This is a genomic window from Neptunomonas sp., assembly GCF_016744175.1.
GTDB lineage: Bacteria > Pseudomonadota > Gammaproteobacteria > Pseudomonadales > Balneatricaceae > Neptunomonas.
Genome location: NZ_JADGEV010000026.1, coordinates 1 through 57671 on the forward strand (window position 1 = coordinate 1; position 57671 = coordinate 57671).

Annotated in this window: 57 protein-coding genes and 1 pseudogene (1 of these 58 running past the window's edge); 32 read left to right on the forward strand and 26 right to left on the reverse strand. The window is 41.6% G+C overall.

Features of this window, described 5'->3' with window-relative positions:
* A partial coding sequence (gene rfbC, locus QZZ55_RS12505; protein WP_293267673.1) for a dTDP-4-dehydrorhamnose 3,5-epimerase occupies window positions 1–364 on the forward strand: 364 nt, incomplete at its 5' end.
* Window positions 365–422: 58 nt separating this feature from the next.
* Here rfbC and QZZ55_RS12510 read toward each other — a convergent pair.
* From QZZ55_RS12510 to QZZ55_RS12545, 8 genes are all read right to left on the reverse strand, one after another.
* Window positions 423–2885, reverse strand: a complete 2463-nt coding sequence (locus QZZ55_RS12510) for a hypothetical protein (RefSeq protein WP_293267674.1) — start codon at window positions 2883–2885, stop codon at window positions 423–425.
* Window positions 2886–2961: 76 nt separating this feature from the next.
* Entirely contained in the window at window positions 2962–3273 is a 312-nt protein-coding gene (locus QZZ55_RS12515; RefSeq protein WP_293267675.1) for a DUF6447 family protein, read from the reverse strand.
* Between the two features lie 129 nt (window positions 3274–3402).
* Window positions 3403–4134: a hypothetical protein gene (locus tag QZZ55_RS12520; RefSeq protein ID WP_293267676.1), complete on the reverse strand. Its 732-nt coding sequence runs from the start codon at window positions 4132–4134 to the stop codon at window positions 3403–3405.
* A gap of 301 nt (window positions 4135–4435) precedes the next feature.
* The gene (locus tag QZZ55_RS12525) at window positions 4436–7765 is read right to left on the reverse strand and encodes a hypothetical protein (RefSeq protein ID WP_293267677.1); all 3330 of its coding nucleotides are present in this window, start codon (window positions 7763–7765) and stop codon (window positions 4436–4438) included.
* Between the two features lie 420 nt (window positions 7766–8185).
* Window positions 8186–9097 carry a PIG-L family deacetylase gene (locus QZZ55_RS12530; protein WP_293267678.1) on the reverse strand — a complete coding sequence of 304 codons (912 nt, stop codon included), beginning with the start codon at window positions 9095–9097 and terminating at the stop codon, window positions 8186–8188.
* Complete coding sequence (locus tag QZZ55_RS12535; RefSeq protein WP_293267679.1) at window positions 9094–9819, reverse strand: hypothetical protein; 726 nt, start codon at window positions 9817–9819, stop codon at window positions 9094–9096. The genes QZZ55_RS12530 and QZZ55_RS12535 overlap by 4 nt, the downstream gene beginning before the upstream one ends.
* Before the next feature lie 221 nt (window positions 9820–10040).
* Window positions 10041–11363 carry an ABC transporter ATP-binding protein gene (locus QZZ55_RS12540; RefSeq protein ID WP_293267680.1) on the reverse strand — a complete coding sequence of 441 codons (1323 nt, stop codon included), beginning with the start codon at window positions 11361–11363 and terminating at the stop codon, window positions 10041–10043.
* Window positions 11353–12168, reverse strand: coding sequence for an ABC transporter permease (locus QZZ55_RS12545; protein ID WP_293267681.1), 816 nt, complete (start codon window positions 12166–12168; stop codon window positions 11353–11355). Before QZZ55_RS12545 ends, QZZ55_RS12540 begins: the two co-directional genes overlap by 11 nt.
* Before the next feature lie 174 nt (window positions 12169–12342).
* Here QZZ55_RS12545 and QZZ55_RS12550 point away from each other — a divergent pair, with 174 nt between their 5' ends.
* Both QZZ55_RS12550 and QZZ55_RS12555 read left to right on the forward strand, forming a co-directional pair.
* Window positions 12343–13659 (forward strand): glycosyltransferase, encoded by a 1317-nt coding sequence (locus QZZ55_RS12550; RefSeq protein WP_293267725.1) that lies wholly within the window; start codon window positions 12343–12345, stop codon window positions 13657–13659.
* A gap of 4 nt (window positions 13660–13663) precedes the next feature.
* A complete protein-coding gene (locus QZZ55_RS12555) occupies window positions 13664–15934 on the forward strand; it encodes a glycosyltransferase (RefSeq protein ID WP_293267682.1) in 2271 nt (756 codons plus the stop codon).
* A 2-nt stretch (window positions 15935–15936) separates the two neighbouring features.
* On the opposite strand, the gene QZZ55_RS12560 is transcribed toward QZZ55_RS12555, so the two are convergent.
* Window positions 15937–16632: a Crp/Fnr family transcriptional regulator gene (locus QZZ55_RS12560; RefSeq protein ID WP_293267683.1), complete on the reverse strand. Its 696-nt coding sequence runs from the start codon at window positions 16630–16632 to the stop codon at window positions 15937–15939.
* A 445-nt stretch (window positions 16633–17077) separates the two neighbouring features.
* Between QZZ55_RS12560 and QZZ55_RS12565 the strand changes: the two genes are divergently transcribed.
* The 3 genes from QZZ55_RS12565 (at window position 17078) to QZZ55_RS12575 (ending at window position 22067) form a co-directional block, all read left to right on the forward strand.
* On the forward strand, window positions 17078–18373 hold the full coding sequence (locus QZZ55_RS12565) for a FecR family protein (protein WP_293267684.1): 1296 nt from the start codon (window positions 17078–17080) through the stop codon (window positions 18371–18373).
* 10 nt (window positions 18374–18383) lie between these two features.
* The gene (locus tag QZZ55_RS12570; protein WP_293267685.1) at window positions 18384–20393 is read left to right on the forward strand and encodes an adenylate/guanylate cyclase domain-containing protein; all 2010 of its coding nucleotides are present in this window, start codon (window positions 18384–18386) and stop codon (window positions 20391–20393) included.
* Between the two features lie 432 nt (window positions 20394–20825).
* Entirely contained in the window at window positions 20826–22067 is a 1242-nt protein-coding gene (locus QZZ55_RS12575; RefSeq protein ID WP_293267686.1) for a hypothetical protein, read from the forward strand.
* Between the two features lies 1 nt (window position 22068).
* Here the strand turns inward: QZZ55_RS12575 and QZZ55_RS12580 are convergent, their stop codons facing one another.
* A complete protein-coding gene (locus QZZ55_RS12580) occupies window positions 22069–24249 on the reverse strand; it encodes an EAL domain-containing protein (protein ID WP_293267687.1) in 2181 nt (726 codons plus the stop codon).
* A gap of 422 nt (window positions 24250–24671) precedes the next feature.
* Here QZZ55_RS12580 and QZZ55_RS20010 point away from each other — a divergent pair, with 422 nt between their 5' ends.
* Window positions 24672–24941: a tyrosine-type recombinase/integrase gene (locus tag QZZ55_RS20010; protein WP_366512323.1), complete on the forward strand. Its 270-nt coding sequence runs from the start codon at window positions 24672–24674 to the stop codon at window positions 24939–24941.
* Between the two features lie 9 nt (window positions 24942–24950).
* Here QZZ55_RS20010 and QZZ55_RS12585 read toward each other — a convergent pair whose 3' ends face one another.
* The 14 genes and pseudogenes from QZZ55_RS12585 to QZZ55_RS12650 all read right to left on the reverse strand — a co-directional run bounded on the left by QZZ55_RS12585 (window position 24951) and on the right by QZZ55_RS12650 (window position 39411).
* Window positions 24951–25211: a Txe/YoeB family addiction module toxin gene (locus tag QZZ55_RS12585; RefSeq protein ID WP_293267688.1), complete on the reverse strand. Its 261-nt coding sequence runs from the start codon at window positions 25209–25211 to the stop codon at window positions 24951–24953.
* Window positions 25208–25459 (reverse strand): type II toxin-antitoxin system prevent-host-death family antitoxin, encoded by a 252-nt coding sequence (locus tag QZZ55_RS12590; protein WP_293267689.1) that lies wholly within the window; start codon window positions 25457–25459, stop codon window positions 25208–25210. The genes QZZ55_RS12585 and QZZ55_RS12590 overlap by 4 nt, the downstream gene beginning before the upstream one ends.
* Window positions 25460–25981: 522 nt before the next feature.
* Window positions 25982–26911 carry a pentapeptide repeat-containing protein gene (locus QZZ55_RS12595; RefSeq protein ID WP_293267690.1) on the reverse strand — a complete coding sequence of 310 codons (930 nt, stop codon included), beginning with the start codon at window positions 26909–26911 and terminating at the stop codon, window positions 25982–25984.
* Window positions 26912–27136: 225 nt separating this feature from the next.
* Window positions 27137–27952: pseudogene (locus tag QZZ55_RS20015) on the reverse strand (pentapeptide repeat-containing protein); the annotation flags it as partial.
* 432 nt (window positions 27953–28384) lie between these two features.
* Window positions 28385–29608 carry an ImmA/IrrE family metallo-endopeptidase gene (locus QZZ55_RS12605; protein WP_293267692.1) on the reverse strand — a complete coding sequence of 408 codons (1224 nt, stop codon included), beginning with the start codon at window positions 29606–29608 and terminating at the stop codon, window positions 28385–28387.
* Window positions 29609–29617: 9 nt separating this feature from the next.
* Window positions 29618–29902: a type II toxin-antitoxin system HigB family toxin gene (locus QZZ55_RS12610; RefSeq protein WP_293267693.1), complete on the reverse strand. Its 285-nt coding sequence runs from the start codon at window positions 29900–29902 to the stop codon at window positions 29618–29620.
* Window positions 29903–29988: 86 nt separating this feature from the next.
* On the reverse strand, window positions 29989–31782 hold the full coding sequence (locus QZZ55_RS12615) for a restriction endonuclease subunit S (RefSeq protein ID WP_293267694.1): 1794 nt from the start codon (window positions 31780–31782) through the stop codon (window positions 29989–29991).
* Window positions 31783–31787: 5 nt separating this feature from the next.
* Window positions 31788–33278, reverse strand: coding sequence for an N-6 DNA methylase (locus QZZ55_RS12620; RefSeq protein ID WP_293267695.1), 1491 nt, complete (start codon window positions 33276–33278; stop codon window positions 31788–31790).
* A gap of 93 nt (window positions 33279–33371) precedes the next feature.
* On the reverse strand, window positions 33372–35825 hold the full coding sequence (gene hsdR / locus QZZ55_RS12625; protein ID WP_293267696.1) for an EcoAI/FtnUII family type I restriction enzme subunit R: 2454 nt from the start codon (window positions 35823–35825) through the stop codon (window positions 33372–33374).
* A gap of 375 nt (window positions 35826–36200) precedes the next feature.
* Window positions 36201–36623, reverse strand: coding sequence for a hypothetical protein (locus tag QZZ55_RS12630; protein WP_293267697.1), 423 nt, complete (start codon window positions 36621–36623; stop codon window positions 36201–36203).
* A gap of 35 nt (window positions 36624–36658) precedes the next feature.
* Window positions 36659–37009: a hypothetical protein gene (locus QZZ55_RS12635; RefSeq protein ID WP_293267698.1), complete on the reverse strand. Its 351-nt coding sequence runs from the start codon at window positions 37007–37009 to the stop codon at window positions 36659–36661.
* Entirely contained in the window at window positions 36996–37199 is a 204-nt protein-coding gene (locus QZZ55_RS12640) for an AlpA family transcriptional regulator (protein ID WP_293267699.1), read from the reverse strand. The genes QZZ55_RS12635 and QZZ55_RS12640 overlap by 14 nt, the downstream gene beginning before the upstream one ends.
* A gap of 153 nt (window positions 37200–37352) precedes the next feature.
* Window positions 37353–38159 (reverse strand): DUF6387 family protein, encoded by an 807-nt coding sequence (locus QZZ55_RS12645; RefSeq protein ID WP_293267700.1) that lies wholly within the window; start codon window positions 38157–38159, stop codon window positions 37353–37355.
* 13 nt (window positions 38160–38172) lie between these two features.
* On the reverse strand, window positions 38173–39411 hold the full coding sequence (locus tag QZZ55_RS12650) for an integrase arm-type DNA-binding domain-containing protein (RefSeq protein ID WP_293267701.1): 1239 nt from the start codon (window positions 39409–39411) through the stop codon (window positions 38173–38175).
* A 761-nt stretch (window positions 39412–40172) separates the two neighbouring features.
* Here QZZ55_RS12650 and QZZ55_RS20020 point away from each other — a divergent pair.
* The 5 genes from QZZ55_RS20020 to QZZ55_RS12670 all read left to right on the forward strand — a co-directional run bounded on the left by QZZ55_RS20020 (window position 40173) and on the right by QZZ55_RS12670 (window position 43916).
* Window positions 40173–40475, forward strand: coding sequence for a type II toxin-antitoxin system RelE/ParE family toxin (locus QZZ55_RS20020; RefSeq protein WP_366512322.1), 303 nt, complete (start codon window positions 40173–40175; stop codon window positions 40473–40475).
* Window positions 40465–41550: a HigA family addiction module antitoxin gene (locus tag QZZ55_RS12655; protein WP_293267702.1), complete on the forward strand. Its 1086-nt coding sequence runs from the start codon at window positions 40465–40467 to the stop codon at window positions 41548–41550. The genes QZZ55_RS20020 and QZZ55_RS12655 overlap by 11 nt, the downstream gene beginning before the upstream one ends.
* A gap of 93 nt (window positions 41551–41643) precedes the next feature.
* Complete coding sequence (locus tag QZZ55_RS12660; RefSeq protein ID WP_293267703.1) at window positions 41644–42378, forward strand: hypothetical protein; 735 nt, start codon at window positions 41644–41646, stop codon at window positions 42376–42378.
* 452 nt (window positions 42379–42830) lie between these two features.
* The gene (locus tag QZZ55_RS12665) at window positions 42831–43325 is read left to right on the forward strand and encodes a hypothetical protein (protein ID WP_293267704.1); all 495 of its coding nucleotides are present in this window, start codon (window positions 42831–42833) and stop codon (window positions 43323–43325) included.
* A gap of 51 nt (window positions 43326–43376) precedes the next feature.
* On the forward strand, window positions 43377–43916 hold the full coding sequence (locus QZZ55_RS12670; RefSeq protein WP_293267705.1) for a hypothetical protein: 540 nt from the start codon (window positions 43377–43379) through the stop codon (window positions 43914–43916).
* An 86-nt stretch (window positions 43917–44002) separates the two neighbouring features.
* Here QZZ55_RS12670 and QZZ55_RS12675 read toward each other — a convergent pair whose 3' ends face one another.
* Both QZZ55_RS12675 and QZZ55_RS12680 read right to left on the reverse strand, forming a co-directional pair.
* The gene (locus QZZ55_RS12675; RefSeq protein WP_293267706.1) at window positions 44003–44818 is read right to left on the reverse strand and encodes a nuclease-related domain-containing protein; all 816 of its coding nucleotides are present in this window, start codon (window positions 44816–44818) and stop codon (window positions 44003–44005) included.
* 95 nt (window positions 44819–44913) lie between these two features.
* On the reverse strand, window positions 44914–45186 hold the full coding sequence (locus QZZ55_RS12680; RefSeq protein WP_293267707.1) for a hypothetical protein: 273 nt from the start codon (window positions 45184–45186) through the stop codon (window positions 44914–44916).
* A 112-nt stretch (window positions 45187–45298) separates the two neighbouring features.
* On the opposite strand from QZZ55_RS12680, the gene QZZ55_RS12685 reads away from it, so the two are divergent.
* The 20 genes from QZZ55_RS12685 to QZZ55_RS12780 all read left to right on the forward strand — a co-directional run.
* Window positions 45299–45508: a DNA-binding protein gene (locus tag QZZ55_RS12685; RefSeq protein ID WP_293267708.1), complete on the forward strand. Its 210-nt coding sequence runs from the start codon at window positions 45299–45301 to the stop codon at window positions 45506–45508.
* 33 nt (window positions 45509–45541) lie between these two features.
* A complete protein-coding gene (locus tag QZZ55_RS12690; protein WP_293267709.1) occupies window positions 45542–45772 on the forward strand; it encodes a hypothetical protein in 231 nt (76 codons plus the stop codon).
* Complete coding sequence (locus QZZ55_RS12695) at window positions 45769–46014, forward strand: hypothetical protein (RefSeq protein WP_293267710.1); 246 nt, start codon at window positions 45769–45771, stop codon at window positions 46012–46014. Before QZZ55_RS12690 ends, QZZ55_RS12695 begins: the two co-directional genes overlap by 4 nt.
* Complete coding sequence (locus QZZ55_RS12700) at window positions 46011–46478, forward strand: hypothetical protein (RefSeq protein ID WP_293267711.1); 468 nt, start codon at window positions 46011–46013, stop codon at window positions 46476–46478. The genes QZZ55_RS12695 and QZZ55_RS12700 overlap by 4 nt, the downstream gene beginning before the upstream one ends.
* A gap of 341 nt (window positions 46479–46819) precedes the next feature.
* Entirely contained in the window at window positions 46820–47128 is a 309-nt protein-coding gene (locus tag QZZ55_RS12705; protein ID WP_293267712.1) for a hypothetical protein, read from the forward strand.
* Between the two features lie 130 nt (window positions 47129–47258).
* Window positions 47259–47435 (forward strand): hypothetical protein, encoded by a 177-nt coding sequence (locus tag QZZ55_RS12710; RefSeq protein WP_293267713.1) that lies wholly within the window; start codon window positions 47259–47261, stop codon window positions 47433–47435.
* 143 nt (window positions 47436–47578) lie between these two features.
* Window positions 47579–47833 carry a major coat protein gene (locus QZZ55_RS12715; protein WP_293267714.1) on the forward strand — a complete coding sequence of 85 codons (255 nt, stop codon included), beginning with the start codon at window positions 47579–47581 and terminating at the stop codon, window positions 47831–47833.
* Window positions 47834–47900: 67 nt separating this feature from the next.
* On the forward strand, window positions 47901–49265 hold the full coding sequence (locus QZZ55_RS12720) for a hypothetical protein (RefSeq protein WP_293267715.1): 1365 nt from the start codon (window positions 47901–47903) through the stop codon (window positions 49263–49265).
* Window positions 49265–49597, forward strand: coding sequence for a hypothetical protein (locus QZZ55_RS12725; protein ID WP_293267716.1), 333 nt, complete (start codon window positions 49265–49267; stop codon window positions 49595–49597). The genes QZZ55_RS12720 and QZZ55_RS12725 overlap by 1 nt, the downstream gene beginning before the upstream one ends.
* The gene (locus tag QZZ55_RS12730; protein ID WP_293267717.1) at window positions 49597–50670 is read left to right on the forward strand and encodes a zonular occludens toxin domain-containing protein; all 1074 of its coding nucleotides are present in this window, start codon (window positions 49597–49599) and stop codon (window positions 50668–50670) included. Before QZZ55_RS12725 ends, QZZ55_RS12730 begins: the two co-directional genes overlap by 1 nt.
* Window positions 50667–51965 (forward strand): hypothetical protein, encoded by a 1299-nt coding sequence (locus tag QZZ55_RS12735; protein ID WP_293267718.1) that lies wholly within the window; start codon window positions 50667–50669, stop codon window positions 51963–51965. Before QZZ55_RS12730 ends, QZZ55_RS12735 begins: the two co-directional genes overlap by 4 nt.
* Window positions 51966–52111: 146 nt before the next feature.
* A complete protein-coding gene (locus QZZ55_RS12740) occupies window positions 52112–53392 on the forward strand; it encodes a hypothetical protein (RefSeq protein ID WP_293267719.1) in 1281 nt (426 codons plus the stop codon).
* 138 nt (window positions 53393–53530) lie between these two features.
* Entirely contained in the window at window positions 53531–53827 is a 297-nt protein-coding gene (locus QZZ55_RS12745; protein ID WP_293267720.1) for a hypothetical protein, read from the forward strand.
* A 34-nt stretch (window positions 53828–53861) separates the two neighbouring features.
* Entirely contained in the window at window positions 53862–54848 is a 987-nt protein-coding gene (locus QZZ55_RS12750; RefSeq protein WP_293267721.1) for a tyrosine-type recombinase/integrase, read from the forward strand.
* A 121-nt stretch (window positions 54849–54969) separates the two neighbouring features.
* Window positions 54970–55431, forward strand: coding sequence for a hypothetical protein (locus QZZ55_RS12755; RefSeq protein WP_293267722.1), 462 nt, complete (start codon window positions 54970–54972; stop codon window positions 55429–55431).
* Entirely contained in the window at window positions 55431–55595 is a 165-nt protein-coding gene (locus tag QZZ55_RS12760) for a tyrosine-type recombinase/integrase (RefSeq protein WP_293267726.1), read from the forward strand. Before QZZ55_RS12755 ends, QZZ55_RS12760 begins: the two co-directional genes overlap by 1 nt.
* Before the next feature lie 121 nt (window positions 55596–55716).
* Window positions 55717–56178: a hypothetical protein gene (locus QZZ55_RS12765; protein WP_293267722.1), complete on the forward strand. Its 462-nt coding sequence runs from the start codon at window positions 55717–55719 to the stop codon at window positions 56176–56178.
* The gene (locus tag QZZ55_RS12770) at window positions 56178–56342 is read left to right on the forward strand and encodes a tyrosine-type recombinase/integrase (protein WP_293267727.1); all 165 of its coding nucleotides are present in this window, start codon (window positions 56178–56180) and stop codon (window positions 56340–56342) included. The genes QZZ55_RS12765 and QZZ55_RS12770 overlap by 1 nt, the downstream gene beginning before the upstream one ends.
* Window positions 56343–56583: 241 nt before the next feature.
* On the forward strand, window positions 56584–56829 hold the full coding sequence (locus QZZ55_RS12775; protein ID WP_293267723.1) for a hypothetical protein: 246 nt from the start codon (window positions 56584–56586) through the stop codon (window positions 56827–56829).
* 612 nt (window positions 56830–57441) lie between these two features.
* Window positions 57442–57671: the 5' portion of a phosphate-starvation-inducible PsiE family protein gene (locus QZZ55_RS12780; protein ID WP_293267724.1), read on the forward strand. It continues 211 nt past the right edge of the window; 230 of the gene's 441 nt are visible here — the first part of the coding sequence; its start codon is at window positions 57442–57444; the stop codon falls past the right edge of the window.

Genomic DNA, 57671 nt, shown 5'->3' on the forward strand with positions numbered 1-57671 from the left:
TTACCAGACAACTCAAACGCAGGGAAAGCTTGTGCGTGTAGTACAGGGTGAAGTGTTTGATGTGGCCGTAGATATGCGTAAAGGCTCCCCCACGTTTGGTCAATGGGTTGGCGCTACTCTATCAGCAGAAAATAAGCAGCAGCTATGGGTACCAGCAGGTTTTGCTCATGGCTTTTATGTGACGACAGATACGGCTGAGTTTACCTATAAATGTACAGATTATTACCATCCAGAATCGGAAGTATCGGTAAAGTGGGATGACAGTGATTTAGCTATAGAGTGGCCTATTGCTCAGGGTAGTGTGCCTTCTATCTCAGGTAAAGATATGCTAGGGCTCGCCTTTAAAGAGGCTCCGGCATTTTGATGAAGTAGCTTAACAAGAAGCCAGTGCGGCTTCTTGTGGTGTTTTTTAATATGTTTGTTTAAACAAAGCTAGCAGCGCTTAATTCAATATTCTCCCCAAAATCAATTGTGCCTATTAATGCCGCTTGCTCAAAATCTCTACCGTGGTAGTCTGACGCCAAATGAAATAATGTGTATTCGCCTTGGTTTTCTTGATCTTTAAACATGACTATGTGGTTTTGTGTGGCGTATACCTCTCCGGTTTTAAGGATTGGGGTTAGCGTTGACACTCCAACGTTACCAAAATTATTTTCCCCACTAATGTTTGATACGGTGATGGCGGCAAGTAATGCTTCTGAGCTGAGCTGAGCCAAAGATTGTCCGGCGGATGCAGAAAAGCCTGTGATAATAGTAATATTATTGTCAGTGTGTACAAAGTGATTGGTTTGATAGTTGCTGTTGCCTAGGTTTAACGTATTAAGGCTGCTGCCCGTGATGTGGCCGATATAAGCTGAAAGATCAATATAGTCTATACCTTGCTCAGTGCTTGCATCGAAATTGGTGATTGAAAGGCTGCCGTTATTAGTTCCTGTAAATACAATGGTTTCATGGCTCTGCTGCTGAGTAGAGAGTATCAGTGTGTCGCTGCCTTTGCCGGTATTGATAGTGCTGCTACTGGCTGCTTGGTTAAGCGTATCTGTGCTGATAGTGTCATCACCCGCCTCTGTGTTAATAGTTTTAGTAACGCTGCCAGAAATTTCCACTCTATCATTCCCTTTACCTGTTTCAATAAAGAGCGTTAAGTCTGCCTGAGCGACGGATTTTGCAAGATTAAAGAGCAAGTTATCATCACCTGCTGCGGTGAGGTAGGTGAGCGGTGTCGGGTTTTGTTCTGGTATAGCATATTTAGTTACGGCTTGATCGGTGATCACTGCCGACAAGGTGATATCGTTTTTCATGCCAAGCGCATCGAACAAACGAACATCGGTGAGTTCATCTATTTGCAGTGTTCCGTTATTGCCAATGCTGTGAAATTCTACTTTTTCTAATGCGTTGTTTGTTGAGCTAACACTGCTTAACCAGCTATCATGATCAACATTAATAGTAAATTCTTGAATGCCAGCCGAGCTATTGTTAGTGTTAACGCCGGCGATAAAATTACCGGACTTCTCTCCTTTGCCCACATAATCAAAAATCGCTTGTGTACCGATTAGCTCATTAGTTTCTTTATATATTGCTGTATGTAGGTTCGATCCAGTGAGGTAGTCGGTGTAATAACCAAGAGCTTCTAATTTTTCTGTTCCACTGTAGTTCAGCACAATTTGTTTGCTGCTATAGCGTTGGCCATCAGAGTAGAATTGAGAATAGCTAGCCCCTAGGCTCGCTTTAAATGAAGATAGCCCTAAGTGGGATATGGCTTGGTTTAAATAGACTACGAAATCTTCTGGTGTCGTTTGAATAGGAGAGGCGTCTGGAAGCCCAATATTAACAGGCTCTCCATTTAGTGATAGTGCAACGCCTGAATACGGATTGTTGAAGAGAGGGGTTTCCCCCTGAGCAGCACTCGCTAGGTCGAATATCTCTAAGAGTAGCTTTTGGTTAGTCTGTTGGCTCAGCTTTGCTTCATCAAAGTAGGCACTAATGCTTGTGTCACCGGCCGCACTGTTACGAAAACCAATGCTGGTTTCGCCACTTAGCGCGTTAATGTTATCGATAGCTATATCACCTTGGCTCTCTACCGACCAAAAAGCGTTTGTGCCTAGCATCTTTTCTGCGTTAACCTGCTGCGCGTCAGTGGATTTGGTAGTCAAATATACATTTTCCAGCGCACTTGTCTCTAACTCTAGTGGCGATATGGAACTGCCTAGCTGAATCTTTAGAGAGTCGTTTCCTTCGTCTGCATTAATGGTATCGCCAGTTTGGGCTGTATTTTTGTTGTTAATTAAAGAAGCAATAAAAATATCGTCAGCTGCAGAGCCTATTAGCGTATCTTGAGTCGGTGTTAGGTGCTGTGTATATAAGCTGGATACCACTGCATCTACAGTGGAATGCTCTGAAGTGATTGTCTCTAATAATTGCTGAGAGTAACTAAAATCAAACGTATTGTTAGGCTTTGCTCTTATAAAGTGCGTGCTAACTTCTATTTTATTATGTAAGTTTTGAACTACGACACCCCAATTAGGGGCGTTTTGTCCAATACCTAGTAGGGTTGTTATCGCATCGAGTGCTGCTTCGCCGCGAGATGCTCCCTTAGAAAGAGTGCTTTCAATAAATTGAATACCCTCTTGAAGAAATGTTTCATCTACATTGTTATTAAGTAAACGCGTAGCGAATTGGATAGAAAAATCTTTATTAGAAAGCGATTCTGCGTAAATGGATTGAAACTCGTATGTAGAGGCTAGGTCGTTTGCTAGGTTAGCAAGAGAGATTTGATAGCGAGGTGTGTCGGCGAAACGTAAGATTATGGAGGCAGGAGCTGCGGCATCAAACATGCCTATAATTAAAGGCGTCAGTATATTTGATGGAATATCGTTAGTTTTCATTTTGGCTCCTTGCCGGAAAACTAGAGTATTAAAGCGGCAAGTTGATTAGCTTCCCGCTTAAGGCTTGTCTGTGCACTTAATGTGTCGTTGCAGTCTTAGGCTTGCGCGCAATTGGCTTTTTGGCGGCTGGTTTTTTGGCAGCGGGCTTGCGTACGGTAGGCTTTTTTGCTGCTGCTTTCTTGGCGGGCGCCGATACTATAGCATCATTATTCAGTAAGTCGGGTAGAGCCTGTAGATAGGCTGTGCGGGCTGTGCGAACAACTGCTAGCTCTGCTTCTAGCTGTTCAATTTTTTGGTCACAAAAACGCGCCGAATTAAGTTTTGTTTGTGCTTCGGGGCTAAGCTTTTCTATTTCGTACTGTTTGTTATCAATCGTTAGCGTTGCCATATATTTTCCATATTATGTAATAAACGCAGGTATCTTATCCTAAACGCTACAAGCTGTCAGTTTGTGGCGTAAGGGCTCTTACTCTCGAATATAGGGTGGAAGTTAACTTATTTAAAATTTTGCTTTGACTTAAATAAAATCATTGGCTGCCATGTTAGGAATGCCGGTCAATGCTGCTTCATTAGCGTTCTGAGGTATGCTCGTGTCTACTGCTCCAGAAAGTGCTGTAATAAGGTCTTGTAAGGCACTATTTGCATCATTGCCAGTAAGGTTGTTAACAAGCGCTATAATGTCAGCTTCAGAGCCGAGTGCGCTCCCTAGTTTTGATAAATCTACATTGGGCAAGTTAACGGAAGCAGGATCTAAAGCAGAAAGATCTTCTCCAGATAGGCCAAGTTGTGATAGTGCGCCAAATAAAGCAATAAACATGTTTTCAAGGCCTAGCCCATCTAATGAGGGAGTAGCTTGCCCAGCTGTATCTTGAGTGAATTCAGTAATCAGTTTGCTGTAGCTATCAAAACCTGCGAGTAACTCCTCCATGGAGCTTAGATCGCTGAGGTTTAAAGCTCCGACCTCTTGTGTGAGGTTGGCAGCAGCATCGCTAGCGTGTGTGGTAGTGGCTACTTGGCCTGTGTCAGGTGTGTCGTTACTGGTTGTGAGGTTGTAACTGCTAAAGAACTCTCTTACCACTGCTCCGGTCACTTGTTGACCATAAAGCTCTGCCAGCATGTCATAGGTTACGTTGAATTGCGCTGCCGTATCGTAGATGACTAAAGGGTTATCTAAATTACTATAGATAAAGGCACGGGCATCGCTAAAGCTTACCCCGTATTGTGATAGAAGCGCTTCGGTGTTTGTCATGGTACTCCCCTGTGTAGTGTTTATGCGTCCTGCTGCTGATATGCGATTTTTATATTAGGTAATGAATTACTCGCATCGGTATGGCGGCTGCAACAATGGTGGACATGGTCTTTGTTGATCAAATAATTGTGGTGGTTTTGGTTGTGTTTGTCCAGTGGTGGTATATCAATAATGAGTTGGTGGAAGTTTGTTTAGGCGTAAAAAAACCCCCAGCGCTTGCGCGAAGGGGGTTGTGTTCGTAACCACTTAACTAGCAGTGGCAAACGGCTTAATAACTAGGTCATTAAACCGTTACGATAACTTATGCTAGGTTCAATAGAGCCAAAGCAGCGATTTCAGATGCAGCTGGAGCAGTTGCGTCTGTACCGAAGTCAACCACACCCAGAAGATTCGCAGCTGTGTAGTCAGCGTTAGTATTAGTTGTAGCGTTATGATCCCAAGTTAGCTGGAATACTTTGTATTCGCCAACGTTTAGGTTGTTATGGATCATTACTACAGCTTCACCAGTAGCGCCTACAAGGCTAGTGATACCGCCAGCATTTGTTTGTGCGTTAAGGTCTGTATCGTCCAAAGAAGCATAAGTAGTAGCAACGTTGTTCAACGAAGCTAGAAGCTTGGCTTCTGTTAGACCTGCAAACGTGTCAGTAGTTGTAAATGTAGCATCAGTAGATACAGTAACAGAGTTAACTTCTGTTGTAGCATCAGCATTCAATGTAGTAGCAATGCGTGCTTCAGATACAGAAGAACCAGATAGAGACAGCTTGTTAGTTAGGTAAGCTGTGAAATCTAGGATATCTTCTTCACCAGCTGTGTCATCGTCAAAACCGATGATGCTAGTTTTAGTCCAAGTAGTATCGAAAACGATAGTGTTGTTACTAGTCGCGTCAGATGCAAGAGCGATTAGGTTATCGCCAGCGTCGCCGTGGATAGTAGAATCATTATCGAAGATAGATACGGCACCAACAATACCAGTCACTTCAACTTCAGCAGCAGAAGTATGAACGTTGTGATTAGTGATTGCAGTGTTCATTAGAACAGCAAGCGCAGCATCAGCAATGTCAGACTGTGAGCCAGTACCCGTGATTAGAGCAGTTTTCTCAGTAGCTGTTAGTGCAGCGATATCAGCAGCCTGATATGTACCACCAGCTGCAGTACCAGTACCAACAACAGTGATAATCGGTTCTAGTGTTTCAGCAGCAATATCATCAACTTTAGATTCGATGAATAGAACGTTGCCTGGACCATCTTTGTAAGATAGTAGGTCAGACAATACGCGATCAGAATCGATAGCTTGCTTGATAGCATTGTTGATTGTTAGCTGAGAAGCTTGGTAGTTAGTACCAGCAGTTACGTCTACAGTAGTTTCAAAACCGTTGAAGCTAACTGTTAGCTTAGTTTTGAATAGTACGTTTGTAGAAGCAAGTGCAGCATCAGAAAGAACGTCAAATGCATTTGCACCAGTGTAACCAACAGCTTCACCTGCCTGAGCACCTAGAGCCCATACCGCTTTAGCAGCAGTTTGGTCAACAAATACAGTGTCATCGCCAGTGCCAGCTTCGATGATGTAATCGCCGCCGCCCATTACATTAACGTAGTCATTGCCAGCACCAGAAACGATGTTTAGTTCGTTAACGTTAACGCCTTGAGTTTGGTTTGCATACCAGTCATCAGCAGTAGGAGCAAGAACGCCGCCTTCAACAACAGAAACAGTTAGGTTGTCGTTACCAGCACCGCCCGTTACGTTTAGGATGAAGTCTTCATGGCCTACAGCAGACTCTTCAACAGTTAGCGTTAGCTTGTCGTTTGCAGAACCCATAGTGTAGTTGAAGTTAACATCGTCAGCGTCTGGATTAGATGCAGTGTCTGTTAGGTCTAGGTACTTAGCGATAACTGATTCGTTAAGGTCAGCAGTCAAAGTTACATCATTAGACATGCTAGAAGCATCAAATACACGAACGTCGTTTAGAACGTCGATACGTACTGTACCGTTAGAACCGATGTTCTCAACAAATACTTCTTCAAGTGTGTTGTTAGTAGAACGAACCTGGTCAACCCAGCTATTACGGTCAACATCGATGTTGAACTGCTGAATGCCTTGAGAGCCTGAAACAGTACCCTGAGAGATGTTACCAGCAATAAAGTCACCTGCTTTAGAACCGCGACCAACGTTATCAAGAATAACGTCAACCTGAGTTAGCTGGTTAGTTGTTGATGGAGGTGCATCCAAGATAGCTGTATGGATGTTAGTGTCAGCAGGTAGGTCACCTGTTGGCGTAGTCCAACCTACAGCGCCTAGTTCTTCAGAACCAGTGTTCGTTAATACGATCTGAGTACCTTCGTATTTCAAACCATCATCAGAGTTAAACTTAGAGAAAGTTTCGCCAAGAGAAGCAGAGATACTAGTTAGGCCAGCTAGGTCTAGAGCAGCGTTTAGATCAGCAAGTAATGCAACGTAAGTAGTTGTTACAGGTGCAGCGCCTGCTACAGTGTGCTCTACGCCATCAATAGTGAACTTGAAACCGTTATATGGGTTGTTAGACAGTGGAGTACCGTCATCAGCCATACTTTCTAGATCAAGTAGTTCTAAGAACAACTGTGAACCAGCAGTAGTACCGTCTGGAGCAGTGATGTGATCAGTATCGTAGTATACTTCGTAGTTTACATCACCAGCATCCGCGTTACGGAAACCAAGAGTAGTTGTGTGGCTGTCTTCACGAACATCTTCGATAACTAGGTTGGCGCGGCTATCAGTAGACCAGTACTGCTTAGTGCCGTTCATGTCCTGAGCGTCGATCTGAACCTGTCCATCTTGACCGTCTGTACCGCCATCTTGGATGTCGTTATCAGCAGAATCTGTTGCTTCAGCTTGAGCGCGGAAATGTGCAACTTCAACTGACTCAGTTTTCAAAGAAATAGCTTGAGCCTGAGAGTTACCGATTTCAGCCATTAGTGTGTCTGTACCTGCGCCGCCATTGATAACGTCGCCAGACTGAGCTGAATTGCTGTTGTTAAAGATCCATGCTGTGAATGCATCGTTACCAGCAGAACCAGTAAGCATGTCCTGGCCAGTAGTTAGGTTCTGAGCAGTAGAGTCAAGACCTGCATCGATCAATACTTTCTGGTTAGAAACAGAAGTAGTGTCAGCATTAACGTTTGCAACAACTGCTTGCAAAGAAGCGAAGTCAGATTCAGCGTTTAATTTAGTTGTAGCGAAGTACGTTGCTACGTCTACCTTGTTCAGAAGGCCCTGAGCTGCAGAACCCCAAGTTGGGTCAGCAACGTCGACAGCCATTAGTGCTGTAACTACAGTGTTAGCAGTCTCACCACGTGAAGCGCCACCATTAAGAGAAGCTTTAACGAAATCAATACCAGCAGTCAAAGTTGCTGCGTCTGTGTTTCCGTCTAGAATGTTTGTAGCGAAACGTGTAGCGAATTCGTCGTTAGTCAACCATGTAGGGTATAGAGACGCGAATTCATCTGTAGCTGCTAAGTCGTTTGCAAGAGATGCAACAGACTGGCCTGCTTCGATTGAAGTAACAAAACCGTTCATAAGTTCTGCTGATGGTGCTGCGTCGAACATGCCGACTAGTAGAGAAATAACGTCATTACGTTGTGTAGCTGTGATAGCCATTTAAAGCTCCTTGATCAAGGTTGTTTACTAAACATTTACTAATTATGGTTTATTCCCAATATGTGAATAAACCAAAAATATTACCGTTTAATTACGGTTCATATGATACCGAAGTTAATATTTCTACTAACTCAGACGTTTAGTGCCCATAAGCTATGTCACTGTACGCAAATGAAGAATAGGTTAAACAAAGAGTTTTTGATGTGACGGACATCACACAACTACACATTTCCTTTGTATTTCCATATTCCATATCACGCAATGACACTTGTTTTGGTACTAAAACGCCGAAAAAATACCCCAATGCAAAGAGTCTGGATGCAATGTCGATATTATTTACCCAGATATATTAGCATTAATTGCAATTAATGCTAACTGGGCAAATTGTTTTTTTATAAGTTTTTAATGCGTCGCAGGGTGTTAGTTAAAGTACTTTCTTACATATCTAAGAGGGGCTGTGATACGCCAGCTCAATGTGTTTTTTATATTTTTAATTTCTTGTTCTGCTTGTTTTAGTAATTTTCGGTTCTCAAGTAGTTGTATTGGAAGCGATTTACGTAGAACGTTTTCTGCATTTAATAACGCCAACGTGTGAATGTCGGGCTGATGTTCTTGGTTAAATGCTGATGCTGTTTCGTGATTTAAAAGGTGAAATGCTTCTGCTGACTGTACCTTTGGGCCTAGTGTATAGCTTCTAAAAAGATTAAGCCCCCTGATTTGATCTGCATAGGCTTGGTCTTGTAGCTGTGAAGGGAAGCAGGCCATTGCTTTGTTTTTTTTGTTTGTACTTAGTGTAATGTCAACAAAGTAGTTTGGTATTAAGGGTACTCCAATTTCATAAAATGCTAGTTGGAATGAGTTGGGTGTTTTAAGTAATAATTTTAATGCCACCTGCGCCACGGCTCTGTGGTCACGATGCATTTCCCAGATTGAGGGTGCAAGAATTAAATCAGGAGAGATGTCTTCTATTTTTTTTTGTAACGTTGGGAGTAAAGACTCTTCGTTTAATAGTTGTCCGTCTTGGAAGCCCAAAAATTGAGGGAGTGGGTAACCCAGAACGGCAGCAGCAGCAATGGATTCTTTTTGGCGGCGGAGCTTTTTTTCATGGCGTTTCTTTGTGGCAATCTCTGCTGGTTGGTCTGCCCACTCATGAATCAGCACACCATCGGTGAGTATTAGTACGTGAATATCCGTTCCGCTGGCTTGGAGCTGATTTAGGGTTCCTGCGCACCCAAACACTTCATCGTCAGGGTGTGGGGCAAGAACGATTACCGACTTTGCAGGTAGTGTTGTACTAGAAGTATAAGGTGTGAAAAATTGTTCAATATTCATCTGAAATCAGTATCGCCTCCTAATAGCCACCACTTACCTTTGACGCGTAAGGCATGGTCTGAATTGTTCACATTATTGCCTGGAATAATAATATCTGTTTCTTTTATAGTTGGTTCGCTTTCTTTGAACCATGATAAAGCACTAGGTGTGCACCAAGCATAGATTCGTTTGCAGTTCTTCGATGTCGCAATGCTTTTGGCAGCGTTAATTAGGTTGTGTGTTTGATTACGAGAACCAATAATGTCTAATAATTCCATTTCACTATTAGGGTGTTGCTTTAGAATGAGCAGGCCTTGAGCCGTGTTTTCTCGAATAAAGTACAACAAATAGTCAGCAAAAGGTTTTTCAATATAACGATGCTTTATCCAATTGCTATCCCTGTATCCAATGGCGACATCTGTAGCGTCTTCTTTCATAGATTGCCACAGGGCGTCTATTTCAATCAGTGCGCTTGTTAAGTCTGTTGATTTGGTATTAATTTCTTCAATGGTGAAGCTTTGTTGTTCTAGTGGTGAGGTAGGGGGCCAGCTTGCCTCAATGATTTTATCTACAGGGCAATAAAGGTGTTGCTTCAAACCGACTTTAAAAGCCCGTTTATTTGGGAAGCCAAACCCAAGAGAATAAAGCTTGTCTGGTCCAATATTTTGTTCCAGAAAGTGACAAACAGCAAGTTGAAAAGGACCTTTTTTGGTAAGCACTCCACGTGCTTTTTTGGACACCATTATATCCCCTAGTTGCACGAGGCTTTCTGGCTGACCAAAGATTAAACCTTGGCGTGGTGTGCCGCCATTAAATGCAATAAGTTTGCCTTTTTCAGTTACTGCTGTCCCTGGAGTGGTGGATAGGCGGTATTTCCAGTGCCATGTTTCTAAATCTAAAGGGTGACCAAATGCTTCTTGAAATAATTTTGAAATTTCGACTTCTGGTATGTCACTGGCATTGACTATCTGCCAGCGAGGCTTTTTTTTTTAATCTGCACCCATTGGTGGGGAATATATACTAACCCACGCTCTTGTCCTGACTGTGTCACGTGCAGTGTTATGGCTGGATCCGCCTCGTCGTGTAAAAAAATTCCTCGACTACAAAACAAGAGAACGCCTACATAGTAGGTACCTTTCATTAAAGGGAGGTCTTTATATGAAATAGACAGGAGGCCGTTTCCATTAGCATCTAAGTCCAGTGTAAGGCCGTCACCCCATGTGCCGCAGCTTGTCACTAACTGTCCGCCAGAATTATGGATGACGATTGCTACACCTGGTATTTCATTTTCAAGTGAAGAATGAAGTTCCACTTCTATTGCGAGGTTGCTTGTGCAGCTTGAAATGTTTAACACATTACCTGTGATGTTATCAGCGTAAGCGGTGACTTTGGTTATTCTTGCGCTGTTAGGTGAAGATGGCGGGTGTGTGTTTGATTCATTCTCTTCTTGTGCGTTTTCATATGACGTGGGCGGTGAGTTTGAGGGGAGTGTTGCATTATTTGGTTGTGCTGGTTGTGAGTCTTGATTGGCTAGGCGATCTAAAAAGCTTTGGTAAGTGGGGATTACAATATCAGGTTTTCCACTGGCGCGAATTTCACCCTTCTCAATCCATATAGCATGAGTGCATAGTGTTTCAACTTGATACAGGGAGTGAGAGCAAAAGAGGATGGTTTTGCCGCTATCGCGCATTGCCATGATACGCTCAAATGAACGGCGTGCAAAATCTCCGTCTCCTACAGATAACGCTTCGTCAATAATCAGGATATCTGGATCGACACTGGTGGCAACAGAGAAAGCTAGGCGAACATACATGCCGCTCGAGTATGTGGTTACTGGCTGATCTATAAAAGATCGAATGCCAGAAAACTCAATAATGCTGTCTAGTTTTTCATCAATTTCTTGGCGGGATATGCCCATGACAGTAGCGGATAAATATATGTTTTCACGGCCGGTGAACTGGGGGTTGAAACCTGCCCCTAATTCTAGCAAAGCAGCTATGCGCCCATTGATTTTCAAACTGCCGGATGAAGGGGTTAAGGTTCCGCACAGTAATTGTAGCAGTGTTGATTTACCAGCACCATTTCTGCCAACGATACCAAGCACTTCTCCTTTGGGTAAGTCGAAGCTAATATTTTTTAGTGCGTGGTAAGGCTTGTAGTAGATTTTTTTGTGGCCCCATATGAGCTGTTTTAAGCGGTCAGACGGGCTTTTATAGATATGATAAGTCTTGCTTAAAATATTAGCTTGAATTGCTGGTGATAGGGTTTGTGTGCTTTCAGAGGACATCAGCAAATCCTGGTCGGGTTTTGTGGAAGCAAAATGCACCTAGTGCAGCGATAAAGCTTGTAGATATGAGATAAGTTACTAAGGCTATGAGGTTTGGCCATTGTCCTTGTAATACCACTGCGCGAAGTGACTCAATAATAAGCGCCAGTGGGTTAAAAATCATGACGCTTTGTACAAATTCAGGTAAAGCGGTAGTAGGGTAAAAAATGGGTGAAAGGAACATCAAAGGTGTAAGAATGAGGCCGACAATGTGTCCTAAATCTCGTAAATACACACCAAGAGATGAAAGTAACCACCCAAGTCCTAAAAGAATAGGTAAAAAAGATATACCTATTAAAGGCAGCGCTATTAGATGGATGGTTAATTGTCCTTGAGCAAAAAAAGCGCCTACGATCAATACAGTTAAACTCAACAAGGCAAAGAAGCTAGATGCGCCCACGCTAACCCAGGGCAAAATCGCAAGAGGAAAGATAACTTTCTTCACCATGTTAGGTTGCTCAGACACCAGTGAGGGCGCGCGCCCAACGACTTCACTAAATAGCGTGAAAACGAGAAGGCCTGAAAAAAGCTGTAAGGCGAACTCTGCATTAGATGATGATGGGTCGCTAGGCCATTTGGCATTAAGCACCGTTCTGAAGACAAAAGTATATATTGCGAGCATAGCAATCGGCGTTAGTATTGCCCACCCTAGCCCAAGCCATGATCCTTGAAAGCGTTGTTTTATTTCCCTTTTTATCAGTTGGACTAGCAGTTCTTTATGCTCTATCGGGAAAAAAAATCCTTTTAGCCATGAGGTCTTTGCCATAAGCCCTTATTACTCACACATTGATAGAAAAATTGACGGCTGATCCTAACACCCCGTCTTTTTTAGCGCAACGCAATCGCCTATGCCTGCATTGTGTGTATGGCGAGCTTTCCTGTAATATAGCTGGTTTTGTAATACTTTGTTTTGAGGCGTTTTATGGTGGATCAATTGTCCGTGCAAACTCCTTTGGTTAGTGTTGTTGTGCGAACTAAAGATAGACTTGGAAGTCTAGCTAACTGTATCGAATCTATTGTGGAGCAAGATTATCGTCCTATTCATGTGGTTGTTGTAAATGATGGGGGGGAATGTGTTCAAAATGTATTGTCTTTATATGGTGATGAGCTATTAACAGTCACCTTGTTGGATCTAGCTGAAAACGTTGGTAGAACATGTGCTGCAAATCTTGGTCTTGATGCGGTTAGAGGGGAGTACGTAAGTTTTCTTGATGATGATGATTATTGGTTACCCAGCCATCTTTCATCTCTTGTTTCAGGGCTGCTGGATTCGAAACTGGATAGCGAATCTGGGTTGCCGGAAGTAGCTATATACTCTGCAACACGTGCAGTTTTGATTGAAAAAAATGCAGAAAAAGAAATCAAAATTTACCAAACAGACTTTGATAAAGCTCGGCTGTTATATAACAACTTTTTGCCAATCCATAGTGTCCTTTTTAGTCGGGTGGTCTTGGGTAGAGGGGCTCGTTTTGATGAGTCGTTTGATCTTTTTGAAGATTGGGATTTTTGGTTGCAAGTCAGCAGCCTTATCCCTTTTATATATTTGCCAAAGATTACGTGTGTTTATCGATTGCACTCAGATGCTTCCGGAGTACATGGAGAAGGCTTAACCACAATCGCATACCAGAAAATTTATGAAAAGTGGCTAGCAAACTGTAGTTGTTCAGAATTAAGTGAACTCTTTCAAAAAACACATGCTTGGTGTAGTGAGGGGGTAGAAAATCTTCAAAATGTTCATCAGGAAAAATTGAATACAATAGGTGGATTACACACGCATGCTATTTCTGTTATTGCAGAAAAAGATGCAAATATTGCCTCTTTGAATAAAATATACAGCAATGCTATTTCTGTTATTGAGGAAAAAGATGCAGACATTGCTTCTTTGGGCGGAATACATAGTAATGCTCTTTCTGTCATTGAAGAGAAAGATGAAAATATTCGTACGCTAGAAGAAGCTCACCGCTATGCAGTTAGTGTAGTAAAGGAAAGAGATATCACATTAGCAGCGCAGCGTGTTGATATTGATAGTTTGCGAGCGCAGTTAGGTGAAATAGACGATGAAGCACAACGGGTGAAAATAGATCTCAGTAATGCTTTATCTGTTATTGATGATAGGGATATAGAAGCAGCGCGCTTAGAAGAAAAGGGTGTTGCTCAGGTTACTGAAATAGCTAATCTAAAGGCACAGCTAGTCGCTCCGATTATTAAACGATCATGGCTTGTATTACAAGGTGTGTTCGGACGAAGGAATAAATAAGAGTATGAAACCAATAGATGTAATTGTTCCTGTATATCGCGGGCTTCAGGATGTCAAAGATTGTTTGGATAGTGTTTTAAACTCTAAATGTAATCAGTCCTATGACCTCATTTTTATTGATGATGCTTCACCTGAACCGGAGGTTAGTGCATATTTGCAGGCTGAGGCTAAAAAAGGCGAGTTTACATTATTAATTAATGAAGAAAATCTTGGCTTTGTTGCGACAGTGAACAGAGGCATGCGCTTGCATGAAGATAGAGACGTGATTTTGCTCAATAGTGATACTCAGGTGGCAAATGATTGGATAGATCGCTTGGTGCACACGGCATATGCTAAAGATAATACAGGTACAGTAACCCCTTTTTCTAATAACGCCACTATTTGTAGCTACCCTAATTTTTGCCAAGATAATGAATTGCCAAAGAACCTTAGCGTAGCACAAATAGATGATTTGTTTGCTCTGTGTAACCCAGAAGCGTCTCTCGATATACCAACAGCGGTTGGTTTTTGTATGTATATTCGACGTGAATGCCTAACTCAGTTGGGATATTTCGATTTAGAAACTTTTGGTATGGGATATGGTGAAGAGAATGACTTTAGCCAAAGAGCTATCAGTATGGGATGGACTAACCAGTTCGCTTTAGATGTATTTGTTCATCATACAGGTAATGTGAGTTTTGGTGACGAACATAACGAGCTAAAGCATGCTGCATTAGGAAAAATTACAGCAAAGCACCCTACTTATGAGAGGCAAGTTCACGAGCACATTGCCGATGACCCTGCCAAACCATATCGTGAACGTGTCTGGTTGGCTAGTTTGAAATATAGTGCTGTTCCATTTGTGGTTCATATTTCGCATAATCGTGGTGGAGGTACGGCTCGCTTCGTTGAAGAATTGAGTGATGAACTAAGTTCTCTGGCAAATTCCTTATTGTTAATGCCTAGTGTTGCAAAGCCTGGCTATTTATCATTGAGTCAGGTTTTTACGCATTCTGAAGCGCTTGCTCCTGAAGAGTCTGGTTATACTCTGTACTTTCATGCAGAAGAGGAAAAAGCAGCCCTTATCAGCTTTTTGAAAAGTTTGCCTGTGCAGAGTTTGCACTATCATCATCTTATAGGGCTGCCTAAATGGTTTCAAAAATTACCTAAAAAGCTTGGGTTGCCTTGGTTTATCGCTGTACATGACTATTATATGGCATGTCCGCATATATCTTTAACGAGTACTTCAGGTAATTATTGTGAAGAGAAAGGTATTTCAGATTGTAATAAGTGCCTTAGTAGTAGTATTGGAATAAATGAAAAAAATATAGAGACATGGAGGAATTCGTTTAAGCTATTCCTAGAAGGAGCTGAAACGTGTTTTACGCCAAGTAATGACTGTCAGCAACGTATGGAGGGTTACTTTCCAGACGCTACGTTTGCCACAGTATATCACCAGCAAAGTCAGCATTTCTCAGATGTTGGGAGCACGGGTAGTCAAAATGAGCAAGCAGGCTCCGCGCGTTCCCGAGTTGTGTTCAAGGTCATAGTTTTAGGGGCATTAAGCAAAATTAAAGGTGCTGATGTTCTGGAAGCGCTTGCTGTTCACTGTAAGCAGGAATCTATTGATATAGAGTTCGAGTTGATGGGCTATTCCTATAGAGACTTAGTATCTGCGCCCAATAGTAATTTAACTGTGTCTGGTGCTTATCAAGAAAGTGAACTGCAAGCATTGCTTGAAGAGAAAATCATGCACCAAGAAGCAGATTTGATCTGGTTTCCTGCGCAGTGGCCAGAAACGTTTAGTTATACCCTGAGCGCAGCGATAGAGAGCGGGCTTCCTATTTTGGCATCGAGTATAGGAGCATTTCCTGAAAGACTATACGGGCGATCAAATGCTTGGGTGTTACCTCGGGATGCTTCGCTAGAACTGTTGGTGAATACTATATTGGCTATCAAGAAAAAAGTGTTTGAACACTCCGATGTGGAAAGCTTGTGTGAAATGGTGGGGGTTGCTCGATTTGTGGATAGCGGTTACCGCTATAAGAATAATTATCTTGCTTCTACGGCAACACCTAGCATTTTTGCTATAAGAAAGGATGGAAAAGATAAAGTTGGTCAGTGGGTAAGGATGTTTATGTTGCACTTGAACTCAGGCCAAACAAAGCGAGATAAGTTTCGTGTTAATTTATTAAAGCTATTGGTGAGAATCAAATTTCTTCCCATAATGAGCTCTGTTGTTCAGCGTATACCGCAAAGTCTACAAAGCCAAATTAAGACGAAATTGTTGAAATAAGGTTATTCTTTCGCTTCTGCAAGCTCTTTTAGGGCTTGCGGCTTTAAAATTTCAAGACGACTGCTTCCGTCACGTTTGACAATTTTATTTGTCTGTAATGTTTGAAAAACCCGGGTTACCGTTTCTCGGCTGAGGTTTAGCATGATGCCCAATTCTTGGTGGGTGGGTGGGTTTAAGATGACATCTTCTAAGGGGTTGTTTTTCTTTTGTTCGCTCAACATTATCCATAGTTGGCCGCACACTCGACCAGTTGTATTGGAAAGCCCTAGTAAGGCGCGCTGAGTTGAGAGTTGTCTAACTCGGCCTGCCATGCGTACAAACATGCTTTCAACAAGTAAGTAATTATTTTGGAGAGCGACTTTTATTGAAGATAAAGGAATAAAAACAACTTGGGAGCGTGTTAGCGCAATAACACTTTCTGGCTGGCCTTGTGAATCAAAAAGTCCGAGCTCTCCGCAAAAATCTCCTGGCTCGACAAAGTACAGTCCGACTTCGCGCCCGTCTAGAGTGAAATCCACACCTTGCAGCCGGCCTTCAAATAAAAAACAAAGGCTTTCACCTTGTTGTCCACTGTTAAGAATGGTGCCTCTGCGGCCTACACTTCGTAATATAGACTGCGACGCTAAAGATTCTAGTGTGTGCTCAGGCATGCTGTTTAGTATTTCAAAACGCTGTAACAGTTTAATTGAAACTGCCATCCACTCTCCAATTGCCCTGTTTCCTACTGCCAGCCTTAGCATATGCTAAGTAAGCTGCTAGTACTACTTATGATAGGTTATAGGCTAATCTATTCGTTTTGCAAGTTGCGTAGACTGTAGATTAGGTCACTTAGCCGTTATTAAAAGCACGGTCATGAAGTATTTCCCATAAAAAATTCATATATGTGACCTTAATCACTCTGACTATTACTATTAGGGATAGTATAGATAGTCTAAGGGTTCGAATGAGCCATCCACCTTGTGTTAATTTGTCGCTTGTTTTTAGGTAGGTCACATGAATTTTTTAACATATAGAGCGCAAAATATTTTTTCGAGTTTCAGGCTATCCTGTGGCTTTATACTACTTGTTTTTTTGGTTTGTTCGTCTGCAATTGCAAGTACTAAACCTGTTGGAACAATTTCTTTTGTTATTGGAAAAGCCTATGTGGAAAATACTACGCATAGAGTGCTTCAGACTAAAGCTGTTGTGGGTGGTGATATCTTTGAGGGTGATAGAATAGAGACAGAGACAAGTGGCCATGTACACATCCGCTTTGCTGACGGGGGGTTAGTCAGTGTCCGCCCGCGAAGCGTTCTTGAGGTCAAGTCATATCAATATGATGCTTCTGTTCCTTCTAATTCTATTATCAAGTTTGATTTGGTTGAAGGTGTAGTGCGATCAATTTCTGGTACCGGAGCAAAAGCGGCGCGTGATAAATTTAGGCTAAATACGCCTATTGCTGCGATTGGTGTAAGAGGGACAGACTTCATCGTCAAAGCAAGCTTGTTAAAAATGCAGGCTGTCGTTAACGAAGGCGCTATCGTTGTTGCTCCCTTTTCTTTTAGTTGCTCCAGTGAAAGTTTAGGGCCTTGCTCGTCCAATGCTGTCGAGCTCGATGATGTGTCTCAGTTTTTAGTAGAGCTATCTTCATTGTCTGATAAGCCTCGTCTTGTTCCTTTATCTGAGCGTCTAGATCCGGAGTTGATAAAAGAGCCTACGGATAATACCAAAGGCACAAATGCTGAAAAGACGAGTGCTACAGGCAGTAATTCTGATGAACAAACATCTGAGGAGTCTTCATCAAGTGAAGATTTAAATCAAGGCAAAGAAACTGTTGGTTATGTGGCTCCTGTTGATGAGACAAAGCGCTCAGTCGACCGTTTAGATGCAATTATTAAAGAAGATCCTTCTCTTGGTATTTCGAACTATGTTCCTGAAGAGCACGTCGGTTTAGAGGTTTTAGCCAAGCGTCAATTGGTTTGGGGACGGTGGGGAAACGCAATAAAGGATACGGATAGAATTGTCGCTGCACGCGAAGATCTGCTTGACGGACGTAGTGTGGCGGTCGGTAATCAAGAGTATGTGCTGTATCGGGCTGATCAAGACTTATCAGTAGTTGATATGGGTTTGAAAAACGTTGAGTTTGGTTTGGTTGATGCTCAAGCGACACTGACTTCAAGTCACTCTGTGGAACTGATGGAAGTAAAAGAAGGGCGGTTAAGTATTAATTTTGCAAAAGGTACTTTTGAGACGGGGTTAAAACTTGACCATTATCTGACTTCTGAAATGGAGGTTGAGTTCGCTGGAACGATTGATGAAAAGGGTTATTTCAATAGCCGAGATGAATCTTCATCCCTTCTTGGCGCAACAACTCTCGATGGCAAAGAAGCGAGTTACCTTTTCCAACAAGCTACTGACTTTGGTCGTGTAGACGGTATTACTTACTGGAACGATAAGTAAGGTATTACCGATGAAGACTCTAAACAATACAAGTAGCACTAAAAAAATGCCTTTCAAAGCTGATAACTCAGTAGTTTTTGGTGTGCATTACTCCATTATGAAGCTGCTTGCATTTGTAATCGCTGGTTTATTTACACTGCTTTTTTGCATTGCTTTTAGTGATTTCAAATATGTAGTCGAAGAAAAATTTGGTGCGCTGAGTTGGGTTTACTCTCCTTCTGAAGAGCTTGAAGAACGAATTACAATTGTTGCCATCGATGAACGCAGTCTTGAACAAGTTGGGCCGTGGCCATGGTCTAGGGGAACTCTGGCGCAGTTGTCCCAAAAACTAAAGGGTGCTGGGGCTGATTTGCATTTATACGACATGGTCTTTCCTGAAGAGCGGGAAGGGGATGACAAGCTAGTAGACGCGTTGCAGAACTCTCCAAGTGTGTTAGCCCAAATTCCTGTGTTAGGTGCTGGTGACTCTTTATCTGTAGGGAAGCTATCAGGTGCGATTGCGAGCATGCGTTGTCATTCTGCTTTACCTGCAACGAATAACTATTTAGCCAATAACGCTAATTATGCAAGTATTCCTCAAGGTCATATCACTCCTATTGTGGATAGTGACGGTATGATTCGTAAGCAACCCCCTCTTATTTGTGTGCAAGATCATGTTTTGCCATCACTCGCTCTGCAAGCGTTGCTACAGGGGATGCGTTTGTCTGCTGGTGATAACCAGCTGAAGATTACTGAAGGTGATGGTTTATTTGCTCCTGCATTTACTATTAAACCCAGTGATTATCCCGGCATAAAAGTACCGATAGATGAGCAGGGAAATCTTAGAGTTCCTTACTATCAAAGTGCAAGAGTGTTTCAGGTTGTTTCAGCAGTCGATGTGCTGCGAGACAATGTAGATCCGAATGTGCTCGAGGGTAAGTGGGCTTTGGTTGGCGCTACCGCTTTTGGCTTAGGTGATGTTGTTCCAACTCCTCATAGTGGGGCTGCTCCAGGAGTAGAAGTGCAGGCTAGAATTTTGTCAGGGTTATTAGATGATAAAATTCCGTATCAGCCTGCTAATGCGCGTTTGATATGGAATATTGAATGCTTGCTATTCATACTTATTCTATTGGTTGTATCAAGGAGAAATGCTCGTTTTTCTTCAATAGGGCTTCCCTTAAGTGCTATTGTTTTACCTGTAATAGCGCTAGGTATACATGCTCAGTTGTTAAGTTCTAATATCTGGCTTGGATGGTTTGCCCCAGCGTTGTTTGGCTTTCTCTCTGCTTCTTTACTTGCTTTGCTGGAACACGGATGTGTACGTGTAGAACGAAAAAGAGTGTTTAATAATTTGAGCAGCTATATACCAAGTGGTGTAGCTAGTGAAATTGCATTTAATTTACCTAGCGGTGCTATTGAAGCTCAGAGAAAAGAGTTGATTCTTTTGTGTGCTGATTTAAGAAATTTTTCTGCGTATGAAGAGTCTAGACCGCCGGAAGAGGCTGCTGCGCTTTTGCATTGTTTCTTTGTTCATACGTGTGAAATTGTTGAGAGTTTCGGTGGGCAAATAGAAGAGTTGAAAGGAGACTCTGTATTGGCCAGCTGGTCGGTGGATGAAAAGGGCAACGCGACTAGTAAAGCGCTAAGTGCATCTCATAAACTCCAAGAAATGATTGATACAGTAATACCCTCGCGGCCTCCTGCTGGTTTGGAGCCTATAGCCTTGGGGATTTCTATTGAGAGAGGCCCCGCATTGGTCGGCTCTATTGGCCCTGCTCACTGTAGAACCCATACGCTATTGGGAGATACGGTGACTATTACTTTAAGAATTCAGGAGATGACTCAAGAGTTAGCTCAACCTATTCTGATAGGTGAGTGTGCTGCTCGGGACTTGGCTGGTGATATGCTTGAATCTCAGGGGTCTTATTTGTTGGATGGGCTTCAAACTCCGCATATTTTGTTTGCTCCTGCTTACCAGGAGCCTTCTCAGAATACTGAGCAAGGTAGCCACTTGAGAATCATCTCTGGTGGGAAACGGTAAATATAGTGAAAGCAAAGTGGCTTGCGCCTAAAGATGGCTCTCTTTATGCTTTCTGCTAATCCAGTTGTTTTACGTACATTTTATTTATCCCACGCGTGATTCTTCAATCTTAATATTCTGCTATTCTTCTTCCTAGTATATTTATCTACTTAAATGAATAATTTCGATACTCGTAGTATGGCAATAAAAAGACTCGAATTACGGTTAGTGGTATTCTTCTGTTGAGTAAAAAGGAAGTAAACATCGACTTTTAAGAGTAGTTGATGGGATGTGTTCAAAGCACGTGTTATTTGATTTTGTTAATTGAAGATATATTTTTTGTAAGAAAGGATTTTTAGGGTTGTACTTATTAATATTTATTTTCTAATGGCTCGTTTTCTTTGCCCATCACTCTTATTCCTTGTTCTGGTTTTTGCAACAGTGCAACCAGCGATGGCTGAGTGTAAAAATCTTCCTCAGATTGGCGCAGGCTTGGATCATGATGAGTGGGAATCGCTACATGTGCGTTTAAACTCCCAAGTAACTCAGTGTCTACAAGATCCTCAGTTCTTTTCTTTGTATGGCGCTGCATTATTAAACACAGGTAGGGTGCAGCAGGCTGTAGATGCCTTAGAAAGAGCTTTGTTACTTGCCCCCGAGAATGGTGGGGCAATGTTGGATTATGCAACGGCCTTATATCGCTCGGGTGAGCTTCTAACCGCCCTGCGTGTGAATAGGCAGTTATTATCAAGACAAGACCTGCCTGAGCATTTGCGCCCATTATTAGAAAAAAGGCAAACTTATTGGGATGGATTACAAACTCGCTGGAGTGGTCGTGTGACATTTCTGGGTGGCCACAGTGATAACTTAAATACGTCATCAGATATAAAAGACTTAATTCTAACGATTGATGGTCAGGATGTTTTAGTTGGAATTGATGATAGATATAGACCCGTTTCAGGTATGTATTCGTATGGTCGTGTCTTGGTAAAACGAACGACAAAACTCGAAGATCAAAAAAACACTTTATCTGTAGCCGTTCAGGGGCGATTTAGTGAGCTTTCAGAAGCTGACACTGATGAGATTAGACTAGAATATAGTGAAGAGTATGATCGGAAAAATAGAGAAGACTCTTGGAGTGTATCAACGAGTTACTACAGATATGGTGATTCAGAAGAGTACTACAACGCCCAAGGTGTATTAACAACAAGTTGGGGTCGAGGTAGTTGTTCTCCCTATGCGGAAGGGGAGTTAAAGAGCCTTTATTTTCCTGAGCTAGAGCAGTTGAATGATGTTTCCTTAATAGGTAGAGGTGGTATTAGATGCGGTTTTGGACGCCATAAGTATGATATAGGCATGGCTTACACAACCAGTAAAGAATTAGGCACCAGACCTGGAGGGAGGAGAGATACAGTTGCCCTTGATTTAAGGTGGCAGGCGCTTTTAGGTTCAGGTTTGGTTCTATCAAACTTCTCATATAGTGATTCATCGGATCAACGAGGTTACAGTCCTTTGCTTGAATCGGGGGCTGTTCGCGAGCTAAAAAATACCAATCTATCCATTCAATATATTTATCCAATAATGAATCAGTTATCTTTTCATGCGGGTTATAGGTTACAGATACAGAAAAGTAACTTGGCCTTATTCTCGACAAGTTCTAAAAGCGTTGATATTGGTATCAGCTACGGATTCTAGCTTACTCGACTCCTAAAAGAAGATCTTGCTCAAATAAAAGCTCAAGTTCATTACAAGGCATAGGCTTATAAAAGAAATAGCCTTGATATAAATTGCAGCCCATGCTTTTTAGTTCTATTAGTTGCTTCTCTGTTTCAACACCTTCAACAATACAGTCTATTGATAAAATTTCAGCCATCACTAACATTGCGGTAATAATGGCTTTGTTACGTTCTGACTTTTCAATATTGATAACAAAAGAGCGATCAATTTTCAATTCATCAATATCGAAATCTTTTAGATAACTTAAGGATGAGTAACCCGTGCCAAAGTCATCAAGCGATATTTTGAAACCGATTTTTTTAAGCTCTGATGTGATGCCAATAGATTTTTCAATTTTAGAAATGAAAATATCTTCGGTGATTTCTAATTTAACTTGCTGTGGCCTAATGCCATAGAGACTTATTTTCTTCTTAAGCAGAGGAATCAAGTCATCGTCTTGTAGCTGGCTTGCAGATAGATTAACTGATAATAATAGGTTCGTGTCAGCATCGTGAAACGGTTTGAATTGCTCAAGAGCCTTGTTTAAAATTAAAGCGCTTAAGTCACCAATTAAACCAGTGTTCTCCGCTACAGTTATAAATTTTTGTGGAGAGACGTTGCCTAGTTCTTCATCTGTCCAGCGTGCGAGCGCTTCAAAACCTATAATGTGTTTTTTGTTAGTCCGTACTTGAGGCTGAAAATGGACATCAATCTGTTGTTTTCGAATGGCCAAGCGTAAGCGATTTTCAATCTCAATGTTCTCAGAAATATCTTTGTGAAGTTTTGATGAAAAAACTTCATAGCGATTTTTACCCTGTCTTTTGGCTTGGTACATAGCTATATCCGCATTGCGGATTAGGTCAGAAGCGGTTTGCGCATCCTCGCCATAAATACTCACCCCAATACTGGCTGTAACATTTAGCTCGCGCCCGTTAAGATTGAATGGGGCTTTTAGTAATTGAAGTTGTTTGTTACAAAAGTGAGATATTCCCTCAAAACTTTCTGAAACTTCGATCGCTATAATAAATTCGTCACCTCCCCAGCGTGCGACCGTATCTGAACCACGAATACTGTATTGGAGTCGCTTAGCAAAAGTAACTAAAAGTTGGTCACCTATGTCATGGCCAAGGCTATCATTAATTCGTTTAAAGTCGTCTAGGTCAATGAACACAACGCAAAGGGTTCTTTTACTGTTATTTTTAATCAAGCGTTCCAAACGATCATTAAACAAGGTACGGTTTGCTAAAGATGTCAGAGAGTCGTAATAGGCGAGTGTATGAAGCTTTTCTCGAACGTGCTCTTGGGCAGTGATTTCAGAAAACATGCCAATGCTATGAGTTATATGACCTTGGGCATCTTTTAATGAGCTGATTGAAAGCCATTCGAGAAATATGTCGCCATTTTTACGGCGATTACGTATTTCACCTTGCCACATTCCTTCCTTTATCAGTGTTTTGTTCATGGCTTTATAGAAATCTTTGCCGTGATATCCCGATTTAAGAATAGAAGGCGATTGACCTTTTACATCGCTCGTAGAATAGCCTGTAATTAATTCGAATGAGCGATTAACGTATTCAATTTCTTGGTTGGTGTTAACCACCATGACTCCAACAGGAGTATTGTTAATAATCTGCTGTGCGATATGTGACTGTCGATAGCTTTCTTCTAACTGAGTAATATCGCGTCCCTGCATTAGATAACTGTCTTCGTCTCCTTGGCAAAGATTCCATTCAATAAGTATCTCAGAAGTGTTATTTAACTGCGGATACGACTGTTTTAGCTCTAGAGAGTGCTGGTTTTTTTTAGTTAATCCGGTTTCTAGCAAAGTTTTAGCTGTATTGGCTACAGCCTCCTCACCAATGGCATGTCGGATCTTTTCAAATCGTGGGTTGGTCAGTGTTAACTGATGCTTTTTATCTAGTTTCGAGATTGCTATAGGAAGGCTATCTAAGAGAGCTTTGAGTGCTGACCGCTCACTAATAGAAGACAATTCTTTCTTGCGGGCTGTGTTTAGCTGTATTAATGCACCAAATAGCATTAAGCCAAAAGCTAAGAGCAGCCCGAGTACTGCATCGTTTAGTGCATAGTACTCCAGCCCAAGTTTGCTATGGAAATAAGCATATACATGTTCAGCCGGCTCAATAGTAACAGTAAGCGACATAAATAATGTTGATACTAATATAACTAAAAATAAGCTCCTTCTTAAATTATACAGTCCCATATGCACCTCAATGACATTGTCATTCTGTTTATGGGTAAGGAGTTGCAATAACCTCTCGTAAATACAGATTACCTAAATTAGTAAAATAGTTAAGATAAATGATAGTACTTATTGATCCAGATCATTATCGAAAAGTAGGATTTGAAGCATTGATTTTCGTCATTTTTTTGATGAGCTAAAGGTGCTCACAATTCTAATCCGCATTTACATTTTTTGATTGATATATGTCTATCAACGGGTGCTAGGTGGTCTGAAGTTGAAGGTCTTAATTCGTCACTGGTAAAAAACAACCAGGTAACTTTTGCGGATGCAAAAAATGGAAAGGCCAGAACGGTTCTATCTCAGAAGACCTAGCCAATAGACTGCACAAACATTGGAATGAGTATGGTCCGTTTACTGACGCTGTAGGTGCATTTAGACGAACTCTGGATAAAACAGGAGTAGAGCTTCCTGAAGGTCAGGCAATCCATGTATTAAGGCATAGCTTTGCGAGTCACTTTGTTATGAATGGCGGGAATATTGTTACGCTACAAAGGATTTTAGGACGTTCATCAGTTAAAACAACAATGCGATATGCACACTTGTGTCCTGACTTTTTAAACGATGTTATTAAGTACAACCCTATGAATTGAGTCAGATGCTTATGTGCCGTAGTGGTAGCGTAACTGAGCGATCAGAATCGTATCATCCTGCTGTTTGTACACAATCCGATGTTCATCATTGATACGGCGAGACCAGTACCCTGATAAGCCATGCTTTAAAGGTTCTGGTTTACCAATGCCTTCATTTGGGGCTCTTTGAATATCTTTAATTAACAAGTTAATACGTTTTAGTATTTTCTTGTCGGTAGTTTGCCAATAGAGATATTGTTCCCAGGCTTGAGTAGAGAACGTTAACTTCATTCAAGAAGTTCTCTTTCTGTTCCGCTGCCAGTCTCCAGTTCGGCAATAGACTCTAATAGGTTTCTAGCATTAGCTGGAGACCTGAGTAGATATGTAGTCTCTTCCATTGCGTTATAGTCTTCTAAAGACATCATTATGACGGGAGCTTCATTTCTGCGAGTGATAATTATAGGCGCATGATCATTACAAACATTTGCCATAGTGCTCGCTAAATTTGCTCTAGCTGCAGTGTAGCTTATAGCATCCATATTGAATTCCTTCTATGTACGTTAATCTGTACATTTTAGCTTGCTGGCACATAACAATCAATTTAATAAGGTCACAAGTATCGGGATGCTTTCGTTTTGCTAGGTCTTTTGTTTCGAATGGAGAGGAATAGTTACGCTGCAATTAAGCTAAGCCTGATAAGCGCTTTCGACACATGTAGTAATTCTTAAACGCCAGACATGAAAAAGGCCTGTAAAAACAGGCCCTTGTCATTGTATTTTGGTGGGGTGGCGTCTACTAAATAGTCGCCTCAACCCATTGTTTATAAACAAATATCGAAATAAAAATTAAAGACATACCCCCATAAATACCCCCGCATTGGCAGTGTGTACTGCGGAATATTTACGTGAATAACGAAAAAGATCGTAGGTGGTATGGTGTGTTTTTTCAATAAAGTGGTGCTTAGCTACCAATTAATAAAATCGTTATCAGTTATATGCTTTTTTGAATCTTGAAATCATCGTACCCGTTTAAGTGACCGGCACCATATTTTTTCATTCACATCAAATACGAAATCGGTTCCTAAGTGCTAAGCCAATAAGGAATATTAATAAGAAAGAGATCAAGCCTTGTGTCAAGCTGATAGTGAATAACCAATTCGGCGTATCAGTGTCCTTGCCAAACAGCGCGTTAATACTCTCCCTGGATGACTCCCGTCCCGCCGCCACGAAGGGAACGACTTGTGCCGCCGCATACAGAAAGCCATTACCAAAGTGTTCCCACCACGGTTTCATTGGGTTCAGACCGATACTGATGCAGCTGTAAATCAACCCGAATACATACCAACTACGAATTAGCCAATGAAGTGGTTTAATGATGCTGCGCCCATACTCAGATACAGCATCAAAGTATTTATCTATTTTTTTATTCAACCAACCACTGAGTTTAGGACGCTTAACCCGCATTTCCTCAATATGAAAATTGAGCGCTTGTTCGTGGTTTTTATTGGCTTCCGCTATTTCCTTTAAACGACATAAACGCTCACCGTCTTTTGGATCAGGTATGCCTTTTTCATTTAAGCGAAATTCACACACTAAGCCATCGAGCGAGACCTGGTGAGTGAGTTTGGTATTGGTGAGATCAGGAATACAAATAAAGCGATTACCCGATAAATCGAGAGAGTGATTAAAGGTACAATGGCGAAAATATAATGAGGTTATCGCAGATGCTTCGTTTAACCCTGAAAAATTAGCGGAGCCCAAAAACTGCGCGCGGCTGAAATCTACGTCACCCTCGCCAAACGTAGTGCCCCTGAAATATACACCCCCTTTGCCAAACGTAGCTTCGGTGAAATCTACGTCACCCTCGCCAAACGTAGCGCCGATGAAATATACGCGCCCCTCGCCAAACGTAGCTTCGCTGAAATCTATGCGCCCTTCGCCAAACGTAGCTTCGCTGAAATCTATGCGCCCCTCGCCAAACGTAGTGCCCATGAAAGATACGTCCCCCTTGTCAAACGTAGCTTCGCAGAAATATACGCCCCCCTTGCCAAACGTAGCTGCGATGAAAGATACGTCTCCCTTGCCAAACGTAGCGTCCCTGAAATATACGTCTCCCTCGTCAAACGTAGCTTCGCTGAAATTTATGCCCCCCTCGCCAAACGTAGCGCCATGGAAAGATACGTCCCCCTTGCCAAACGTAGCGCCATGGAAAGATACGTCCCCCTTGCAAAACGTAGCTCCCCTGAAAGATACGTCCCCCTCGCCAAACGTAGCGCCCTTCAAAGATACGTCTCCCTCGCCAAACGTAGCTTCGGTGAAATCTACGTCTCCCTCGCCAAACGTAGCGTTGTAGAAATCTACGACCCCCTTGCAAAACGTAACGTCCCTGAAATATACGTCCCCCTCGCCAAACGTAGCGCCCCAGAAAGATACGTCCCCCTTGCAAAACGTAGCGTCCCAGAAATATACGTTCCCCTTGTCAAACGTAGCGTCCCTGAAATATACGCCCCCCTCGCCAAACGTAGCGCCCTTGAAAGATACGTCTCCCTCGCCAAACGTAGTGCCCCTGAAATCTACGTCCCCCTTGCAAAACGTAGCGTTGTAGAAAGATACGTTTCCCTCGCCAAATGTAGTGCCCCTGAAATCTACGTCCCCCTCGCCAAACGTAGCTTCGGTGAAATCTATACGCCCCTTGCCAAACGTAGCACCCCTGAAAGATACGTCTCCCTCGCCAAACGTAACCTCGCTGAAAGACAAGTATCCCTTGCCAAACGTAGCTCCGCTGAAATTTACGTCTCCCTGGCCAAACGTAGAGGCAAAGAAAGACACGGCCCCTTTCTCAGGAAAAAGGTATTGAGCGAAGTTAAGTTCTTCATTATCTGCTGTGCGGAACTGTGAAAAATCCACACCCGAAAAATCCACGTCGGCTTCTGGGTATTGCTCAATATAGGCGTTCCATACCTCTTTTCCTGCTAAAAATTTCTGTAGTGCTTCGTCGCCTGTTAATACGATTCTGTGTTCATGGTTATCCATCACACCGTCCTTTGGTTGGGTTATTCATTATCCCATGCTGCCAAAAATAAATTACGTTCTTCGTCCTCAGTGGCGTGATACTGAATTCTGGTAATTTCTTACGCCCCTGTTGGTCATGTGTGCGTTTTATAAGTGTCCAGCAACGTGTGGTTTAGCGTTAACGATTAATTATGGGAGCGTATAAAAGCATCAAAAAAACCACTTTACAGTTTGTAAACCTAACAAAGATATCCAAAGTGTAAAGTAGCTGTTAAAACATCTTATAAAACAAATGCTTACAATTTTGGTTTACAGCTCAAAACTGTCAACTAGGGGTGTCTAATTTGGCACTTGTTTTGGGGTGTTTTTGCTACTGTCGTTAAGTTTGATTACGTTCACCTTTAACTATGCTTTGTACTGAGCATAGTTAAAGGTGCTCGTTAAACTCATGGTTTAGATATCAATGTAACCAGCAGCTTTTAGTGCCTTGCTCGGGTGTTTAGTACTGCGGAATGATGTATTAAACAGCTGATAATCGCCTTCTTCTCTTCTGATTCTTCCTGCAATGATGCAAGCAGATACATTTAATGAGCGTGCCAGGCTTTCAACGCCAGCAGCATCCTTTGGTAATCCCTGCTGAATAGCTGAAGCAGGTATAAGGACTTCCTGCGTCAGGGCATCGGCTTCATCTTCTTTCGGATCATGGGATACAGCGTCAAGATCGTCCAGGAACCAGCTTTCATTACCATCAAAATGCAAAGCAACATGTGCGAGTTCATGCGTTAGCGTAAACCAGAAATTATCCAGTCGGTCATGGCGAAGTGTTAATGCAATAATAGGGTTCTTGCTCTCGGACAGGCAGACAGCCCCGTCAAGGTAGGTTTTAGGCAAGTGGGGCTCAATAACTACGTGTATGCCGAACCGATTTAGGTATTCAACTGCCAGTGCCGGGCCCTGTTGTGACCATGACAGTTTTACCAGCTCACGCATCCATTCTTGGTTCACTGTTCCTGATACATATTCTTTGAGTTGTTTCTGGCGCTTGGCAATGTGTAAAACACGTGCCTGCCAGGCTCGGATAGCATAAGGGTCAGTTTCCTTGTCATTGCTACGTAAATGGGCAGAGGTGCGTAGCAGCATGGGTTGCGCTTTACAGTCCAGGCCTACGGCTCCGAGAAAAGTCCCCAGACATTCGGCCGCATAATCTTTCAGCTCATGAATAGTGCCGTTGAAGTCGGGGAAGTAACCGCGCTTACGCATTTCGGCTAAAGGAAAAGCGTCCCAATTAGTATCTTGCTCAAATTGCTGCTGTTTGTTGGCGTCCTGGATCAGAACGTCAGCAGGAATACCTAACCCTGAACTGAGTTTTCGAATCATGGCAATACTGAGCGGGCGTTTGCCATTTAAAACTTCAGATACTTTCGGGGCTGAACCAATGAAAGGAATTAAGTCTTTGTTTTTAAGCCCTTGTTGATCCATACGGAACAGAATAGCATCGACGGGTGATGGCAAATCCATAGGGAAGTTTTCTTCTTCGTAGCGTTCAAGGAGAAGCGCCAGTACTTCCAGTTCATTATTTTCAACAGACCCCTCGGCTGGATCTATATCCATGAGTACATCTAGGCGAGCGAGAGCCTGTGCGTGATCTTGTTCATTTTTTATGATTTTTAATTCCATTTTCTACTCCTAAAACCGCTTCTTGTCGTACTCAGCATGTGTGCCGACCCATTCGATACGGACAATGCCGTTCTGGTAACGCACTTTGACTACCAGCCGGTAGTTATTACCCTTGATGTTGAATATCACCCGGTTATCGGCCAGAAAATCGGCACTTGCATAGCGGTTTTTTATATCCTGTGGGATTTTCCAGTCAGCCTTATCGGCTTCAGCGAACCAAGAATCCAATGCTGTTTTTGCACTGGCGTGTTTTTTGGAAAAATCACTCAGTATGTTTCGTCCTGAAATCTTCATGTAATTCCCTTATTGGTAATCATACTTAAAGTTACCAATTTGGTAAATAAATGATTTGTTCTGGTAAGTTTGAAGAAAGTAAAATTTTATACCAGCGCCTCCTGAACTAATGTATCGGTTAGTAGTAGTTGAGTTTTCTGGTTATGTTGTAGACGTTCTTTTAACTGGTCGCAGAGGGTAAAGAGCTCGCTGGTCTTGGCTATGATGTGGTTTTGTTCATTAAGAGGAGGAATAGCCATTAAGCAGCTTCGTAACTGCGTTTTATTTATCGATGCAAGATTTGTTGTTTGTTTGCTTGATCCAGCAAAGTATTCCCTAGCAACTTTAGAGTTAAGAAAATGTTCTAGCCATATCTCATTCTGAGTATCCAGAATAAGTCTGGCTTTAAAAACATGATTTTGGTGAGCCATATATTCTATTGGATAATTCCAAATAGCGGTTCTACCGACTTTATCCCAGTCTCCCCCCTCTGTTATCAAAAGGTCTCTTATCAAAACTTGAAACCTGTCCATTTCGTCGATAGGCAGTTCAATTTCTTTTACGTTTCTTAAGTCTAAATATCCGCGTTGTACATTAGCTACGCTCAGATAAGGAACAATAGTGGTTTTACGTCCGGTGATTTTTCTGCCTTTTGCTATACCACCTTGGATATCAACGATGTCATCAAACCTCACCCACTCCCATCCCACCGGCAGTTTAAACGGTTTTTCTTCATCGCTGATTGGAGGCAATGGCTTTTGTTTTTTGATCTTTTTATCTTTGATCAGTTGTTCTTTTTCGGCGGCGATGCGTTTGAGGAGTTCGCTGGCGGGTTCGTCGTTGGGGTTTTGCGGGACGAGTTTGCCCATGACGGCGAGTTGCAGGATGGTTTGTTTGAGCTGGTCGATGCTGGCTTCGGTGGTGAACAGGGTGTCGAAGTGTTGGCTCAGGCGTGTCCAGTTGTCGGCTAGTTCGTTGGCGTTTTGGCTTTGCGTGAGTGTGCCTAGCAGGGTGTCCACAAGCAGCTGGTGGGCATCGAGTTGCTGCTCGGTTTGTTGCTCTAACTGGTCGCATAGGGCCATTAGTTCATCAACTTTGGCTACTATGCGGTGTTGTTCGGGTAGTGGGGGGATCGATAAAGCTAAAGGGTATAATTTCTCTAAAGAAATATTAGCGATATTGGTAGTTTGGCTTGCGCTACCTATCAGTAACTCACGATTCATAGGTGTTCTTAGCAAAACCATTAGAAATGCTGGTACTACTTCCCAAGGCCTAAGAACTCCTAAAAAGCCGCCAAATGACGCTTGATTAACTGGCAAATGCTCTATGTAGGCCACTTTGCCAACCAATTCCCTACTATTTGCCATGGACATGACAATATCGCCATTGGCAAGGTATTGATCATCTCTTTTTACATAATCGTGATCGATATATAAAATATCATCCCAATCGACTTTATCTTGGATGTTTGCTGTTCGAAGGCAAGCGACTAAACCGCTGCTAGGCTCTTGATTCTTAGCACTAGCTGGAAATGTAATTCCCCTTATTACATCGACGCATTCGCATAACCTTGCCCATGACCATCCTTCGGGTAATTCAAAAAGCTTATCTTTTACTGCAATTTCAGGTAGCGCCTTCAGTTTTTTTATTTCTCCTGCTTCAACCAAACGATCCCGTTCAACCTCAATCCGTTTAAGTAGCTCCGATGCCGGTTCATCGTTCGGATCTTGTTCTACCAGCTTACCGCGCACCGCTAATTCTAATATCAGCTCACGCAGTTTTTTGATCCCATAGAGGCTTTTCTTGCGGCTGTTGCCACGGCCGGCGCTGCTTTTGTTCTCGATGGCGCTGGTCCATAGGTCGATATGCTCGGTCATTAGCTGTTGTACGTTGCGGGTCATGGTCTTTATTCCCCCGCCTTGCCGCTGAGCGCAGCGACCAGAATATCTTTGATCTGATTACGTAGCTGGCCTATGTCGGTTTGTTGCTGGTGGTAATCCGCTAGCAGTTCGTCCGGGTTGTGGATGATCTGTTCTACCTGATGAGGGTTTTTAATATCGAGGTTGTAGTTGCGTTGGATAATATCATCCAGTGTGACTTTCCATGCCTGTTCGTTCTCTTCTCGGCCTGTGCGTTGTAATTTGTCGCTGATACTTGCGCCGCTTCCCCACCAGTCGCGGCAGCTGTCGAGGTGCTCCAGCTTCATCGGTTTGGTTTTGTTAAAGGCTTTAACGCCCGCTGGCAGTGGTAGCTCGTAATACCAGATCTCTTGGGTGGGTTCGCCTTTTTCAAAAAAGAGGATGTTGGTTTTGATGCTGGTGTAGGGTGCAAATACCGAATTAGGCAGGCGCACAATGGTGTGGAGATTGCACTCATCCAATAGCAGTTTTTTGATTTTGGTTTTTACGCCTTCACCAAACAGGGTGCCATCGGGCAGTACGACCGCAGCGCGGCCTTTCTCTTTTAATACTTCAATGATCAGCTGTAAAAACAGGTCGGCAGTTTCGCGGGTTTGATATTCTGTCGGGAAGTTCTTTTCGATCCCGTCTTCTTCGGTGCCACCAAAGGGCGGGTTGGTAACAATCAAATCCACCTGATCTTCGACATCCCAACTCGATAGGGGTTTGTTGAGCGTGTTGGCGTGGCGAATTTGTACCGGTACTTCTATGCCGTGTAGCAGCATATTGGTGGTACAGAGCAGGTGCGGCAGTTGTTTCTTTTCTACGCCACGTATCTGCTGCTGGAGTGTTTGGTGGTCGTTGGCGGTTTTCACATAGTGCTCTTTGACGTGATCAAATGAGCAGGCCAAAAAGCCACCCGTGCCGCAGGCCGGATCAAAAACAGACTCGGCCAGCTTAGGGTCGATCATCTGGACGATAAAGCGTGTTACGGCGCGTGGTGTGTAAAACTCACCGGCATTACCCGCGCTTTGCAGGTCTCGTAGGATCTGCTCGTAGATGTCACCAAACAGGTGGCGCTCGTTTGAGTCTGTAAAGTCGATTTCGTTAAGTTTGTTAATCACCTGTCGCAGCAGCGTGCCGTTCTTCATGTAGTTGAAGGCATCGCTAAAGGCTTCCTTGGCAACAAAGCCACGCGGATTGTTCGCCATAGGAGCGACGAGGTTTTTCAGGTCAGAGAATAGATCATCATTCACAAAGTCGAGCAGTTCATCGCCGGTGATGCCTTGGTCATCGGCTGCCCAGTTGCGCCATAAGTACTTTTCAGGAATCGGCGCTTTATAGTTGTCCTGCTCAAACTCCAATATCTCTTCTTGGGCATCAAACACTTTAAGAAACAGTAACCAGGATAACTGGCCAAGGCGTTGAGCATCGCCATCCACACCGGCATCTTTACGCATAATATCTTGGATGGATTTAATCGCAGAACTAACGGACATAACATTCTCTTTAAATACAATGCGGGCAGTTGAGTCACTGCCCACTAAATAGGGGGTTATTGATGGAGGCTGATCATGCCATACGCTTCGCCATTAAGCCGAGCGTGGGTGATCGTCATGGATACTGTAAAGCTCGGTTTCTAATTCTGTAATCGCTTGCTGGTATTGCGGCTTGCCACCAAAGCCTTTTTTAATGATCTGCATCGAGCTGCCCAGTTGGTCGAGCGGTTTGACCTTGAGTACATCGATACTTTCGATCTCTTGTACGCCCGTGTCGGCATACTTGTCTAACAGGGCATCCAGCACTTGCTGGGCGGTGTCTGAATATTTGGTAAAGTAGTTGCGCTTTTTAACGTTATTGGCGCGCTCCTGTCGTGTGAGGGCTGGCTGATCAAAAACGACATGACAGATCAGATCAAAAGGGTCCAGCTCGCTACCGGCCTCTTCCACCAGCGCTTCCCAGATAACACCGCACTCGGCCAGTTCATCAATGATGACCTGTTTGCGCTCGGCATCCTGCCATTTGCGCACAAAAAGATCCAGCGAGGCGAACTGCTGCTTTACCGCTTTGCGGGTGTAGTCTTTGAAGGATTCAGTGACCAGCTTGCCATCGGTGTCGTAATACTGAACACGCTCGGCCAGTTTTTTAACGGTGATACCGGAGACGCGGTATTTTACATAGCTTGAGCCAGGCTCAGTGATTTCGCCTTCCTGAATCCACTCTGCTAGATCGATGTCATAATTGCCGCTTTCTTCAGCGAGCTCATCGGGAAAATTGTTGATCTCTGATAGGTCATTAGGGTCTTGGCTGGATTCGTCGCTGTTGAGCTCATCAATAAAGCTATTGTCGTCTTCATCGGTGATGCGATCTGGCGTGACCACGACTATTTTTTCAGGTACGCCATCAAAACGCTCATCGGCAAACAACTCGGTCGCCTTTTTAAAGTCGAGTATGGTAAACCATAGCTTGTTGTAACGGTCATCAATACGCGTGCCACGGCCAATGATCTGCTTAAACTTGGTCATGGACTGTATGTTCTGATCCAACACCACCAGCTTGCAGGTTTTGGCATCTACGCCGGTGCTCATCAGCTCGGAAGTGGTGGTAATGACTGGGTAGGCTTTTTTCGGATTACAAAAGTTATCCAGCTGCGCTTTACCAAGTTCATCATCGCCGGTGATTTTCATCACGTATTTGTCATTTTTGGCGACTTGTTCTGGATTGAGATTGACCAGCGCACGACGCATGCGGTCGGCGTGGTCGATGTCATTGCAGAAGACGATAGTTTTGGCCATTGGGTCGGTGCGCTTCAGATAGGCGGTGATTGTCTCGGCCACCAGTTGGGTACGCTCATCAATGACCATTATGCGGTCGAAGTCTTTTTGATTGTAGATGCGGTCTTCTATGAGTTCGCCGTTGTTATCAACTTGTCCCTTGGTGGGTCGCCAGCCCTGAACATCGATGTCGATATCGACACGCACCACCTTGTATGGCGCAAGAAAGCCATCTTCTATGCCTTCTTTTAGGGAGTAAGTATATACGGGCTCACCAAAGTAATCGCTATTGGAGACAGTATCAGTTTCTTTTGGCGTGGCTGTTAGGCCAACTTGCGTTGCATCGCTAAAGTATTCGAGTATTTCGCGCCATGCGCTGTCTTCTGAGGCGCTGCCACGGTGGCACTCGTCTATGATGATCAGATCAAAGAAACCCTTATCTACTTGTTTGTAGGCTTTTTGAGATTCCTCTGGACCTGTTAGTGCTTGATAGAGTGCTAAGTGAATTTCGTAGGCCGGATCGACTGTACGGTTTCTGACACGACTCATTGCTTGGCCAAACGGTTGAAAGTCACCTTGCCTTGTCTGTGTTATTAACGCATCACGATCGGCTAAAAACAGGATGCGTTTCTTTTGCTTAGCTTTCCATAAGCGCCAGATAATCTGAAAAGCTGTATAGGTTTTACCTGTGCCGGTAGCCATCACTAACAGCGCACGATTCTGTCCGGACGAGACAGCTTCTAGGGTTTTGTTAATGGCTTGTAGCTGGTAATAGCGAGGCGCTTTGTCGCTGCCATCGGAATAGTAATCTTGCGTGATGATCGGCAGTTGAGTAGTGGTGTAACCTTTCCATTGGCAGTATTTTTGCCAAAGCTGCTCGGGTGTTGGAAAATCTTCGAGGCGAATCTCTGTTTCGAGTGCCTGAAGGTTGGTTTTATCGTGGAATACAAAACCATCACCATTACTGGCAAAGATAAAGGGTACATCCAGCAAACGGGCATAATCTAAGCCCTGTTGCATCCCTTTGCCGATCTCATGCTTGTTGGCTTTGGCTTCAATCACTGCCAGCGGCATATTAAGCTTATGGTAAAGGACGATATCGGCTGATTTAACGGTTTTACGAACGCCCAGCTGACCACGAACAATCACCTTGCCATCACGAAGTTTGACCTCCTGACGGATCTGCGTCATTGAATCCCAACCCGCTGATTCCAATGAAGGCAGGATAAACTTACTGATGATATCCGTTTCTGTGAGCTGCTTCTTGTCCATGCTGAACGTCCTTGATTACGCCTTTCCTATAGTGCGGATCAATATAGCACAGGATGATGTGTTGGATTACATAGCAAATGTGTTGCTAAGCATTATTCGGTCTCTCATATCAGTGGTTAGTAATGGGCTGAATTAGCACACTCAGTTACTCACTCTAATGTGATGTAACTATGGCTTTATGGTGAGTAAAGAAGAGGGTAAGTCTGGTATATATATAAAGGTGTCCGCCACACGGATTAATGAAACGGTAAAAAGTGCCTTTATAGGTCCGTCATACGGTTTAATTAGGTCTGCTACACGGACCTCGGTTTAGTTTGCTAGGTCCGTCATACGGATTAATCAGGGCCGTGTGCCGGACCAGCGAAAATTTAAGGTTTACTGTTTGAGACTCCTGTATGCCTTAGTCGTTGGTTTCAAGTCGTGTTTACCTCCGCATTCATGTATGGGTTGCCAGGTAAGCGCGTATAGGTTGGGTCCTATGCCTCTGCCGCCTTGTTTGGTTTTGACTAACCATTCCTGTTTTTCCAACTCTTTTAGTCCTTTGTTTCTCATGTCATCAGACGTCAAGCCTACGGATGCCATGACACTTCTCGTACATTGAAGGTCACCGTTATTTCTGCCGTTATACTGTGCTCCAACGAGTATTAATACCTTCATAGCGTTACCGCTGAGATTATAAAAATCAGGGTGGTTTAAAACAGCATCAGGGATCGTAAAGTGACCTCTGTAGGTTATTGAAAGGGGAGAGCCTCCTTTTCCCGCCTTGGTTTTGGTAGATCGCTTTATTGTTGCCGCCATATGACGACCATCAAGGTAAAAGGCTTTGGTTTATTCTATGGGTGATTTGCATTATTCTTTCTCTGATCATGTTTTTTAGAATGATTATTGAGCCCTGTTTCGTTGGTAGCGGTCGGGGCTTTCTCATATGTGTTGATGTGTTTGTGTGCCTTATCCACCAGCTCATGTTTGAGCCAATAGCGCCTGAAGTGTGTGTTTCCTCCATGCTGGTGACGGTGTGGTTCATCTATACGGATGAACGCGTAATCGGATTTGTTTGCTAGATCGGATACGGTTGAGTGTAGGCATGTTTCTCCGTACAGCTGTAACGCTTCAAGTTGGTTCATGCCTTGTTCTAGTCGTTGTGTGAAGTATGCGAGGGCGATAATATATTTAGGCTTCTTCATTTTGAGCCTTCCCTTCGTCAATGCGGTCTTGAATCCAGTCTTGGATGGATTTTTCCGGCCACGCGATTAAACGTCCACCGATCGAGATTGGTTTTGGGAAAGTGCCTCTTGAAATTCTGATGTAAATTGTACTGCGTGATAATCCTACAAGTTTTTCAACTTCTGGACGCCTTAGTAAGCGATTAGTCATGCTCTGCTTTCCTATGTAGTGAATGGAATACAGAGCTGATTTTGAGCGGGCGTAGAGAAAAAAACAGCCACCAAAAACTGTTGATAAATACTCTAATAAGCTAAGAGCACAGAAAATCTATTAGAGATTTATATAATGAAAATCATCTAAAGTTTACGTCCTGTTTATTCTTGATTTTAGTGCTCGAAGAAATGACGGGTCTGTTACATTTATTGCAAAAGGATGAACGGTCTGAGAGATGCCTTGTTCGCCTATATGTCCCTCAGGATAAATGTTTACGGCGAGAATGGATCTTTTGATTTTTAATTGATTCTCGATTTCCCAAATATATAGATCAAGATAGGGGAGTACTTCATAGTTTGCGCATAATGCGAGTGTTGTATCACTAGGGCGCTTTGTAATTGTGCTTATGTTTAAAAACTTCCTATATTTAGGTAAAAAACTTTTTAGACATTTAATTATTTCTCCGTCAGGAAGGCTTAAGTCTATTTGCACAAATGCTTCATCTTCGAAGAAATACTCATTTTCTTGTTTGCGGTGTAAGTCGTAAGGCTCATGGTTTTTGATGCTCTCTAACTTTTCTTTACTAAAGGATTTTGATTGATGACGACAATCTAAAGACTGTCCAATGGATAGCATCCATAAAGTAGATAAAGGAGTTATTGCTTCATTAGCTAGTTCACGGAAGTGGCTATACTTTACGAAATCTATACCGTGCGGGAGTACTGTTGCTTCACTTAAGTTATCACGTTGATTCTGCCATTCTTTGCTGGGCAAGGCGTTTAAGCGAATTTCTTCAGTTTCAGATAATGAGTATGTTATTTCATTATCGAACTTTAGATCTTGTAAGGCGTCACTTCTGTAAGTGAGCTGTCTAAGCCATTCTTTATCGTCAAAGGAGCGGCAAGGGCTATATTTTGTTAAATCAAACCATTCTGGTAATTTGGTTACACGCTTCATTTTAACATCTCTTCTATGAGGCAATATGGCTATGTTGCTTAAAGTTCGCTGTTATTATGTTGCTAGCCAATGACTGGCTTTTAAGTTGATCCAAATAATTAGCCCATCGTTGCATCATTTCTGTTCTTTGTTTTAAATGTTTCGTGCGGTTGTAGGCTCGTCCGTTAGCGTCTTTAACCGCGTGGGCGAGTTGTTGTTCTATCCACTCCACTCGAAATTCCAAAACCTCATCAAGTAGTGTCCTTGCCATGGCTCTAAAGCCATGAGGCGTCATTGTCTCGTTGTCATATCCCATTGAGCGCAAAGCCACTCTGACCGCATTTTCTGACATACAGCGGCTACGCCCTCGCGCAGAAGGGAATATGTACTCCCCATTACCTGTGATTGGGTGTAAGGCTTCCAATATAGCTAATGCTTGTTTACTGATAGGTATGATGTGTTGCTGGTGGGTTTTCTCAGCGGTTATTTCAATGCGTTGTTCCGCATGGTTAATATCGCTCCACTTCATGCTACGAAGTTCTCCAGGGCGACAAAAGAACAGGGCTGAGAGCTGAAGGGCGGCTTTAACGGTGTAGGTGCCTGTAAAGCTATCAATAGCCACCAGCAACTGCCCAACGTCTTTAGGTTCTGTTATTGCTGAAAAGTGACGTTTAACGGGTGTTTGTAATGCGCCTTTAAGGTCGGGTGTTGGATCCCGTTCGGCTCTGCCAGTAGCAATAGCGAAGCGGAATATCTGGCCGGCTATCTGCTTGGTGCGATGGGCAGTTTCAATCGTGCCTCGTTGCTCTATCTGTCGTAAGGCGTCCAGAATTATCGGGGCGGTAATGTCTTTGATAGGGTGGTGGCCGATAACAGGGAACAGATAAGACTCTATATTACGTTTAACGCGCCGCTGGTGGCCTTCGCTTTTGTCTGCTTGTTTTGTGTTGAACCATTCAAGAGCAATGGCTTGAAAGCTATTTTCGGTATTTAGCTTATTAGCTGCTTTTACCGCTTGTTTTTGGGCGAGGGGATCAATTCCGTTTGCAAGCTGCTTACGTGCTTCGTCACGTATCTCTCGGGCGTTGGCCAGCGATATATCTGGATAGACACCCACGGCGAATAGTTTCTCTTTTCCGTTAAAGCGGTATTTTATGCGCCAATACTTAGCGCCAGTTTTCTTGACGAGTAGATAAAGTCCTTTCTCGTCCGCCAGTTTGAAGTCTTTTTCTTGTGGCTTTGCCGCTTGTGCTTGTTTGTGAGTTAGCGCCATCCCAGCCCCCTTTCCTTGATAATGGGGTACATGATTTGGGGGTATCGCTTTTTTAGTGCGACATGTACCCCTATATATACCCCGTGAATTGGGGGTATTTCCCAAGAACTCAAAAGACCCCATAGGAATGATGGTATGTGTAGAAGTCAGTAAATTCAAGGGCTACAGACATAAAAAAAGACGCCCTAGGGCGTCTTCGTTTATCAATTTGGTGGAGGTGGCGGGTTTCGAACCCATGTACCATGCCTTTTGTTGTACCAGTACATACCACAACGCTAGAGTTTTAAGGCGTTATGGTTTTTACTCAGAGCCGTTAAACCACTATAAATAGCTATGTTTTCGACACTTTATCGACACATGTCATAACTGTGTATGGTTTTTCTGGCATCCCAATATGAAATTGGGCATTATCGAATGATAGGGTAGGTAAGATCCCGTGCCAGCTTATACCATCAAAATGCATGTTTATTTTCAACGGAGGAAGATAGCGAATGCAGCCAGAAAATCATTGTTTATCTATGCAAATTGAAATATTGCATTCGAGCCTCTGCGAATATTAATATGCATTCTAATTATTGATTATATATATCAATAGGTTGTAATTCAGAGCTATACATTAATGACTCTTTAGGCGTGGACTGGTAACTATATATGAGTGAGTGTTCCTCATAAACAGATTGTTAGAATATTATAATTTCTATATCATTCACCCTTGGGGTGAATGCTTGTGCTTAAATTCATACTGTACTTAGGATGTAAATTTGATTGTAAATTTCAAGACTAACAAGCTTGAGAAGTGCTATTGCCAAAGTAACCAAGCTAAAAGGGAGTTTGGGGACCAAATTGCTAGAAAGTACATTCAAAGGGTTAATTTAATTAAAGCGGCTAAAGACTTAGATGAAGTTATGTCGCTACCTGGTCTAAGGTGCCACCCCCTGAAAGGTAATAGGCAAGGGCAGTATGCAGTCAAATTGACGGGGTTTTATAGGCTGATATTTACGGTAGATGGTAAATGTTTAAATATCGCCCAAATTGAAGAAGTGAGTAAACATTATGATGACTGAGACAGGATTTATTTCTGATCTTGCTATTCCACCTGGCGAGTATCTTGAAGAAATACTTGAAGATGTGGAGATTAGTCAGGCTGAGTTAGCTAGACGAATGGGAAGACCGTCTCAAGCTATAAATGAAATAGTAAAAGGTGAGAAGTCTATAACTCCTGAAACAGCACTGCAATTGGAGCAGGTGTTAGGGGTGTCAGCTCAATTTTGGAGCAAGCTAGAAGCTGATTACCGGTTAGTTTTAGCTAAAGAACAACAGCTTGAAGAAGTTAAGAAAGAAGAAAGTTTACTTTCGAATTTCCCATATCTTGAATTGAATAAGTTAGGTCTTGTTGAAAAGACGAAAGATCGGGTGAAAAAGGTTATTTCTCTTCGAAGGTTTTTTGGAGTTTCTTCATTACATAATATAAAAACCGTAAAAGAATTTGCTCCGGCGTTTCGTCAGCAAGAAAAAGATACTGTCTCTCATGAGTCTCTTGCATCCTGGTTGAGAGCTGGTCATGTAATTGCAGAGAATTCAAAAGTAGAGGTTTTCAGCAAATCTAAATTAGAAAGTTATCTTCCTGAACTAAGAAAGCTAACAAATACTGTTGAGCCAAATGAACTTATTACAGAAATAAAGAGAATACTTGCTGAGTGTGGTGTTGTTTTGGCTTTAGTTCCAGCTTTTCCAAAGTCCTACACCACAGGTGCTACATTTTGGTTAGGAAAAAATAAAGCGGTAATAATGATGTCGATGCGTGGTGCTTGGTCTGATATTTTTTGGTTTAGCTTATTTCATGAAATAGGTCATATATTGCTTCATGACAAAAGAGTTACGTTTCTTGAAAATGGAAAACAAGATGATCAATATCAAAAACAAGAACGTGAAGCTGATGAATTTGCGCAGGTATCTTTGGTTCCAACAGAAAAATATAATGAATTCTTGAGAGAGTCTGATTTTTCCAGTTCTGCAATAAAATATTTTTCTGATTCAATAGGTATATTTCCTGGGATTATAACTGGTCGCCTGCAACATGATAAAAAGCTACTGCATAGCATGCATTATCATCGTGTTAGATATAAATGGAATATATGAATGTACTAATAATTACTCCATTTGAAAATTTTTCTCGTTTATCTTTTGAAACGGTGAAGAATTGGGCGTTAGTATTACAAGGACTTATACAAAATGGAATTTTCTAAAACGGTAAAATTTGACTTCCCAAGAATTCCTGTGCTGGGGACATTACTTCTTATCATTGCAGTCATCAATTATTATGATTTAATAATGCCGTACTTATTTGATGAAGATCAGAAGCCGAGCCTAGGCCTAATTACAGCTGCCATTTTTTCATTTGGTACAGCTGGCGTTAGTATTTCTCATCTTATTTCGATGGTAATGTTTGATTTTTTGTTTCCAATTAAAAAATTTGTATTAAAGAGTCAAGATCAAAATTATAGAACAAGTTACCAATGGTTTGAATCTATCCAAAAAAACTCCACCCCAAATGTACGAATATCTAATAGAGGCAACGAACATAGTATTTCAAATCGTTTAAGTATTGATAAATTAAGTAATAAGCAGGTTCACGCTACATTACATGCTTTAGAAATTCAATGTAGAGAAAATTCTCCTGCTTTCGGTATTCAATTAGAATACTACTACTCTCTATACATATTTTTCTTTATGTCAGCACTGTTTACGTTATTCATGCTTTTAACAGGTTTTTATTATGCTCATGCTTCACAAGTTTATGCTGTCCCATATGTGGTTATTATTGTTGATTGTATTATTATTTTGATTTGTTCAATTGGAACTGTTAGAGCTAGAAAAATAAAAGAGCACTTGAGAATTATATTGTTCAACCATGATAGAGTTCTAGTGGTTTCACTATTAAAAAAATGGTTTCAGTGTAATATTTAGCAATTGTTAGCAAGCTTTAAGATTAAGTGTTGTTGTTTTTTGGCTGTATTATTTTTAGGATAGTAATGACGGTCGGTTTAAACTTGGTTAGTGCATCTTAAAATAGTGTTACTGATGTTTGTATTTATGTTTAAGAAACATAAGTAGGGATATATAGATGGTGATATTTCTACACATGTAATGCTGTTAGGTTTAGTGGTTTTTTATTATGTGTGGGAGAGTATTGCTGAGTTCTATTCCTTCATTTTTCTAGTATTTGAAATGTTATATCTAATATAGTATAAAGAAATTATACATTATTATAAAATCACACGTTTATTTTCAACGGAGGAAAATAACAGTGCAGCTTGAAAACTTCTGCTTATTTATATCTTTAAAAAAACACATTAAAAAATTGTTTCATAATAGTTGTTTAAGAAAAAATTCTATAAATTAATTATTAAAGGTATTCGATGAGATATTCTGAATCTATAACGCTTTTTGCTGCTGTTATTGGTTGTTTTACAGGCGTTTTTTCCATAAGTTGGCAGCTATATAAAGAAAATGAGAACTCAAACGAAGAGTTGGTCATAGAGTGGAATGCTTATCCAGCACCTGCCTATAATTTATTATTTACTAACAATCACCACCTAAAAGACGGGTTGAAAATTGAAGTTACAAATAAATCAAAAAACATGATTTATATAAAATCTATTCATCTTAATTCTACTATTGATAACTGTACGTTCAATTATAGATTGACCAATTCTAATGTGCCCGTAGTTTCATTGAATCCATGGTCATATGATATTTTTATTTTCGAGGGTGATATGCCTAAATGTATTAATCTTTATGAAAATGAAACACTAAATGTTGTTGTGAAGACATCCAAAGATAATAATTTTAGTAGTACATTCAATCCGATTTTCGGTGTTTTTAATAAAAAAGGAAAATTCAATATTAATTGAAATTGATAAGTATCTTAGATTTTAATATCAATAAATTTAAAGGGGTTATTTGTGTTTTCAAAGATTTTAGGCCTTGTTTTTTCTATTTTATTAACAGTTGCATATGTGATTGGATTTATATATGACGCATCATACTTGGAAGAGTTTGGTGTTAATTACTATGAGATGATGGGTTCTCCTCTAGACTATCTTTCTATCGGAGGGATGTACCTACTACTATCCTATTCAGAAAACCTATCATTGCTAGTTACTGTTCTAGGAATAATTGGGATATGTTATATGCCAATAAAAAGAGGAGTTCCTAAGGATATTATTGAAAAATATGTAGATATAGAAAGTGTTCCTTATGTGCTTTTCAGTGTTATACCTATAGTTTTTCTTTTATTGCTTCCTGTAATACCTGATGCAAAAGAAGATGCAATTGAAGCTATAGATAAAGCCAATGATCTTCTGTGTATAGAAGACGAGGGTCAGTGTTTTTATGGAGTTATTTTGCGATATAGGGCTTCAAAAATTATATTTTACAATTCTAAATCAAATAAAACTAATGTTTATACGGATAAGAAACTACTGAGCGCTACTCATAGTTAATAATAGAGAATACTGGTACGAACTAATTATTGTGTCGGTAATATACTAATCATGCTCTATCGTTTTTTAGAAAAATTTCTAACATGCTACCCATGTTTTGATTTGAGGTGATCAACATGTCTTCTATCAGTGTCTCTATTACTTGGAAGTCTGGCAACATCCATTCTTCTCGAGAGCTTTATAAGCTCGTCAATATTAAAGAGCCTTTTTTTATGTTTTTTGATTTCGGTTGTTGTTTCAAAGAGATCAAAAATTCCTGATTCCTGTTTGTTTTTTAGTTCGGCGTTTCCGGTAAAAATGACCATGGATACTATTTTTTTAGAGTCTATTTTTAAGTATTTCTCAACAGCTTTAACATGCTTATAGTTTTGGTGAATGGGGTTTTGAAACAGAATAACTTTCTTTTTTCCAAACACTTGTCGCCACTTCTTTTCATGCTTGTTACCGTAGATCCAGCCTGACATGTTCTTTGTTTCTATAACAAAGATACCGTAAAGAGAGATGATAATATGGTCAATTTGGGTAGAGCCATCTTCCAACGCTAAAGTTATGTTCTTGTGAAGGATATACTCATGTTTATCCAGCCCTCTTGCTATAGCTGAATTGACAAGCCTTTCTCCAATATCACCTTTATCAAGGTAACTGTTCAAGAAGTTTAGAACGGATGATTTTTCGACGTTTCTTTCTTGGTAGTATTGCTTGATTGGGGAATTATGTGCGTCGCAACTTATATCCATTTTATCTGGAGCAGAATCAAGCGTATTTTGTTCAGCTTTACTCTCAGCCTTTGTAGAGTGCTGTTGTTGAACTTTCCGGCCGAGTAAAAGCTTAACCAGCATTATTCCTGCAAGAATAATTATTGCTAAGCTAATGACATAGATAAAATCAGATACATGGCTCATTGTTTATAGTCCTTTACAGTATTGCTCCATTTTCCAGCTCAGGCTCTTGTCTGCTCTGCGCCCCTATCGGTACCACTTTTCCCTTATCCGTTGCGCTAATCGGTAGCCGTCCCTGTTCTGCCGTATTCACTCACGGTCTCTTTTAAATCAGGGCTGATTTGTCCTGCTTCTGGACATGTTTTTCCTGAGATTAGCCATAACGAATATTCAGGAAATAGTTTTGCTAATTCTTCTGCTTCATCAACTCCCATTCGTGCTCTACCGCGCTTAATGTTTGACCAGCGGGCGTACTCTTTTGTGTTTGGCACTGCCAGCTTTTGCATGTCTGCTTGTTCAAGTAATAGCAAAGCTCTATCGGTTGCGCTCATTCTATAGGAAAATCCAATCATTGTACTATGTACAAATTAAAGGTGTGTTTGTACTATGTGCATTAGTACTATGTACAAATAGATACTAATAACCAATTATAGAGGCGCAACGATGGAACAACAACCGGTTACCCCTGTATCGATCCCTATGCCGCCTCTAATGCAGTGGCGTGAATTCGCAGATTGGATACGTATGGAGCATGGCGTAGTACGTGGATGGCTTGATAACGGCTACATCCCCACACAACGAATTGGTAAGCATCTACTCGTTAACGTTGCTCTCTTATCCAAAAATTTATTGGAAAAGGATGACTTGGTTTAGTCACTCATCAGTAGATATAAAGAGGTGAAAGGTATGAATACTCAGAATTTAAATCAGACAGAAATTGATACTGGTGCTGCAAGTATCAGAAAACATTTCTTAGAAAATAACCCGGTGACTAATCCATTTCAGTCTCTTGATAGTTATTATGACGCTATTCTTGGTTTAGATATTGCTACAGACCGCTCTTGTTCTTTTCTTTTTAATCTTCGTGCTAACTCTTTCAGTATGCGTATGGCTCTTTCAGGAGGGCTCGCATCATGATCACTCTCAAAGAAACTCAATTCAAAGATTTGGCTACGGCTTCAATTCAAGTCCCTTTAATGGACCGATCTAAATTTGCTGAAGAAGTCGGCATTTCTGTTGGCTCTTTAAACGAGATGATCAGAAAAGGCTATATCCCTGTCATCCGTCTTAAAAACGAAAACGGCAACACAAAAAGATCATTAGTTAACTTAGCGGCCCTTCGTATTACATGCTTAAACGAAGAAGGGCATGAGCTATGAATAAGTTTCTTAACGCCTCATACCGTCATAACTGTGCATCTGTTTGTAGACAAAAACTCGTCACTTTTGATGATTACCACGCCTGCGTTGATTGGTACCTACTAATAGCCATTAACGGTGGAACCTCTCAAAGAAAAATGAACTACCGATGGATGCAGCTAGTCCGTTCAAAATTCCTCAGAACCTCTTTAAGAGCAGGTAAATCTAATAACTACCCTCGCTCAGCGTTTATGGCCCTAAAAAGTCATAACCGTATCGTCTCCCGAAGCACTGCTAGTCCTCAAGACACTAAAAGCGGTGGGGGGCGTTCGGGTACTCACCGACTCGAACGTTATTTTAACCCGCTACAAGGTGAGTTTTTCAAGCGGCTGACATCTGTTAAATCTGTCCGGGCTCTAGTCTCTTCATACCTTACTGGGAGTCCGTTAAATACTGATGAGGTTGTACACAATGTACGGCCTTAACTTACAACACGCTCAAGGCGACGTCTGCACACGCTGCAATGCTGTGTTTGATAATGATAAGACCTTTGCAGCGTTTATTGACCCTTATTTTAATCGTGGTGCTTTGACTCTTTACGGGGCTGAGTGTTGCAAAAAATGCGCTGAAGCAATGCAGCGAATGGGAACTACCTTACGAACTCAATATGCCACGGCTTACGGTATTAACGAACTGAAACTACAACCAGTGCACCTGTGTTTAGTTTCCTGGTCTAGCTGGTGCCCGTTGTCCTATGAAAAGTTCGGACTCCTCAAACGCCCCACACTAACAGCGTTTATCAATTCTCAAATTAAAGGTGAATATCATGGAAATCTCAATGCAAGTAATCGTCACAGCCGCCAAACGTTACGACTTTGACGGTAATAAAGGCGCTCAGATCTACACACTTGGCGACATGATCGAAGAAGACGACCGTATCGGTTGCCCTGTTATGAAACTTACCGCTGAATACGGCGTTGTGGATAACCTTCGCGGCGTTAAATTCCCCGCGAAATTCGATCTTAAATGCAACGTCCAGGTTGGCGCAAAAGACTCAATGAAATACCACGTTATTGGCGCTATGCCTGTCCTCTCTGGTCAACAAGAAAAGGTTTCTCAAACTGCTAAAGCCTAGTCGTGAAGATAGCGGGCCGTTTTCAGAGAGTCGCTGTTTACTCATCTGAAAAACCGCAATCACTGCGAGTTATTAAGGGCCATGTGACGCAATAAATTGATAGATAACAACCGAGTTCGTCAGGTCCTGAATGGGTCAGGACTGGCAACAATCAGAGCGGTTCATGCGGGTTGAACGCTCTGAACCTAATAGAGAAGCAATTATGAACCTAAGTCCTGAAGACTTTGATCGACTTTACAGCCTGCTTTACGCAGGCGGGTTTTTCGTCATCTTTTTCTTGGCATCTATTCGAGGGGGGCAACGATGATTGATTGGGCAAATATAACCTTTTATGACGTGCTGTCTCATTACTCGATGGCGGCCATTCTCGGCTACGGCTGGGGATTCGGGCAACTTTGGTTTCAACGTCTCTCTGAAACCGCAACATCCAGTAATTAATACAGGTGATTCATGTTTAAGAATGCTTATACAAAAGCTAAAAGCTTGTCCTCTTCTGCTTACGCTAAAGCGGGTGTAGCTACTTCACTATCTCTTATGTCCCTTGGGGCTCATGCGGCCTTATCAGCAGAAGAACAAGCAGCTGCTGATGCTATCACGCTAAAGATTAACGATTTGCTTGCGATGGCATGGAGCATCGTTCCTATCGTTGTTGTGGGCTTCATTGGTATCAAGCTGTTCAAAAAATCTTCAAATGCTGCGACCTAACATTTCACGATGCTAAGCAGTCCATAACAGAGGGGGCTTTCGGGCCTCCTTTTTTTGGGGTTTTTATATGAGATATTCTAAGTACTTCCTATTTTTATTCGTCTTTGTATCTTGCTCATCTCACGCTGCCTTAGTGGCAACCAGAACGCTACTCGATAAAACTTATAATTATTATGACACCTGTATTTCTGCAGGGTATTCATTAACAAATACCTCGTATGGCGGCAGGACATATCGTGCTTGGGATAGAGTAAGCGCCAAATTAAATACTTATTTCACGTGTTATATTGATGAGACAGGCACGCAGCACGGCACCTCATCAGCTGACTCAGATCCCGATCCAGATCCTACCCCCGATCCTATCGACGATACACTTCCTGTTTTTGGTCCTGATGATTTTCCTATGGGCGATAGTGATCGTTGTGAGTCAGGAAAAATAGTGTCTTCTTATTACGATGCAAGACCCGGATTTCCTGAGGCCTGTATCCCTATTAATGGTACGACGTGCTGGGCTAAGCGCCATGCATGGGGTATCGGTGTTGGTTATAAAGTTAATTACCGACTCACGGGTATTGGTTGTATTCAAGACGGTTCTTCTGGCAGTGCTGAAGCGTCGTTTCCTTCTGATCACAACATTATTCCTATTGGTGATATTGGAACACCACCCCCTGATGCGCCCGATGATGTAGACCCTTTTATTCCTGATGTAATTCCTGTTACCGATGTCACTTACTTAGGTGATATTGATCCGGCGGGTCAGGCTGAAACAAACATTCCTGATACCAATGGGAATACGCCTTCAACCACGCCTGATACTAATGGAAATAGTACGGGTGGAACGGGCACAGGTAGAGCAACAGTCGGCGGTAATTCTGGTTCCGGCTCTGGCTCCGGCTCTGGTTCTGGGTTGTTAGGACATAACCCAACTGATTTAGATCCCGGTACGTGTGATCCAACACAATTTGTGTGTTCAGCACAGTTTGATAATGCAATGAAGGCCATTACTGAGCGACAAGATAACTTACAGGAGCTGCAAGAGGAAAAGATAAAAGTTGATGAAGAGAACACAAAGAAAGCGATAGATTTTTTTAATGATGATATCGAGTTTGCAGATGGACTGTCTGCTATTGCGGATTCAAAGCTTTTCGATTTACAAAAAGATGCGAACGAAAAGACACAAGACGTTATTGATGAACAAACGGGTACGCAAGGCGATTTTCTTAATAGTGTTTTTGACAAGATCTTCCCCAATATGTTGCCGCTTGGTGGTGCTTGTCTGCCGTTAACGTTCGTTAAAAATAACGATGTGACGGCTGAATTCACGTGCGATGATGCCGCCCCCATTCGCCAAATTCTTGGCTGGCTCTTTGTCATTTACACCATGCTGCATATCTATTACATCGTTTATAACAACGGAAAGGAACGTACATAATGCCTTTATTATTCCCTTTACTCGGTTCTTTACTGCTTACGATAGCTACACAGTTTCTTAGCTTTTTCTTAAAGTATTATTCTCGTCGTATCGCCTTAGTCATGGCGTACTTTGCATTGGTAGCGATTTTTTGGCTCGCATTTGCCGCGGCAATAACGCTCGCATTTAACGGACTTTATATTGTCGTACCCGCGTATGTAAAACCCGCTTTTGCGATGTTCTTACCATGGCAAACTTCTGTTTGTTTATCTGCTATAGGCACGGCTCATATGGGCGACTTCCTATTAGGCATTAAAAACAAATTGGCTAAACCAGCCTTTGGGTATTTCTAATGGCTGTCTATTTCATCACGGGAAAACTGGGCTCAGGTAAGTCACTCATGGCGATTAAAATCATGAGAGATTACCTGTTTGAATGCCGAACAGTGGCATCGAACTTAGACATTAACCTGAAATATATCGTCGGACCTAAAGGCAAAACAGTAAAAGCCTTTCGTATTCCTGATCGTCCTACCTCTCATGATTTATTAGCCATTGGCCGAGGCAACAACACCAAAGACGAAACTAAAAATGGTGCCTTGTTCTTAGATGAGTGCGGGATCTGGTTTAACACCCGTAATTGGAATGCCAAGGGTCGACAAGACATCATTAATTTTCTGTTGATGGCCCGAAAACTCGGTTGGGACATTTACATCATTGTTCAGAATATCTCGCTGATTGATAAACAAGCGCGTGATTCTGTGGCTGAGTATGTCGCCTACTGTACTCGTCTGGATCGTCTACACATTCCCTTTCTTGGATTCTTCTACAAGCTGATCACGGGTAAGCGGTTGCCACTGCCTAAGATCCATAACGCTGTTGTCAGGATGGGGACAAGTCATAACGGCATTAAGTCTGAAACATGGACGCTGGTAGGAACGGATCTTTACAGCGCTTACAACACACAACAAATCTTCCTGCAGGACTCATCCGAACAAGCCGTCTTTTCGTATTTGCCGCCTGTGTATTACTGCAAACCTTATAAGCATACGTGGGGGTCTATTATGCGGTTAACCAAGATTTATTTGAAAAAGTACAAACGTTTTCCACTCATCTTCTCCGGCGTATTACTGGGCTTACTAATCAGCACCTTTTATGGCGTCAGTGATTTGATAGAACCTGTACTAGAAGAAAAGAAGCCTCTACCCAATGCCAGTATCTATAAGGATTACTGGATCAATGGCTATACACAGTTACCTGGTGAACATACCACTTACAGCATCACCAATGGCAAAGAGTCATTTTCTTCGGCTCAGCTGATCAACTCCGGTATTTATGTATTCAGTGTTGACCGCTGTTATATCCAGCTAACGAATAAAACTAAACGGTCACCTGTCGATATCCACTGCAAAGAGGGTGCATTATGAGTTCTGTTAAATTCGCCATATGTTCCCTGCTGGTAGTTATGTCTTTTTCAGGTGTGGCACATGCCGAATCATTGATTATTACCAATGGTTCTATTCGTGTGTTGACCGACTGGGTTACAAAGAAAACGGGCAAGTCATTTATCTATCAAGAGGGCATAGATACCAAGCTGAATTTGAATATAGAAGATGCAGAAAAGTTTAAACCTCTCGCGTTACTTGAAAGCGTTCTTATCTCATCGAATTTATCAATTACTTATGTAAACGGTGTGTATCTGGTTTCTGAAGAATCGGGTGTTGAGTCAAACCTTCTTATGTCTGACCCGAGATTAATGCAGGTGCCTCCAGGTTCAACAAAAGATGTCATTGAACCATTCGATTATCCAATGAGTATTCAGGTTTATAGAGTCTCAAGCGCTAATCTTGATCATGTGACGCAAACTCTTTTGTCAGTTCTTCCCACGATGCAGACTGAAGAAAGCTTGAAGTTTGCACATGAGCTACCTTCTTTTACAGCGTATGCATCTGCGTTAAATGAATCAGTGGTCGTGACTGTTCCTTCCTATCTACACCCTAAAATAGATCGTTTAATCTCGCAGCTCGATATTAAACAAAAGCAGGTTTTAGTAGAGGCTGTCATTTATGAAACATCAGATCTACATCAAGAGGCGCTCGGCTTTAACTTTCGTAACCTAAAGCTATTCGAAGGCCTTAAAGTAGACTTTGGTGTCAGTCCTTCAACGGCTTTTACCGTCCCCGGACTGGGTATCTCGTACAGCTCTGGCGCATCCATAAAAGCACTGCTCAATGCACTAAACAGCGATGACACAAGTCGGGTTCTTTCTACACCGTCTTTGCGTGTCCTTGATCTTCAAAATGCCAATATCGATGTTGGTCAGGAAGTTCCTTTTATAACTACTCAACAAGTGAATGATGAAGGTCGTACCGTGAATACCATCGAGCGTAAGAATGTGGGTTTGAGTCTTAGCGTCAGGCCACAGATTTATAAAGATGATATTACGCTGACGGTACGTATGACGACCGGCTCTATCAGCACAGATACAGTGGCTTCTGACCTTATTACCAATAATAGAACCATGAATACGTCTATCACTGTTAAAGATGGTGAGATGGTCTATTTAGGCGGGCTTATCATTGATGAAAAAACACTGAATAAGATGGGAATCCCCGTTCTTCAAGACATTCCAATATTGGGCTATGCATTCAAAGACCGCAAAAATAAAAGCAATCAAAGGAAATTATCAATTTTTATAAAGACAACACTCATCAACACATGAGCATTGCTGACGCGCAGCGGCGGCAGGGCTCATGTGTTGCAGGGTCACGACCCCTGTAACACGTGAAATATAACCCTTTAGCTATACCCGTTACCTGTGTGTTGGATGATATTTAAACAATTTTAATCAATTTCGTATGGTGAGATATGAAAAACCACGCTACTAGAGTTAGTTCTTATGATTTTTCTGAATCCAATACTGGTGATGTTTTTATTGGCCAAGACTTTCAGACTGATTTATCAGATATAAATGTGATCATGTCCTCTGTAGATACAGTTAGACAGCTATATCGTTGTACGCTTGATCAAAATTGGCTGTCTGAGTTTGAGAATAAAATCCTTACACACAGATCAACTGTTCAAAAGGTCCAATTGAACGGTTTCGATTTTATTCTAGGGTCTGGTGGTGCTTCTCGTTTTCAATATCGATTACAAAATAACGAACTAGGTATGATCGTATTCGTTAAGTCTGGATCAGTGAAAGGGGAGTTTGAAGGAACCCACATAAAAATAGAATGCTCACCTGGAATGCTATTACGTTACCAGGTTGATGTAGTTCAAGCGTGGATGGATGGTGTTGTTTCTGAACTAACGGAAGGTGAATTTAGTTACCAGGGCGTTGCAATACATTTAGCGGTAGATGTACAGGGGTGGGACGTTCCTAAAGACTTCATGCAACGATTACATTGCCGTTCTTCTAAACGTGTTTCTTATGATGGTATTGAGTCTGCTGAGTACACTATGGCGGGGGTTACAGCGACATACGGCGATAATGAGACCATGACTTTTGGCTCTGTAAGTTCTGTTCAATTCTCTAATTATGACAAGACTAAACAAATGGTTGTGATGGATAAGGCTGATTTCTTTAAGTCTGCCTGGTCTGGTGAGTTTGCTACTCCTCTATGCTTCTCTGAATATGATCCTGATAAGCCTGTAAGACGCTTAGAGATGCGTTTTCATCATAGTGTTATCAATCAATTTCATGAGGGATTACTCAGGCTAGACGGTGAAAAGGCGAGTTCTATGAAGTCCTATCATGATGTTTATCAACACTTGGGGGCTTTGTGGCGTTACTCCATGAATCAATTCAAGTTTATGTATAACGAAAACTGGTTTGATCCTACTTGGACAAAGTTCACACAAGATGCAAATTTCAGACAAGCTCATGATGACGCTAAATATAAGCGCGTTTACAAAGAACCAGGGCGAGATAATGCACGCAATATAGGCATGATGCTTGGGAACATGATCTCTATTTATGCCAGGAACAAAACCAAAGCACATATAGCCATTAAATCACTTATTAAGATGCCTCTCTGGGATGAAATCTGCGGATACCTCTCTGATAAAGGTATGACGTTTGAAGATTTCTATAGGTGGTTCCAAGATGCCTTGTTAGAAAGGCGTATGCGATCTAAGTGGGGTTAGTAGTTTCTATGTTCAGGGTGTTAAGCGTAAGACCTAAAGGTCGGTTCATGCATATTACCTAGGTTTCACTGTTTAAAGTGTTTACTTCTATTTGCGAATAGTAATAATTGTTATTTTCATTTCGTATTTGGGTGTTTTATGCAAAAGGGATTCGTTGTCTTGCTTGTTTGTTTCATGGCTACCGGTGTATTTGCGGGTCCTCGTCAGAGCGTTATTGTTCTTTCTCATTCTTATTTTGAAGATGATGGTCTTCCTTCTATAAAGTTACGGTTGCTGTTGTCTGGGAAAAAACGAGTTAAGTGTGATTTTTTTGATGGCAAGAGTAATAAATTTTCTCGAAAAGCTCGTTATGTTGATAGTGGTGTATATAAGGTTTCCTTATTTGGTAAACGTAAGTTTCATTTGGATAAAATTCGCTGCTTTAAAAGTGGGTAATGCAATATCTCTACGATTGAAGTGGGGTTAATGAATGATTAAGCAAAAAACTAATGGCCGGTGGCTAGTTGATATCGAACCAGTCAAAGGTAAGCGGTTCCGTAAAACGTTTGATACTAAGGCTGACTGCAAACGTTATGAAGCACTGATCTTATCGAAATTCTCTAGTAATGATGAATGGGTAAATCCTAATTCGGATAAGCGTTCATTAGTTGATATCGTTGATCTCTGGTATCAGCTGCACGGTCATACGCTTAAGGATGGCTTACGGCGACTCCATGCGTTGATTAGATTAAGTAATGATTTAGGAAACCCAGTAGCTTCTCGGTTAACGTCTTCTTCTTTCCTTGTTTATAGAAAGCAACGAGCTAATCTAGGTTTGAAACCTAAAACGCTCAACAACGAACTGACGTATATCAGAGCTGTGTTTAACGAATTGATAGCCCTACAACAATTGAACTATGTAAATCCGTTAGAAAAAGTTAGATCTTTGAAAGTCCCAGAAAGAGAACTTACCTGGTTAAACAAGGATGAGATTAATGAATTGTTAGCGGCTGTCGAAGATAGAGCTGCTTACAATGTAAATCCCCACTTACTTTTGCTGATTGAAATCTGTCTTTCAACGGGTGCTAGATGGTCTGAAGCTGAAGGTCTTAATCCGTCACTGGTAAAAAACAACCAGGTAACTTTTGTAGATACAAAGAATGGTAAGGCAAGAACAGTTCCTATTTCAGAAAACCTAGCAAATAGACTGCATAAGCATTGGAGTAAGTGTGGCCCGTTTACTAGTGCTATTGGTGCATTTAGGCGTGTCCTGGACAAAACAGGAATAGAGCTTCCTGAAGGTCAGGCAACCCATGTACTACGACATAGCTTTGCTAGCCACTTTGTTATGAATGGTGGGAACATTGTCACGTTACAAAGGATTTTAGGACACTCATCAGTTAAGACAACCATGCGTTATGCTCACCTATGCCCAGACTTTCTAAATGATGCTATTAAATATAATCCCATGAGTTGAAGTTGGTTTTTTGTACTATATATCAGTGGGTTGCGATCTATATTAAACCTTAAAAGCACTTGTAGAGATTCATGATAATATAGCCATCATAAGTATACTGTTAGCATTATAGGGAGGTTGTGTGATTATATTTATTAATATCCTTTGTTTGGTGTTGCTTCTATCTCCGGTGTTGCTTCTATCTCCGCTGTGGCTTCCAAAAGTGTGTGACATTTCCCTTATATCTCCTTTAAAAAACGACATTGAACTCATAGCTAAAAACCTGTCATGTATTAGTATCAAGGGCGTAGAAGATGAAGACTTCGAACAAAAGATAATTGCTCTTACATCTAATAAAGCAAAACTGTCAGGCAAAAAGAAACTGTTCGCCGCAAAAGATTACTTTGAAGAAGCGTTATCGCTCAATCCAAATTTTCGTGACTTGAAAATTGAGCATTCAACTGAAAACATCATAAAATTCGAAAAACTGTCTGAGTTAAAAGAAAAAGTGGAAGCACAAGGGTGGTTGTTTTTCGAAAGTGATTCAGCAACGGTTTTGCTAGCTAGCTATCTATGGGCTACAAAAGCGCTTAAAGCAAAGTAATACTAAAACGACATAGCTTTGCTAGCCATTTTGTTATGAATGGTGGGAGCATTGTCACGTTACAAAGGGTTCTAGGTCACTCATCAGTTAAGACAACCATGCGTTATGCTCACCTATGCCCAGACTTTCTAAATGATGCTATTAAATATAATCCCATGAGTTGAAGTTGGTTTTTTGTACTATATATCAGTGGGTTGCGATCTATATTAAACCTTAAAAGCACTTGTAGAGATTCATGATAATATAGCCATCATAAGTATACTGTTAGCATTATAGGGAGGTTGTGTGATTATATTTATTAATATCCTTTGTTTGGTGTTGCTTCTATCTCCGGTGTTGCTTCTATCTCCGCTGTGGCTTCCAAAAGTGTGTGACATTTCCCTTATATCTCCTTTAAAAAACGACATTGAACTCATAGCTAAAAACCTGTCATGTATTAGTATCAAGGGCGTAGAAGATGAAGACTTCGAACAAAAGATAATTGCTCTTACATCTAATAAAGCAAAACTGTCAGGCAAAAAGAAACTGTTCGCCGCAAAAGATTACTTTGAAGAAGCGTTATCGCTCAATCCAAATTTTCGTGACTTGAAAATTGAGCATTCAACTGAAAACATCATAAAATTCGAAAAACTGTCTGAGTTAAAAGAAAAAGTGGAAGCACAAGGGTGGTTGTTTTTCGAAAGTGATTCAGCAACGGTTTTGCTAGCTAGCTATCTATGGGCTACAAAAGCGCTTAAAGCAAAGTAATACTAAAACGACATAGCTTTGCTAGCCATTTTGTTATGAATGGTGGGAGCATTGTCACGTTACAAAGGGTTCTAGGTCACTCATCAGTTAAGACAACCATGCGTTATGCACACTTGTGTCCTGACTTCTTAAACGATGCAATTAAATACAACCCGATGGTTTGAAGTAGAAAAGCAAGGTTGCTTAGATGGCGTGTGTTTCGCTACTTCGTGGGACTAGTGCTGATTATAATGAATGTTGTTTGGGGCTGTATGGCTTTTGCATAACAACCAAATTATTATCAAGGTTTAATATGAATTTATTTCTTGTTTCTAGTAATGTGTCCGTTCAGAAAACGAGCTTGATTATTGAAAGCTCTGAGGTTTGAAGTAATCTAATTAATGGCTAGGTTGTCAGGGAGATAACATGAAGATATTTAGGCTGGTTATTGGTCTTTTTTTTATATTTTTGGGCTATAGCAATAATAATTTTCAACTTGTAAATGTCAATATGATGAGTGTGATTTTATGTATTGTTGGAGTGACCATGATTTTTTATTCATCTACAAGGAATAACAATAGTACAACTGGTAACTCTGGTGCCGGTGATATCGGTCACAGCAGTAGTTGCAGCAGCGATAGCGGTGGTGGTGATTGCGGTGGTGGTGACTGATTAAATAGAGCGGTAGTTTTGGCTGTTTGATGATTGGTAGTGTTGTTAGAAATAGTTCCTTTCGAAATATCCCTAAATACTAAAATCATATAGTGCGTTATTTTATCTAATTTTAGTGTGGAAGTTATATTATAAATTGGAATTCGTTGATTAATTTCGACACTTTTTCGACACATGCAGTAATTCTTAAACGCCAGACATGAAAAAGGCCTGTAAAAACAGGCCCTTGTCATTGTATTTTGGTGGAGGTGGCGGGTTTAGAATCTTGCATTATTTAATATTTACCTACTTGTAAGCGTTTGATGCTTAGATTCTCACAATAACCGACCTACTTGTGACTGGAAAAACTAATAAAACAGCTGTTATAGCTCTAATCAATTTGTCTGAAGTCGAGCACAGGTCATATTACAAAGGATTATAGGTATCCAATCAGTTAAGAAAACCATGCGTTGTGCACTTTTATGTTTTGATTTTTCACTATATGCATTTAAATTGAATCTGATGAGTGAAGTTATACGTACAAGATAGGGTTCATTGGCTTATGTTGATGAATAATCAGTACGTTATTCTTCACACAAACAGGCTGTTATGCATAAATTGGAGATCTAACACATGGCTGAAGGCATCGATAAATCTGTTTCTTTAATTCATTCGGCAAAAAAGTGGATGTCGTTTATTGTTCTTATTCTGATGACATTAATTGTCGCTATAGCGATAGTGGAGCTAGGGATAATTCTTTATTTAGATTTATTTGATCCAACAGATGATGTGCTTTTTCTTGAAATAGATGAATTGTTTAGAATTTTTGGCTTCTTCTTCATCATTCTGATTGGGTTCGAGCT

Bases quoted from the DNA above. Each gene is read 5' to 3' on its own strand.
- QZZ55_RS12510 (WP_293267674.1), bottom strand. From the start codon at position 2,885: ATGAAAACTAACGATATTCCATCAAATATACTGACGCCTTTAATTATA.
- QZZ55_RS12515 (WP_293267675.1), bottom strand. From the start codon at position 3,273: ATGGCAACGCTAACGATTGATAACAAACAGTACGAAATAGAAAAGCTT.
- QZZ55_RS12520 (WP_293267676.1), bottom strand. From the start codon at position 4,134: ATGACAAACACCGAAGCGCTTCTATCACAATACGGGGTAAGCTTTAGC.
- QZZ55_RS12525 (WP_293267677.1), bottom strand. From the start codon at position 7,765: ATGGCTATCACAGCTACACAACGTAATGACGTTATTTCTCTACTAGTC.
- QZZ55_RS12530 (WP_293267678.1), bottom strand. From the start codon at position 9,097: ATGAATATTGAACAATTTTTCACACCTTATACTTCTAGTACAACACTA.
- QZZ55_RS12535 (WP_293267679.1), bottom strand. From the start codon at position 9,819: ATGGTGTCCAAAAAAGCACGTGGAGTGCTTACCAAAAAAGGTCCTTTT.
- QZZ55_RS12540 (WP_293267680.1), bottom strand. From the start codon at position 11,363: ATGTCCTCTGAAAGCACACAAACCCTATCACCAGCAATTCAAGCTAAT.
- QZZ55_RS12545 (WP_293267681.1), bottom strand. From the start codon at position 12,168: ATGGCAAAGACCTCATGGCTAAAAGGATTTTTTTTCCCGATAGAGCAT.
- QZZ55_RS12555 (WP_293267682.1), top strand. From the start codon at position 13,664: ATGAAACCAATAGATGTAATTGTTCCTGTATATCGCGGGCTTCAGGAT.
- QZZ55_RS12560 (WP_293267683.1), bottom strand. From the start codon at position 16,632: ATGGCAGTTTCAATTAAACTGTTACAGCGTTTTGAAATACTAAACAGC.
- QZZ55_RS12570 (WP_293267685.1), top strand. From the start codon at position 18,384: ATGAAGACTCTAAACAATACAAGTAGCACTAAAAAAATGCCTTTCAAA.
- QZZ55_RS12575 (WP_293267686.1), top strand. From the start codon at position 20,826: ATGGCTGAGTGTAAAAATCTTCCTCAGATTGGCGCAGGCTTGGATCAT.
- QZZ55_RS12580 (WP_293267687.1), bottom strand. From the start codon at position 24,249: ATGTCGCTTACTGTTACTATTGAGCCGGCTGAACATGTATATGCTTAT.
- QZZ55_RS12585 (WP_293267688.1), bottom strand. From the start codon at position 25,211: ATGAAGTTAACGTTCTCTACTCAAGCCTGGGAACAATATCTCTATTGG.
- QZZ55_RS12590 (WP_293267689.1), bottom strand. From the start codon at position 25,459: ATGGATGCTATAAGCTACACTGCAGCTAGAGCAAATTTAGCGAGCACT.
- QZZ55_RS12595 (WP_293267690.1), bottom strand. From the start codon at position 26,911: ATGGGCACTACGTTTGGCGAGGGGCGCATAGATTTCAGCGAAGCTACG.
- QZZ55_RS12605 (WP_293267692.1), bottom strand. From the start codon at position 29,608: ATGGAATTAAAAATCATAAAAAATGAACAAGATCACGCACAGGCTCTC.
- QZZ55_RS12610 (WP_293267693.1), bottom strand. From the start codon at position 29,902: ATGAAGATTTCAGGACGAAACATACTGAGTGATTTTTCCAAAAAACAC.
- QZZ55_RS12615 (WP_293267694.1), bottom strand. From the start codon at position 31,782: ATGACCCGCAACGTACAACAGCTAATGACCGAGCATATCGACCTATGG.
- QZZ55_RS12620 (WP_293267695.1), bottom strand. From the start codon at position 33,278: ATGTCCGTTAGTTCTGCGATTAAATCCATCCAAGATATTATGCGTAAA.
- hsdR (WP_293267696.1), bottom strand. From the start codon at position 35,825: ATGGACAAGAAGCAGCTCACAGAAACGGATATCATCAGTAAGTTTATC.
- QZZ55_RS12630 (WP_293267697.1), bottom strand. From the start codon at position 36,623: ATGGCGGCAACAATAAAGCGATCTACCAAAACCAAGGCGGGAAAAGGA.
- QZZ55_RS12635 (WP_293267698.1), bottom strand. From the start codon at position 37,009: ATGAAGAAGCCTAAATATATTATCGCCCTCGCATACTTCACACAACGA.
- QZZ55_RS12640 (WP_293267699.1), bottom strand. From the start codon at position 37,199: ATGACTAATCGCTTACTAAGGCGTCCAGAAGTTGAAAAACTTGTAGGA.
- QZZ55_RS12645 (WP_293267700.1), bottom strand. From the start codon at position 38,159: ATGAAGCGTGTAACCAAATTACCAGAATGGTTTGATTTAACAAAATAT.
- QZZ55_RS12650 (WP_293267701.1), bottom strand. From the start codon at position 39,411: ATGGCGCTAACTCACAAACAAGCACAAGCGGCAAAGCCACAAGAAAAA.
- QZZ55_RS12655 (WP_293267702.1), top strand. From the start codon at position 40,465: ATGATGACTGAGACAGGATTTATTTCTGATCTTGCTATTCCACCTGGC.
- QZZ55_RS12660 (WP_293267703.1), top strand. From the start codon at position 41,644: ATGGAATTTTCTAAAACGGTAAAATTTGACTTCCCAAGAATTCCTGTG.
- QZZ55_RS12665 (WP_293267704.1), top strand. From the start codon at position 42,831: ATGAGATATTCTGAATCTATAACGCTTTTTGCTGCTGTTATTGGTTGT.
- QZZ55_RS12675 (WP_293267706.1), bottom strand. From the start codon at position 44,818: ATGAGCCATGTATCTGATTTTATCTATGTCATTAGCTTAGCAATAATT.
- QZZ55_RS12680 (WP_293267707.1), bottom strand. From the start codon at position 45,186: ATGAGCGCAACCGATAGAGCTTTGCTATTACTTGAACAAGCAGACATG.
- QZZ55_RS12685 (WP_293267708.1), top strand. From the start codon at position 45,299: ATGGAACAACAACCGGTTACCCCTGTATCGATCCCTATGCCGCCTCTA.
- QZZ55_RS12690 (WP_293267709.1), top strand. From the start codon at position 45,542: ATGAATACTCAGAATTTAAATCAGACAGAAATTGATACTGGTGCTGCA.
- QZZ55_RS12695 (WP_293267710.1), top strand. From the start codon at position 45,769: ATGATCACTCTCAAAGAAACTCAATTCAAAGATTTGGCTACGGCTTCA.
- QZZ55_RS12700 (WP_293267711.1), top strand. From the start codon at position 46,011: ATGAATAAGTTTCTTAACGCCTCATACCGTCATAACTGTGCATCTGTT.
- QZZ55_RS12705 (WP_293267712.1), top strand. From the start codon at position 46,820: ATGGAAATCTCAATGCAAGTAATCGTCACAGCCGCCAAACGTTACGAC.
- QZZ55_RS12710 (WP_293267713.1), top strand. From the start codon at position 47,259: ATGGGTCAGGACTGGCAACAATCAGAGCGGTTCATGCGGGTTGAACGC.
- QZZ55_RS12715 (WP_293267714.1), top strand. From the start codon at position 47,579: ATGTTTAAGAATGCTTATACAAAAGCTAAAAGCTTGTCCTCTTCTGCT.
- QZZ55_RS12720 (WP_293267715.1), top strand. From the start codon at position 47,901: ATGAGATATTCTAAGTACTTCCTATTTTTATTCGTCTTTGTATCTTGC.
- QZZ55_RS12725 (WP_293267716.1), top strand. From the start codon at position 49,265: ATGCCTTTATTATTCCCTTTACTCGGTTCTTTACTGCTTACGATAGCT.
- QZZ55_RS12730 (WP_293267717.1), top strand. From the start codon at position 49,597: ATGGCTGTCTATTTCATCACGGGAAAACTGGGCTCAGGTAAGTCACTC.
- QZZ55_RS12735 (WP_293267718.1), top strand. From the start codon at position 50,667: ATGAGTTCTGTTAAATTCGCCATATGTTCCCTGCTGGTAGTTATGTCT.
- QZZ55_RS12740 (WP_293267719.1), top strand. From the start codon at position 52,112: ATGAAAAACCACGCTACTAGAGTTAGTTCTTATGATTTTTCTGAATCC.
- QZZ55_RS12745 (WP_293267720.1), top strand. From the start codon at position 53,531: ATGCAAAAGGGATTCGTTGTCTTGCTTGTTTGTTTCATGGCTACCGGT.
- QZZ55_RS12750 (WP_293267721.1), top strand. From the start codon at position 53,862: ATGATTAAGCAAAAAACTAATGGCCGGTGGCTAGTTGATATCGAACCA.
- QZZ55_RS12775 (WP_293267723.1), top strand. From the start codon at position 56,584: ATGAAGATATTTAGGCTGGTTATTGGTCTTTTTTTTATATTTTTGGGC.